Below are 56652 nucleotides of genomic sequence, written 5' to 3'. Positions count from 1 at the left end.
TGAGGTCGTGTTCTTTGAAGCATGTTTTATAAATGAGAAGCTTCCATGGAAATTCCAGTGATATACTATGAAGGCAAGTATTGAAAAAGCTTTAAATGACCAGATAAACGCAGAATTGTATTCCGCCTATCTTTACAAGGCGATGGAGATGTACTTTCACTCGGTGGACCTGTCGGGCATGGCTAACTGGATGAAGGTTCAGACAGAGGAGGAGATGGCCCACGCCGAGGGCATGATCCAGTACATCAACGCTCGGGGCGGAAGGGTAATACTGACGGCAATTGACATGCCCAAGAAGGATTGGAAGTCCGCGGCCGAGGTCTTCTCCGACGCCTACGACCACGAAGCTAAGGTCGTGACCGTAAGGATTCATAAATTGGTTGATTTGGCCATCAAGGAGAAGGACCACGCTTTCAACCAGTTCTTGCAATGGTATGTGGCCGAGCAGGTCGAGGAAGAGGACAACACCAGCACCCTGACCAGGAAGCTCAAGAAGATTGGAGACAACATGCCCGCATTGATGCAGGTGGATGGTCAACTGGCAACTAGGGTGTTCGTTGCCCCAGCAATACCCGGAACCACCGTTGGAACTCCTTGAAAAAAACTAAAATATGCAGGGGGGTCCCTGCATTAAATTATTTTATTTAAGGAACTAGTACTTTATCGATTACCTGGATGTAGCCGTTCCGGCATTTTATATTGCCGCGAATGATCCTGGCACCTCCGACCTTCAATAAGCCTTTTACATCGACGGCCAGCTCCTTCTGGTCCTTCATCGCCACCGTAGGCTTAGCAGCTATCTCATCATAGGATAGACCTGTTCCATCCACGATGTGGTGAGCCAGAACGGCCTTCAGCTTCTCCTTGTCCTTCAGCAACCCCTCGACAGTTCCATCAGGAAGGTCGATGAACGCGGAGTTGTTCGGGGCGAAAACGGTGAACGGACCTTTCTTACCCAGAACATCAACCAGGCCTGCTGCTTTGGCTGCCGCGACCAAGGTCTTGTAGTCGTCGTCGGCTGCTAATGTTTCTGCGATCGTTTTCAGGTTCGGATCTGCTACCCAGGAACCTTTTTTCTTGAATATGTCGAAGAATCCCATAAAATCCCTGGACCGCATTTAACTTCTGCCTTAATAAAACCATACTATTAACATTAGAAAAAGCAATCCATAAAAATTAAGTTATATAAATTTAAATGTGGGTCGACCAACAACATTTTATCAAATCACAATAAATATATATAGAAGGCGGAAACCGGAGTTCCAATATTCGACCCAAAACATAATGAAATGTATTCTTATTAATTAGTAAAGTAATATACGCAACTACATAAAATATAATATGTAATTATAAATGAATAATATCGTAATCAGATATAATAATAGAAAATCCATCATTCAATTCAAATATGTTAATGACGATATATTTGTCAACTTTATTAAACGGAGGGAAATGGGATGCAAAAGAAACAGCTGATAGCATCAGCAGTAGCATTGTTACTATTGATGCCCATCTTCATAAGTCTGTTCTTTGTCGGAGGAGTCGCTGCGGCGCCGACTCTTACATTGGATGAGACCTCATGGACAAAAGGGGTCATCGACAGTGATTCAGATGTCAGTTACGATTTGAGCCAAGCAATCGATTCGAACGGTTATCTCCACGTGAGCTATTATAATACCGTGGGAACGGATCTCATGTACGCTACTAACAGCAACGGCGAATGGGAGACCAAGATCGTCGATGATGTTGGCAACGTTGGCAGATTCAATTCTATCGCCGTCGACGAATCAGGTGGCGTTCACATCAGCTATTACGACTGGACCAACCAGAATCTTAATTATGCTACCTGGGATGGCGATTCGTGGGTCATATCCATCGTCGACTCCATTGGTGTCGTTGGTGAATACAACTCGATAGTCTGTAGCTCCGGTGATATATTCATAACGTATCTGGACTATTCGAACCACGATCTGAAAGTCGCAATTAACACCGGGGACGGATGGAACACTGCCGTAGTGGCAGAATCCGTAGGTTTCGGTAGCAGCCTGGTAATGAATAGTGGTGTTCTCGGAGTTGTGTTCACCTCTTCGGACCATAAATTAATGTATGCTTATGGAAACGGGACGGATTGGTCGACAGAAACCGTTGACGACAGTTCATTATTCGGGAGCGATATGGCTATCGACGTCGTTGATGGAAAATCCTGCGTGGCCTATTATGACGATGTGTCCCACGAGCTCAAGTTCGCTGTTCGCGGAACGACTGGAATATGGGCTGATGAAATTGTCGATAACACCACCGATGTTCGGAACGGACCTTCACTAGATGTCGATTCCAATGGTGTCGTCCATATAAGCTACTATGATTTTGTCAACGGGTATCTTTGCTATGCCGTTCTAGACGGTGATTGGAACTGCTCGATCTTGGATGATAGTGGTGGTATGTCCAGCGCCATGGTCTCTGATTACAATGATAAGCAACACATAGTCTATATTGACCAGGCCGGTTCAACTTCTCAACTGACATATATCACGAACTCCGGGGCTATATGGGTATCCGAGACCGTTGATGAATCTGGGAGCGCCGTAAAGACGAGTTCGATAGTTGTCGATCCCCAGGGAAATGTCCACATAGCCTATTATGACACATATCTCGAAGAGAACACCACACATGGGAGATTGAACTATGCGTTCAGCGACGGAAATGGATGGATTGTGGAGACAGTCGATAATTCGACGGTCATGGTGGGTCAAAATCCCTATCTGGCGCTAGATTCCAATGGCAAGGCCCATATCTGTTATTATGATGCGACCTCAAAGAACCTGAAGTATGCCACGAACGAAAACGGGAACTGGATAAACGAGACCCTGGTCGAGTCCGGTGACGTCGGCATGTTTAGTGCGATGGTGATCGATTCGAACGGATCACTGTTCATCGCCTACACAAACGAAGGCTCTGGTGCTCTGAAGTACGTCAACTACACAAGTGGTGATTTAAACATAGGTACCATCGATTCAGGGCTCACCGCCATGACTCAGATATCCATGTCGCTCGACTCCAATGACAGAGTGCATGTGGCTTACTATCGCAACGGCGCGCTCGTCCATAGTGTACTTACCGGTACTCTCTGGAACCCTGAGGAAATCGAATCGTCCAATCAGCTGGGCAGGGGTATATCCATGTTCATCGATGGGCAGGACAAGGTGTACATAACTTACTACAACACCTTCTCTAAAGCTCTGAAATACGTGAACAATGTCAATGGCACTTGGAACGCTACCTTCATCGAGGTCAGCGCAGGCGTAGACAGTGCTATAGCCGTAGATGAGAACGGTGATGAGCATATCGCCTACGTAGACAACAACGGAATCCTCAAGCTTGCGGAAATGAGGAACGGTATCTGGATGTTCCAGAAGGTCGACCTGAGCGGCTGTGGAGACCAGATATCCATGGTCATGGACCAACAGAATCGCGTTCACATAAGCTACTATGATCCAGACACCATGGAGCTGAAGTACGCATCCTCGCTGGTCGTGCCAACCGCCCCGCAGAACTTCACGGTCGATGTGGACGACGGATTGCTGACCCTGAACTGGCTGCCCCCGCAGAGCGACGGCGGTTCCAACATAACCGAGTACCGGATATTCCGGGCCCCTGCCGGCACCTCTGACTTCGAACTGCTGGCCACGGTCAGCGCAGACAGCGCGTTCTATGTTGACTCAGGGCTGACCAACGGCGTTTCCTTCGATTACCGCATCAGGGCGGTCAACTCCGAAGGAAGCAGCCAATACGCCTCGGTGACCGGAACTCCTTGCACTCTGCCAGGAGCGCCTGACCTGGGAGCTTCCGGGCGCGACAAGTCGGTGAAGCTCAGCTGGGACGAACCCAGCAACGGTGGAGCGGCGATAGACCATTACAACATATACCGCAAGAACGCCACCGGGTATTGGATCCTGATCGCCACCGTCGACGGCAATGAGACCGAGTACACCGACACTGGACTGGAGAACGGTGTGGAGTATTCCTACAAGGTCACCGCGGTCAATCCGGCCGGAGAGGGCCCGGAAAGCAACGCGGCCACCGCCACAGCCAACCCCAGCAACGATCTGATGATTATGATAATCGTGGTCGTCATCGTGATCGCCGCCGTCGGGGTCGGAGCCTTCATACTGTACAAGAGGAGGCCCAAGGCCTAAGAACGAGGGTTCCCACCCTCCCTTTTTTTTCTTTATTTTTAATCCTCTATACCTCACTTTTATAAGCCAAGTGGTCATTGAGAAGCTTGATGGGTGACGATTGGACCGAGCTGTACCGGCCGAAAAAGCTGTCGGAAGTGGTCGGCAATCCCAAGGTGATCAAGGAGCTGCAGCAGTGGGCCATATCCTGGGAGGAAGGTCACCCTTCGCAGAAGGCCGCGGTGCTAATGGGACCACCTGGCGTTGGCAAGACCAGCGCGGCCCTGGCCCTGGCCAACGACTTCAGCTGGGGGGTGGTAGAGATGAACGCCTCCGACCAAAGGAACGCCGAGGCCATAAAGAAGATAGCCGGACGCGGCTCCCGTTCGGAAACGTTCAACGACGACGGCGAGTTCCTTTCCAGCAAGGACGGTCATCTCAAGCTGATCATACTGGACGAAGCGGACAGCATCTTCGGCGGGGTGGACACCGGGGGAGTGCCGGCCATAGCTGACCTGGTGGCCAACACCAGGCAGCCGGTCATCCTGATCGTCAATGATTTCTACGAGCTGAGCCGGAAGAGCGCGGCGATCAAGAATAACACCCTGCAGCTGAAGGTCAGTAAGGTGCAAGGAAACACAATGCGCAACGTGCTACGCAAGATCGCCCTGGACCAGGGGATCGAGGTGCCGCAGCGGGTCTTCGAGACCATCATCGAGAATTCCAATGGGGACATGCGGGCGGCGGTGCGGGACCTGCAGGCCGTGGCCGAAGGCAACCTCAACATCGGCGACGACGACGCCTTCGTGCTGCAGAGCCGCATGTCGGTCAAGAGCATGTACGACCTGATGCGGGACATCCTTCACGAGGGGGACGTCAACCGAGCAAAGCGCACCATTATGGACGTGGACGAGACGCCTGAACATGTCATGATGTGGCTGGACGAGAACGTACCGCAGGAGTACAAGCAGCCCGAGGACCTGGAACGGGCCTACAGGCACTTGTCCCGGGCCGACATCTTCCTTAAATGGACCGGCCGGCGCCAATACTATCGTCTGTGGGCCTACGCCAGCGATCACCTGTCCGTGGGCGTCACCTCTTCCAAGTCCCGCCCCAGCCGGAGCTGGGTGCAGTACCGCTTCCCCATGTACATAATGAAGATGTCCCGCAGCAAGGCCACGCGCGGAATGAAGACCGGCATCGCCCGCAAGATATCCGAATGCACCCACACCTCCACCCGCCGCTCGGCCCAGGACGTGCTTCCATACTTCACCGCCATCTTCCGGGCCGATAAAGAGTATCGATTGGCCATGATCAAGGAGATGAAGCTAGACACGGAAGAGGTCGCCTTCATACTGGACAAGAAGGTGGACTCGGCCGAGGTCAAGCACCTGATGGCCGAGGCGGAAAAGCTCCGTGGGGTAAGTGAACCAGCAACAGGAAAGGCCACAACGGCCGAGCCTCCCGAAGAGGAGAAGAAACCGGAAAAACGGCCGGAGCCTAAGGGCAAGCAGAGCTCCCTTTTCGAATACAGCGGGTGAGCGCATGAAGGACGACCTGCGGGAGATACTGCAGAAGCAGCAGTACCGACTGTGCGGGGACCATGCCGGGGTCAAGCTGTGCCACTGGATGAAGCAGAGCCTGCTGAAGGGGCGCACCTGCTACAAGCAGGACTTCTATGGCATTCGTTCGCATCGCTGCCTGCAGATGACCCCGGTGGTGAACGATTGCACGCACAACTGCCTCTTCTGCTGGCGGGTGCGCGGCTTCGAATCGTCGGTGAGCAAATGGCAAGAACCAGAGGTGGTGCTGGACACCTGCATCGAAGGGCAAAGGCAGCTGGTCACCGGGTTCAAGGGGGACCCTCGCTGCTCGCCGGTTATGTGGGAGGAGGCCAGACAGCCTAAGCAGGTAGCGATCTCTTTGGCCGGCGAACCTACCATGTACCCATACCTGGGCGACTTCATCGAGCTCTGCCACCGGCGGGGCATGACCACCTTCCTGGTCACCAACGGGACGTTCCCGGAGGTGCTGGAGAACTTGAGCACGCTGCCTACCCAGCTGTACGTCACCTTAGCCGCCCCCAACGAGGACATCTACCGGAACCTGTGCGTTCCGCGCATCCCGGACGGATGGCAGCGGCTTAGAAGAACGCTCGAGCTACTGCCGTCCCTGAGCACCAGGACGGTGATCAGGCACACCCTGGTCAAGGACTGGAACCTGGGCTGGGAGAAGGAATACGCCCAGCTGGACCGCCTGGCCGACCCGACCTTCGTGGAACCCAAGGGCTTTGTTTTCGTAGGAGACTCCCGCCGACGCATGTCCATGGACAACATGCCCTCGCACGCCGAAGTACTGGAGTTCGGAAGGCGGGTGGCCGAGGAGCTGGGCATCGTTCTATTGAAAGAGAAGTCTGACAGCCGCGTGGCCGTGTTCGGCGAGGCGGGGACGGACACTAAGATACCAGGCTTGGATTAGGGTCAGAGCGGGTGTCGGTCCAGGAACCCGAGGACCTGCGGGCAGCACTTGTCCGCGGGCAGGATGTGACCTGCCCCGGGCACCCATTCGACCTCTGCCCCTTCGATCCTGTTCATAAGTTCGACCGCGAAGTGCGGCGCCACCATGATGTCCTCGTCCCCGTGCAATATCAGGGTGGGAGAAGTGATGCCGCAAAGACGTTCGTGACTGTCGAAAAGGTCCAAGGCCAGTTTCTGGGCCCTGAATCCCTCCGCAGCCCTTTTTCCGTTGCCGTTCTGGCGGCGCTGGGCCGGTTTGGCCAAGGCCAACCGGCGAAAATAGTCCTCTGGCAGGCACCAGGACTGCATTAGCTCCATCAGCGAGTCGAAGGTGGCCCCTTCGTCCACGGTACGGATCATGGTGTCGATGGCGAAGGCCGAGCGCTCCGGCCGGCGGGCGTAGGTGGACATGAGCACTAGAGAGCCGACCCTGTCACGGTGATTTATGGCAATCTCCTGGGCCACGTTGCCGCCCATGGACCATCCCAGAACATGGGAACGTTCCACGTTCAAGGAGTCCAAGAGCTGTACGATGTCGTCGGCCAGGGTGCTCATGGTAAAGAGCGAGGAAGGATATTCCGTCTCCCCAGCCCCGCGGTTGTCCAGGACGATGATCTGGTGCTTCCGGCTCAGCTGCGGGACGTACTTCTTCCAGAAGGATATCTCGCCCCCCAGCCCGGTGATGAGGACCAGCGGGTCCCCTTCCCCGTGAACCTCGTAATTGAGGCGAACGTCCCCTAGGTCGGCCTTAGGCATCGGACGGCGGGATTGGAATCCCTATATATTTCTCTATTCCAAGGACTCCGGCGGCGTCCGGGTCAATGGGACCATATGGATGCCGCAACCATTATTTTATCAGGGCAAACCCGGGGCAGAGCCAGTCCATACAGACCATCGGTCAGTCAGGGATGTGCGACAGCGCCCGATCGTCCAGTATGTAAACCAGCCTTGGGCCGACCAGGTACACCGGTGCCCGCCCGAAGAAGTCCAGGCGAAAGATGTCGTATACCATCATGGAGTAGTATTCGGACAGGATGGTCTCAAATCCCTCCCATATCTCGAACTCCTCGCCAATGATGGAACTTATCTTTTCCGCACCCTGCAACAACTCCTGCAACTTGTCGATGCGGACGTAGAGCAACTTGATGGCCATGCGCCGGCTCATTATGCTCTGGAAGCTTCTCATCACCCACATCTGAACCGCGAACACTCCGATGGCCAGAAGCAGATCGTAATTGGTAAAGTCGCCCAAACTGGACAGCAGCGTGACGAAGGTCACCCCCGGCAATATCAACGCTCCGATGAAAAGGGTGGCCGATATCGTGATCATCCCGACTACCGTCAACCTGACCAGGAAGATAGCCGCCCGGCCCCGGGAATGTGCCTTACCCAAACGCAGCTTCCAGGATTTTTCCAGGGTAGAGATTCCCTGGGCCTGGGGGCGCAGGACGTTAACCAGGATATAGAAGAGGAGGATGAGGACGACCTGCCCCGTGATCAGCCAGGTCAGACCGCTGGCCGCTGTATAGGCGGTGAGCAAGAAATAGACCAGGATGGACATTCCCAGGCCCATGATGATGGTGAAGCTGATGGTCAATGGCACCATGCGGCCCAGGAACAGGGTGAGCCCCATCTCCACCGCCAGTTTGCGTTTCTTCAGCAAGAGCTTGAACCCCAGCCACTTATGGTCCGGGCCTGGCCTCATCATGGAGCCTCTCCTTTTCGAGCGGGATTCCTTGGAGGTGGTAGGCAACAGCAGGAAAAGGAAATTGTAGGAGTAAAGGAACAGGCTGACGACGAACCAGATGAAGAGGGCCTTCGGATAGATCAGGATGATGGCGGTCATCAGGAGCAGAAACGCCAGCGGTATCAGGAGCCTTCGGAACTGGTGTGCGTCCTCCTTCCGTATCTTATTCAAAAGGGCCTGCTGGTTGGAAAGCTCCGCGGAGGCTTCCATGGAAAATGTCAGTACCCGGTCGGATAAAGATTGTGAAGGGCAGGCCATGGAGTTCTATGGCGACATGATGAGCCCCATCTAATATAATTTGGTCAGTTAATCCTTTTATTTAGGGGCGAAAAGTCCCGAACAAAAGCCCGAGGGAACGGATCCCAACCCCTCTGCTGACCAGAAGGATGATTATCCCCATGTTCCTTAGTTCTTAGACATGGAGTGGGTCGACGGAACGGTGGTCATCGGCGATTGGAAGGACATCCGGAGGCACAGGTTGCAGCGCCGCCTGGGCATAGACGTCAGCATGAACGCCCGTTCCGTCTTCGACGAGAGTTTTCTATGGATTGGTCGGCGGCCGAACCTGGAGAGGACGATGAAGGCGGCGGACCTGTTGCTCGACCTCTCGAACCGGGAGGTCAAGGTCATGGTGCACTGCTTCCACGGGCGGGACCGCTCTCCCTTCCTGGCCATGGTATACCTGAGCAAGAAACTGGGGATTGGCTACGAGGAAGCTTTCGAGATTGTGCGCAAGGGTCGCCCTCGGGCCAAGTTCCATCCGGAATGGGTGGAGGCGCTGAGGGAGACCGAACGGTAGGGGCTGGGCGGCTTTGAAATATATCCTTCCCTTTTTGGCCATAGAAAAGGATATCTAATCCGTGTTGGGTTAATCGACCTGGGTGTTTTGTTGGGCAAGAAAGAGAAGATGGCCTCGGTCCTGAACCTGGTAGGCGGAAAGCCGGAGAACGTGGAGAAGATCGTGAACGAGATCGACACCTTCTTCGACAATCTGAACGCCGAGCTGGAGGATTGGAAGGTCTCCATGGAGGAGTTCCCCGACGGCACCAGGATATACGCCCGCTTCCAGGTGCTGGTCAAAAAGTAGGTGAGGTCCCTGACCGACGACACGGAAGTCAAGGAGGAAGGTCCCCGGGAAAGGGTGCTGATGTGCGCCGCCGACTGGAAGGACCCCGATTGCAGGACTATCATCGATGAGTTCCACAAGGACGGCCTGGGCTCGGAGATATTGGAGGTGGACCAGGACCTGGCAGGCTTCGAGAAGGCCTGGGGGGACAAGGGGCCGGCCAAGTTCGTCAGCGAATACCACAAGGAGGGCGCTCCGAACCTGGAGAAGTATGGCCTGGGCGATCACGTTCCGACACCCGGACAGGAGGAACGCCCCAAGCGGTCCCCCCTCACCTTCAACCGCACCATAGACCTGGGCACCGCGGAACTGCTGACCTACGCCCTATTCCGGGCGGTATTCGGTTATGGGGTGAACATCCCCATAAAGAAGGAGGGCGTGGTCAACATGGACGTCACAATAAAGGGACGGGACGTGACCATAGATACGCACGAGTTCTATCTCATGGTCCCGGACCTGGTGGTCTGGAAGGTCATCTACTCCCATCAGGGCCAGCCCATCGTAGAGTTCGGGCGGGGAGTGAAGAAGGGCATGAAGGTGTACCGCCTCCGGGCCCTGAAGCTCTTCCTGACCCTGTGGTCCCAGTCCCGCAAGGCGGCCAAGGCCAAGGCGGGGAAGACTGAAGAGAGTGCGGAGGCGAAGGAATGACGCCGGTGCTCGAAGAGCAGAAGGACCAGTTCCGCGACGTGCTTCGTTCCATCCATCTCATCATGGTAGAATCGTTCAAAATGCGCAAGGTCAAGGTGGTGCCGCTGGGGACTGAAGGCTCGCGCCTTTCCATACCCATCAAGGTAGAGGGAGTGGACCTCAACGGGTCTCCGGTGCGCTACTTCGGCAAGATCGTCGGCGGCAGCGACATCATGACCGAGAAGACCATCCAGTTCTTCAAGAACGTCTACCTGCAGATGGAAGGGTGGCAGCCCCTGTTCAACTTCACCCGTTCGGCCCGGGACCTGGCCAAGCACCAGTACGACGTCATGACCCGCATATACGACCTGGGCATACCCACGGCGAAACCGCTAGGCACCTTCGCCCTGCCCGGAGGTTTGTGGCTCTTCGTCTCCGAGTTCCTCGAGGCGGCCTCGGCCTCCTCCAAGAAGGTGACGGAGGCGCAGCTGGACGAGGCCTTCGGGCACCTGCGACTGATGCACAGGAACGGCATCTTCCACGGGGACATCAAACCGGACAACTTCCTCTTCGCCGACAGGGTGTACATAATGGACGTAGGGCATTTCCTGGACAATGCCCCGGACCGGGAAAAACTGGCCTACGACCTAGCTTGTCTGGCCGCCTCGTTCACCGAGCACGCCTCCCCGGAAAAGGTGGTGGAGCTGGCCCGCGACCATTATTCCGCGAGGGACCTGAAGCGGGCCGCTGGCTATCTCGAGCTGATCGACCGCCGCCCGGACTTCAAGCTGACGGCGGAAAAAAAGGAAAGATTGGCCAAGTTGATGGCCTGAGCTCACTCCTTGGGCTTTCTCTTCAGCAGGGCTTTGGCGGCGAACTCCACGCGGACGCCTTCCTTGGACTCCTCCACCGAGAACTTCCACTGCTCGATGTTGGCGTCGAAGTCCTTCAGCAGCTTCTTCAATTCTTGGCCTTTCTCGTTCAGAACAACCGTAACGTCCTTCTCGGGCATGTGTCAGACACCTGTGCCGTAACTATGGCAGCCCGACCTAAATAAACGTTAGGGGTCAGGCCTCCGGCCACAGCTGCGCCGACAGCTCCCGCAGCTTGAACTTCATTATCTTGCCGCTGGCCGTCATGGGGTACTCGTCCAGGAAGTGCACGTATTTGGGAGTCTTGTAGAAGGCTATCTGCCCCCGGCAGTGGTCCTGCACATCCTCCGCGGCGAGGGACGCCCCGGGCTTCAGGATGATGAAGGCCGCTGGCAGCTCCCCGTACTTCTTGGAGGGCACGCCGACCACCTGCACGTCCTTCACCCCCTCGATGTGATGGAGGAAGTCCTCCACCTCCTTGGGGTAGATGTTCTCCCCGCCGCGGATGATCATGTCCTTAAGGCGTCCAGTGACCGCGTAGTACCCGTCCTCGTCCCGTATGCCGATGTCCCCGGAATGCAACCAGCCCTCCTGGTCTATGGCCTTGGCCGTCTCCTCGGGCATCTTGTAGTAACCTTTCATCACGTTGTAGCCGCGGCAGCACAGCTCCCCGTGCTCCCCCGGGCCCATGATCCGGCCGGTCTCCGGGTCAAGGACCGCTATCTCCACCCCGGGCATGGCCTGGCCGACGGTGGAGCACTTCTTGTCCAGGTTCTTCTCGTCGAACCGTGTCTGGGTCATCCCCGGGCTGGTCTCCGTGAGGCCGTAGACGATGGTCACCTCGTTCATGTTCATGCGTTCCACGCACTCCTTCATGGTCTTGACCGGGCAGGGCGACCCGGCCATGATGCCCGTGCGCAGGGTGGAGAAATCGAACTTGCTGAACAGCTTGTGCTCCAGAATAGAGATAAACATGGTGGGTACGCCGTACACCGCGGTGCATCTCTCCTGCACCACGGACATCATGACGTTGACCGGGTCGTACTTCTCGAGTATTACCATGGTAGCGCCGTGGTTCAGGCAGGCCATGATTCCCAGGACGCAGCCGAAACAATGGAAGAGCGGAACGGGAATGCACACCCGGTCCTTCGTGGTAAAGTTCTCGTTCACCCCGACCCAGTAGCCATTGTTGGCAATGTTGTGATGGGTGAGCATGACCCCTTTGGGGAAGCCGGTGGTGCCGGAAGTGTACTGCATGTTCACCACGTCGTGGGGTGAAAGCGATCTCTGCCGTTCCGAGAACTCCTCGCCGCTGACCTGCACGCTCATGGCCAGCAGCTCGTTCCAGGAGTACATGCCGCGGTGCTTCTCCGGCCCCAGGAAGAAGACCTTGCGCAGGGACGGGAAACGATCGGAATGCAAATGGTCACGGGGCTGCTCCTTGAGCTCGGGTATCAGTTCGTACAGCGTTTGGACATAATCAGTGTCCCGATAGCCGTCGATGACGAACACGTACTCGCAATCGGACTGCCTGAGCACGTAGTCTATCTCGGCCGTGCGGTAGTTGATGTTGATGGTGAGCAATATCGCGCCGATCTTGGCCGTGGCGAACTGCAGGGTGACCCAGTGTGGGACGTTGGTTGCCCACAGTGCCACCTTGTCCCCGCGCTTCACTCCGAGGGCCATCAGGCCTTTGGCCGCCTTGTCCACGGTATCCCGGAACTCCGCCCAGGTCTGCCGGTAATCCCGGTCGACGTAGACCACCGCGTCCTGGTCCGGTATGCGCTCCGTCATCTCGTCCAGGATCTGGCCGATGGTGGCGTTCCGAGTAATGTTATCTCTGACCATGAGCGCACCTCAGAAGGGAGTGTATATCACCGCGTAGATCTCGGCGCTATCCCCGTTGGCCGCTCCCAGGTGGTGAGGGACCACGGAGTTGTAGTACATGGAATCGCCAGCCTTCAGATGGTAGTTGCTCTGGCCGTAATGCAGCTTGACCTCACCTTTGACGACGATGACCAGTTCCTCGCCTTCGTGGGAGGAGCAGGTGTGGTCCTCGTTAGGCTGGACGACGATGAACAGGGGCTCCATGTGCCGGTCGGTCTTTCCCTTGCCCAGGGGGTAATAATGGTAACCTCCGTTGGCGCCGTCCTTGTGGGCGGACGTCTCTTCCTTGCGATCGGAGGAGCGGACGATGACCGGGTCCTCCCTCACCTGGTCGTCCATGAAGGTCCCCAGGCGCTGGCCCAGAGCCCGGGAGATCTTGACCATGACGCCGATGGGCGGGTACACCTCGCCGGCCTCGGCCTCCCTGATGAGGTTCGCGTCCACACCGGCGTTCTTGGCCAGGTCCTCTACGCTCATGTTGAGCCGTTCGCGATATGTCCTTATGCGCGTCCCGATCTTTACAGTAGAGGTCAATTGATCATCCTCGTTGCCTGGCCCACCGTGCGTCGGCGTTCGGCAATGCCTTAACCTAATCCAAGGTCCGTTTATGAAACTTACCGTCCGTCGAAGAAATGGCAATGAAAGGGGTTTGGAACTGGCAAGTTGTCAGAAAAATGCGTTACGGTTTGCCATTGACCCAATCGTGCGCCGCTCGGTACACCTTGCGGTTCCGTTCCACCAACGCCGGCTTGGCCGAGAAGCTGTCGTCCAATGCAGATAGCACATCTTCCTCAGGCAGACCGTGCGCGCCAAGGGCGGTAAGCGCCCCCAGGAACGCGGTGTTGGCCGCCTTGGGAGTGCCGGCATCCGCTGCCACCTTGAAAGCGGGGAAGGCCATCACGCGAAGGTCGTCACGCCCTTCCGGCCTGGTCAGGGAAGCTTCGTAGATCACGGTCCCGTTCTTCGCCACGGTGCCGAAGAACTTGTCCAGGGCCGGCTGGCTCAAGGCGACCAGAATGTCAGGGGCGTCCACGGTGGGCGAGCCCACCTCGCGGCCGCTGACCACCACGGAACAGGAGGCGTACCCGCCCCTCTGTTCCGGCCCATAGCTCGGTAGCCAGGAGACGAAGCGTCCGGCGCGCCCGGCGGCCTCGGCGATGACTAGTCCAAGGGAGAGCACGCCCTGCCCGCCAAAGCCGGAGAACTTGAACTTGCGCTCCTTGAACGAGGGGTCGATTTGGGCGGCGTCCCCTTCATGGCCGCCGTCGAAAAGCTGGGCGACCGTCACTTGGGGAACGGGGAAGGGGACCAGCGCCGCCTCAGAGCTGCGGTCCCGGAGGCATCCGAGGGGGAACACCTTCTCCATCACGTCGGTGACGTATTGGGCGGATGCGACCGGGTCCATGTGCCAGTTGGTGGGGCAGGGGGAGAGGAACTCCACGAACGCATAACCTTTTCCGTCCCGCTGGATCTCGAGCGCTTTCCGCACGGCCTTCTTGGCCTGCATGATGCACTTGGTGTCGGCGACCGAGACGCGCTCGATAAACACCGGGGCCTGCAACTGGTCCAGCACCTCGCAGACCTTGAGTGGATATCCTTCCTTGGCCGCGTCCCTGCCGAACGGTGTGGTGGTCGTCTTCTGCCCCAGCATGGTCGTGGGGGCCATCTGCCCCCCGGTCATGGCGTAGATGGAGTTGTTGATGAAGAAGCAGGCGAAGTGATCCCCGCGATTGGCTGCCTGGAAGGCGTTATTGAAGCCGATGGCGCCCAGATCGCCGTCCCCCTGATAGGAGATGACGGCGCTGTTAGGCAAGGCCCGGGAAATGCCGGTCGCTATGGCGGATGCGCGTCCGTGCGGTCCGGCCACGTTGCCGCAGTCGAAGTAGTGGAAACAGAAGGCGGCGCAGCCCACCGGCGATACGAACACGGTGCGGTCCTGTATCCCCAGGTCGGCCATGGCCTCGGCGATGAGCTTGTGGATGATGCCGTGCCCGCATCCGGGGCAGTAGTGTGTGGCCCTGGTCCCCTTCTCCTTGCGGTCGAACGTCTCGTAGAAACCGGTGGCCTTCTTCATCGCTCTCCCTCCAACATCTTCCTGGCCTTGTCGACCACGTCCTCCACCGACATCATGTTCCCGCCCATGCGGTTGATGAGCTCCACCTGGCACTCCTTCTTGCGGTCCAGGTGCAGCAGCAGGTCGTCGCGGTACTGGCCGTTGCTCAGTTCCACCACCAGGACCTTTTCCTTGGCGGCCTTTCGCAATTGCGATTCGGGGAAGGGGAAGAGGGTCATCGGCCGGAACAGCCCGGCCTTCACGCCCTCGTCCCTCAGCCGGTCCACCGCCGAGCGGGCGATGCGGGCGCATACCCCGTATCCAGTGAGCAGGATCTCCGCGTCCTCCATCCGATAGCATTCGGCCATAGCGTCCACGGTCATGGAGGCGTACTTGTCCTGCAGCATCCAGTTGTGCTTCTCCTGCAGGGCGTTATCCAGGTAGATAGAGGACACGAGGTTCCCTCGGGTCTTGGCATCGCCTTGCACCGCCCAAGCGGAGACCTCCGGCCGAGCGGCCTCTTTCTCTGGGAAAGAAAGGAACTCCATCATCTGTCCCAGAACAGCGTCGGCCAGTACGATGGCCGGGCTTCGGTACTTGAAGGCCAGCTCGAAGGCCTTCATGGTCAGGTCGCACATCTCCTGCACGGAAGCGGGAGCGAGCACTATGCTATGGTAGTTGCCGTGCCCGCCGCCCTTCACCGCCTGGTTGTAGTCGCCCTGCTCCGGGCCGATGTTGCCCAGTCCGGGTCCCACGCGCATGACGTTGACGATGACCGCCGGCAGCTGGGCCCCGGCCAGGTAGGACAGGCCCTCCTGCATCAAGGAGATCCCCGGTCCGGACGAGGCGGTCATGGCCAGGCGTCCGGCGGAGGCCGCCCCGAAGATCATGTTTATGGCCCCGGTCTCGCACTCGGCCTGCAGATGCACCCGGCCGAGCTGGGGAAAGTACTCCGCCACGGCGTGCGCTATGTCGCTGGTCGGGGTGATAGGATATCCGAAGTAAACATCGCAGCCGGCGTAGACGGCGCCAATGGCCACGGCCTCGTTGCCCTTCACGAACTTCCGCATGAGGTCACTTCCTCCCCTTTTCCTGCACCATGATGGCGTAAGGCTCAGGACAATTGTAGAAGCATATAGCGCAGCCCACGCATCCCGACCCGATGTACTCGACGGCGTTGTATCCGCGGCGGTTGATGCGCCCGGACAACCTAAGTACCTTCTGCGGGCAGGCGGCCACGCAACGGCCGCATCCCTTGCACTCGTTCTCGTCGAACACCGGATGGGGAATCGCACTCTCGGTTGTGCTCATCCCTCCTCTGGAAAGAAGGATGATACTTAAAGTTACTTCAATGAACTCCATTCTGTACGTATGGCCTAGGTCAAAAGCTGCCGTACTTGCGCACGTGCTCAGCAGCCTTGTACAGAGCCTCGTCCTTCTCTGGACCGTCGTACAGTCCCATGTCCTTCCGGGCGTACAGCTTTCGGTCCTCGCCCACTGGGCAGACCTTGATGCAGATGCCGCAGGGGGAGCGGTACTTCTTCTTCAGGTCCACGCTCCTCCCGGTGCACTTCCTCTTGTCGATGGACGCCTCCGGATAGTCAACGTCGCCAATGGCCTGTACCGGGCAGGCTTTTTGACATCGATGACAACGGATGCACAGCCCCTTCTTCATGCGGCGGCCGGAAGGCACCTTGGCCGTGGTGAAGACGGAGACGAAGCGGACCCTCGGACCGTACTCCTTGGTCAGCAGCATGTTGTTCAGGCCGAACGTCCCCAGGCCGGCCAGGTAGGCGGCGTGACGGTGGGAGAAGAAGGCGTACGGATTTTCCATCAGCAGTTCCACGCTCCCGTAGCCGTCGCGCGGGATGTAGGCGGATGCATATCCTTCGCCGTTCAGGTAGTTCGACAGCTGATAGGCCCTTTCGTCCAGTTGAGAGTTGAGGTTCTGGTACAGCTCCTTGTACCAGATAGAAGGAGAGGTCTCCAGTATCGGCAGAGTGACCGGAAGGCCGAGGACGATCACCGTGCGGCAACCAGGGAATATGGACTTAGGGTGAAACTCCTTCGGCGGCCAAGGGGTGAAAGGGGGGTCATCCCAGGCGTCGGCGGAGGCGAACCCTACGATCCCGATGCCCCAATCCTTGCAGAGGTCCAATATGCCCCGCTTCAACTGATTGGTCATGGACGTTAATCTGCGGCGGTGGTAATAACTCTAAGCCCGTTCAATTCCGGGACAGGCGATCCGCGACCTTTTCGGCGAACTTCGCGGTCCCCAGTTTTCCTCCGAGGTCCCTGGTCCGATCGCCCTCGGTCAAGGTCTGCACCAGCGCGGACTGCAGCCGGCTGGCCGCGTCCATCTTCTTCAAGAACTCCAGCATCAGGCAGGCCGACAGTATCGTCGCCGAGGGGTTCGCTATCCCTTTTCCGGCGATGTCCGGGGCGCTACCGTGCACTGGTTCGAAAAGGCCGAAGCGGTCGCCGATGTTTGCCGAAGGTGCCATTCCCATTCCTCCGGTCAACGCCGCGGCCTCGTCGGACAGAATGTCGCCGTAAAGGTTCAGCGTGACGATGCACTGGAAGCACTTGGGCTTAGTTATCAAGGCGGCCGCGACGGCGTCCACGATCATGTCGTTCGCTTCAAGGCCCGTGTTCTGCATCACCTCGTAGAACACCCGGCGGAAAAGGCCGTCGGACTTGCGCAGCACGTTGGCCTTGTGCACGCAGGTGATCTTGTTGAAGCCCATGACCCGGGAGACCTTGATGGCCTTCTCCACGATGCGCCGGCAGCCCTTCTCGCTCACCACCCGTTCCAAGATGATAGTGTCCCCCTCCTCCCTCTCCCGCCCAGTGTACATGCCCTCGGTGTTCTCGCGGACAATGACGGTGTTGAGGTCCACCAGCTTGAACTCGGGAAGGATGGGGAAGCAAGGGCGGATGTTGGCGTACAGGTCGAAGTGCCTGCGCAGCTGCAGAAGCGGCGACTTGTAGCATGGGTCCGGTGTCACCGGGGAGGTTATGGCCCCGAAGAGCACTGCCTTGGTACCTTCCAAGGTGGTGAGCGTTCTCTGCGGCAGGTATTCCCCGGTCCTCTCAAAGCAGGCCAGCCCCATTTCCGCCGGCACAAACTCCAGGCCAAGGTCCATATCCTTCAATATGCCCATGGTGGCCCCCACGACCTCCGGGCCGATGCCGTCGCCCTCGATAACCGCTACTCTCGTCATCCCAATCTCTCGATCAATGCCGCGACCATGATGGGAAGGGTGATGGTGGCGTCCCCTTCCACGTTCACCTGCCAAGCGTCCTCGCGCACCTTGCCCCAGGAGATGGCCTCGCGCACCTGCGCCCCGCTGAGCGAACCGTCGAACTCCGCGGCTGTGGTCATGTAGACCGCGTAGTCCAGCCCGCCGCGGAACTGGTTCCACCAGATGACATGGTGCTTGGATATGCCCCCGCCTATGATCAGCGCCCCGCTGCTCTCAGCCCGGAACACCATCTGGGAAAGCTCCTGCTCGTCCTGGAACAGGTCGATCTTGAGGTCCCGGTGCGTCTGCCAGTACATCCATAGCTGGCTGCCGAAAGAACCGTCGGTAATGCCGGGAACGACTATCGGTATCTGGTTCTTATGCGCCCAGTATAGGAGCGAATCCTCGTTGTCCAGGCGGGCGCCCACCTCATCTATCAGTTCATGGGTGGATATGGAATCGCGTCCGGCCAATATCTCCTCGAACATCGGTATGAGGCGCTCTTCCAGCACCAGTCCGTAGCTTTCGTCCGGTACGAGCACGTTGCCCAGGCGGTTCATGCCCTGCTCCCGGAGCTGGGCGTCGTCCATCATGAAGTCGCCATGATAGTAGTCCTTCCAGGTCCGGGCCAGGTCGTGGTCCAGCGTTCCGCAGGTGGTTATGACCACGTCCACCAGCCTGCGCTTGACCAGCTCCACGATGACCCCTCTGGTCCCCGTAGCCATGATGCAGGCCGGGAAGGACAGGAAGGTGAGGCATTTTTCGTCGCGGACCATCTTCTCCACTATGTCAATGGCATCGGCAAGCTTCTTGGCGGTGAACCCTCCGGACTCAGACATGGAACGGACCAGTTGGTCCACGCTCATGCCGCCCTCGACCTTGATGTCGCGCACCTTTCTTTCTTCCATATCGATCGTCCTCACCTATCGTCGGGCCATAGAAATATCTTACCTACTGTGAAATGGCGATGATGTAAAGTAACTTTTTCCGAAGCGGACGAAAGGTCGGGAAGTTCCTTATATTTATCTTGACACGTTCCTCATCTTCATAATGGACGGCAGAAGATTGGCGATATTGAGCGGCGGGTTCGTCGGTCCCCTCTCGGGGAACGCCGTCCTCGCCATGATCCCCGTCCTCAAGACCGAGTTCGGTGCCGGGGCGGAGGAGGTACTGCTGTCCATCACCTTCTTCATGCTGCCCTTCGCCTTCTTCAACCTCTTCTCCGGGACCGTGTCCGATGTCTACGGGCGCCGAAGGCTGCTCACCATCGGCTTCGTCATATACGCCGTGGGGGGCCTCGTCTGCGCCCTCTGCCAGGACCTGTCGTCCTTCTACCTGGGGCGGGCCATACAGGGGTTCGGGTACGCTTTCGTCAACCCGGTGCTGCTGGCCATCCTGGGAGATCTGACCCCCGACAACGAGAGGGGGAAGGTCATGGGATATTTTGGGGCGTTCACCACCGCCGGCATAGCCAGTGGTCCGATGATCGCCGGGTTCCTCACCCCCTACAGCTGGAGGTGGATGTTCGTGCTGGTGGCCATCATGGCCATGTCGGTCGGCCTTTGGATAAGGACCGCCTGTCCGATGGTGAGACGGGACCCGGACGCCCTTCATCATCTGAAACGGAACGTGGTTCGGACAGTGAAGACCAGAGGCGTGGCCACCCTATGCCTCCTGGGGTTCTTGGCCTTCCTGTGCTACATGGGGGTCCTCGGATTCCTGTCCGACCATCTGTCCCTGGAACCGTTGTCCCTGAACGAGACCACCATAGGTGTGCTGGTGGGGATGAGCGGTGTGGCTGGAATGGTCGCCGCACCGATCGGCGGGCGCCTGGTGGACGCCAAAGGAAGGACGATAACCGCCGCCATCGGTTTTGGTATTGTCGCCGCGGCCATGCTCCTGCTCTCCATCTCGAGTGACACGATGGGGTTCGCCCTTTCCCTGTTGGTACTCGGTACGGGTACGGCCTTTATATGGGCCTCGCTGCTGACGTTGACGGTGGAGATCGTTCCGGACCTGAAAGGCACGGCGTCCTCGGTCTTCAACAGCATTCGATTCCTTGGTTACTCGATAGCCCCGATGCTCTTCGCCCCCATATACGCGGGATGGGGTTTCGGCGCATTGCTCCTGGTCGGCTTCGCGCTGACGTTGTTGGCCTTGCCAACGATATACGTCCTGGGCCTTCAGCTCAAAGCTTCCCAGGCTCTGAGGATACGGTCGAGCTGAGACCGGGCCTCCTCCACGCTGTAGGAGTTGTCCAGCACGGACCAGCCCCCCTTGGCCAGCTCCAAGACCTTCCCCCGCACCTTAGTGAGCGAAGCGAGGTTCTCGAACATCTCCCTCTCATGTTCCCTTTCCTCGATCCTCTGGAGGGCGCATTCGGGCTTTGCGTCCACCAACAATAGGCGTGGGGGCATGGGCAGGATCCTGACGAAGAAGTCGTAGCCCGGTCGGTGCAATCCCTTAGGCAGATAGGCCGTGGCCATGACGTAGCGCACGAAGATAACCTTGTCCTGATCGCCATAGCGCCGCAATCTGCGGACCGAGTCCAGCACGTCAAACACGAAAAATACCGTGGCCACGGTCTGCATTAGCTTCCCCTCGGCGGTGAGCGATCTGCGGCTCATGCGGCCTATCCAGGTGTCGGAAGGATGGGTCCGGACCAGCACCTTCTCGCCTTTGGACCGGTAATGATCGGCTATCCAGCCGGCCACGGTGCTCTTTCCCGAGCCATCGATCCCGTCCACCACGATCAGTTCCAGCTGCTCACCTCATAGCCCAGATAATGCCAATATCAATGCGGTCGACAGCGGGATCACTATATTATCATACTCCCCCGGGGTGTAAAGCTCTACGACCGCCACATACGCCCCAAGCCCTAAGGCGGCCAGGGCGGAGAGGGGCAGAGCTATGGTCCTGGTGCCGTAGAGCCCGGCGGAGAACAGGAAATTATAATAGTTTATGATGAGGAAGATGGTCAGTGTGGCGAAGCTGAATACCGCGACCGTACCTTCCAGGGTCTTGTTCCCGTATATCTTGCGCTTTCCATAGGTCCTTCCGACCAGCCCGCCCATGCCGTCCCCGTAGGCCATGCACACGATGCCCACCGAAGCGATGACCAGGTCGTTGAAGGCGAAGAACGCCAGCAGCGTCCAGGATATGGCATAGTAGACCAGTCCGTACCTGAGCCCGTCGTGGGAGGCCGAATAGAGCACCGAGCCCTTCAGGTTGGAGGCGAGGCCTTTCTGCTCCTTGCGGTCGTCGTATCGCGAGAACAGTATGAGCAAAGGTATGAAAGGGGCCGCGGCCAGCAACGCCATGACGTAGTTGGTGTCGAACACCCACCAGAACAGGGCGATGTTCCCGATCATGATATGAATGAACTTCCGGTGGAACGACCTGCGCTTGAGGAACTTCCATTTGGTAGCTATAACCACCATGATGCCCACATAGACATAGACCAGGAGCAGACCGAGGGCGTCACCGCCAATCAAAGCAATCCGTCCCTTATGGCCTTAAATCATATAAAAATCCAAAGGGGTCCTCCAGACCTGCACCGGTCTGACCGTTGTCAATATCGTTCAGGATATCCAGCGACAAGCTCTTAAATACGCTACCAGCCGAATCGGCCGGACATGAATGATAAGGACCTGCTGCTCTTCGAGCAGATCAAGGCCCAGCTGGGCGCCCCCCTCAGCCCTGGCCTGATGGTGATGGACGTCCCAACCACCCAGTTCGTCAAGGTGGAGCTGGTGCTCTTGAAGGCCCTTATGGAGGAGGGACGACCCGGGCTGTTCATTTCCGTGGACCGCCCCCATCAGTACATGGTGCATCTTCTCACTATGCATGGGATCGATTGCCGCAGCCTCACCTTCGTGGATGCGGTGGCCCGTTTCAGTGCCGACTCCAAATCTGCTTCGGTGAAGGTGGGATTCTTCCGGGGGCCGCGTAACATTGACACCTTGCCCGAAGCCCTGAAGGACTGGTCTGTAGCCGATGGAGGCCCGGGCATTGACCTCGGGGAGTGCGGTTTCGCGGTCATCGATAACCTATCCACTTTTTTAACCTACAACAGCCAGCAAGCGGTCCGATCATTCCTGAACGATTTCATCTCCGCCCTCGGCGGGAAGGTCACGGTACCGTTGTTGGTGGACCACGAAAGGAATCCCACCCTGTTTCATATGATCAAGGACTTAGGGGGAAGGGAGATCGCGTTGGTCCCTGAGCATATTCCAATGTCCTCGGACAGGGCGCGTTTGAAAATATCCAACGACAATATCAAAGGAGATTACTGACCATGGAAGAGATCAAGCTCGAGCGGACGGACCTGATGCGCATACCTGCCGGCATACCCGGCTTGGATGAGATGATCGAAGGAGGCTTTCCATTCCCTTCGGTCATTCTGGTCTCCGGCACCGCCGGCACTGGGAAGACCACCTTCGCCCTACGTTTCCTCTGTGAAGGGGCGGTGCGGGGAGAGCAGGGGCTATACTTCACCACCCTCAGCGAACCGACTCAATGGATGTTACGATTCTCCTCCCAGTTCGAGTTCATGCGACCGGAATATTTCGACAACCAGATTATTTATGAGGACCTAGGCAACATCTTACGGGATGGTGATTCCGGCAAGCTGCTGGACGCCATCGAATCACGCATCGCCGAGGTCGTGCCCCAGCGCATAGTCATCGATCCCATCACCGTGGTCGGTGAGATGTTCAAGGACGGTTATCGCCAGTTCCTCTTCGACTTGATCAATAGGCTGAAGAACTGGAACGCTACCACCGTGGTCACCGGTGAGGTGCGTCCCGGGGAGCTCTATCCTCCGGAGATCTCCTACGCCGTCGACGGGATCGTCCTTCTGCACTTGTCCGAGGAACTAGGCGCCAGGCGCAAATACCTGGAGGTCCTGAAGATGCGCGGGACGAACCACCTGACCGGAAAGCACTCCATCGACATCTCCCGCAAGGAGGGTATAGTGGTGCTAAAGGCGAGGTTCTGAAATCGAAGCCATTATCACGCAATCCATCGAAAACGCATATATATGCCGTTTATGGCAGATATTCGATGCCAGACTGCGTTTTTCGTGGGGCATTTTTACCTAAACGATTTATATAGGTAGCCGTATTTAGGCTGGAATTTAAAGAGGCTTTGTAATGTTAGACGATCCTCTGTACCTAACGATACCGATTGCAGGGCTGATAGGTCTGCTCTTCGCCGGGTATCTCACGTGGACGATTCTCAAGAAGGACACAGGAACTCCTGAGATGAAGGCCATAAGTGACGCTATCCGCGAGGGTGCCATGGCTTACTTGGCCAGACAGTACAAGACGATCGCCATATTCAGTGTCATCCTCGGTGTCCTGATCGCCATCGGGATAAACTGGTTGACCGGTATGGCGTTCTTGATGGGGGCTTTCTTCTCTGCCCTGTCTGGATACATCGGAATGTACGTGTCTGTGAACGCGAACATCAGGACCGCGAGCGCCGCGAGGCGATCCATGAACGAGGCGCTGTCAACCTCCTTTCGCGGCGGCGCCGTCTCCGGCATCGCTGTGGTGTCCTTGAGCCTGTTGGGCGTCGCCGGCGTCTTCTATCTCTATCAGGGATATCTGGTAGATGCGATCCCCGGGACCTATGACGCTTATAGCCAGGCGTTATTCCTCGGTGTTGGATACGCCTTTGGCGCTTCCTTCGCCGCGCTATTCGCCCAGCTAGGCGGCGGTATTTATACCAAGGCCGCTGATGTGGGCGCCGACCTTGTGGGTAAGGTCGAAGCTGGCATACCCGAGGACGATCCCCGCAACCCTGCCGTCATCGCTGACCTGGTCGGCGATAACGTAGGTGACTGCGCCGGTCGTGGAGCTGACCTGTTCGAAAGCACCGCAGCCGAGAACATCGGTGCCATGATACTCGGTCTGGCCATCTTTGCCTACACTGGTAATGTCGGTTGGTTCATGTTCCCGCTGGTCGTTCGCGCCTTCGGTCTGCTTGCCGGCCTTGTCGGCATCATGACCGTTCGCCTGCGCAGCGAGGACGAGGAGCCCATGAAGGCCCTCAACCGCGGATACTACATCACGTGCGTCCTTGCTGCGATATTGTTCTACGTTGCCGTAGACCAGCTTCTGGGCGGGGAAATAGTGTTCTTCTATTGCGGAATGATTGGTATCGCTCTCAGCATTGTGATCGTCTACATCACCCAGTACTACACTGCTGGAGATTACCGCCCGGTCAAGAAGATCGCCAAGGCCTCCGAGACCGGCGCCGCTACCAACATCATCGCCGGTATCTCCATCGGTCTAGAGACCACCGCGGCCTCCATAATCGCTATCGCGGTCGCCCTGATAAGCTCTTACGAGCTGGGGGCGAGCATAGCTCCAACAGGAAGCTATGAGTTCATCTACGGCCTCTACGGGACCGCCGCTGCCACAATGGGTATGCTGACCACATGCGCCTTCATTCTGGCCGAGGACACCTTCGGCCCGATCACTGACAACGCCGGCGGCATCGTCGAGATGTCCCACCAGCCTGAGGAGGTACGCGAGAGGACCGACCGTTTGGACGCCATCGGCAACACTACCAAAGCCCTGACCAAGGGATACGCCATGGGAGCCGCCGCATTGGCCGCCTACCTGCTGTTCGGCGCCTTCTTCGAGAAGGTCGCCAACCTGCAGGGTGTGGACATAGTCGACTTCTATCAAAACTTCCACGTTGACCTGATGCAGCCGGCCGTGTTCGTCGCCGCCATGATAGGTGCTATGCTAGTCTTCCTCTTTTCCTCCCTGGCCATTAGCGCCGTGGGCAAGGCCGCACAAGATATGATCTCTGAAGTGCGCCGTCAGTTCAGGGAGAGGCCCGGCATTCTGGCAGGAACTGAGAAGCCGGACTACGCTTTGTGCGTGGACATCAGCACCAAGGGCGCCCTGAAGGCCATGATCCTCCCGGGCATCCTGCCGGTGGTCGTGCCGGTCGCTCTGGGGCTGACCTACAGGTTCGTCTTCGGAAGCGACATGGCGATTATGGGCATTGGGGCCTTCCTGATGGTCGCCACCATCACCGGTGTGCTCATGGCCCTCTTCTTCAACAACGGAGGAGGGGCCTGGGACAACGCCAAGAAGTTCATCGAGGCCAAGGGCCTGAAGGGCACTCCGCAGCATGCGGCAGGTGTGGTCGGAGATACCGTCGGAGATCCGTTCAAGGACACCGCCGGACCTTCCCTGCACGTGCTGGTTAAGCTGCTGTCCACCATAACCCTGGTGTTCGCCACCATGTTCGTGGCCTAAAACAAACCCTTTTCCATCCCTTTCTTTTTTATCCAGCATACCCAACGCTTATATGCTCGGGGCTCAATCTTTATATAACAGTTTTATTATGCCAAGGTAGTTAAGAGGACTAAACATGTATCTGATGACCCAGAGGGAGAGAGTCGTTCGCATCCCCCCGGACCGGCTCGGGGACGATGTCAACCAGGTGGTCAATGTTCTGGCCAGGGAGGCTTACGAAGGCCGCATCGAGAACAACGACTCGCTCACCGTTATCATCAAGAATATCAAGACCGTCGGCGAAGGCCGCATCGTGCACGGTGACGGCGCGGTGTACCAGACGGTCAAATTCGACTCATTGATCTTCCGGCCCATGGTCCAGGAGGTCGTGGAAGGCACAGTCTGCGAAGTGCTCAAGTTCGGGGCGTTCGTGCGCTTCGGCCCCCTCGACGGTCTGCTGCACATCAGCCAGGTCATGGATGACCGCATCGACATCGACGAGAACAGCCAGCGCCTGATTGGCAAGGACACCAAGCGCGACCTGAAGAACGGCGACGTGGTGCGGACAAGGATTGTTACCCTTTCGTTCAATGAAAGGAACCCGCGGGAGAGCAAGATCGGCCTGACCATGAGGCAGCCCGGACTGGGCAAGCTGGAATGGATAGCCGAGGAACGGGCCAAGAAGGGGGCCGAGAAATGAAGGTAACCAAGGCATGTAAAACCTGCTCCGCCATCACCGAGGAGGACAAGTGCCCGCTCTGCGGCGGGGAGACCTCCAAGGAGTGGCAGGGCTACGTGGTCATAATCGACCACACCAAGTCCAAGATAGCCAAGAGGATGGGCATTAATGTCAACGGCAAGTTCGCCCTCAAAGTGCGTTAAGCTGACCGTCCCTCCTAAGGGGTGGAGGTTGCCGGACCACCTGAGAAGGGAGCTTAGCATGCCTTTCGGGGAGCTTTTCCAGGGCGAGGATGTCCTGGACGGGCTTTCCGGATGCAGCAAGATAATCTGCGTGGGGGACGTCGTTTCCACCACCCTTATAAACAAGGGTGTCATCCCCCATCTGACCGTTTACGACCGGCGCAACGAGAGAAAGGAGCTGGATGCTGGCGAGCACCCCGCCGACCATCTGTCGATACCGGAGATAATGGTGAACAACCCGCCAGGATTGATGACCCCCCAGCTGGTCAAGGCCATGAAGGACGGTCTTGAGAGCAAGGAGAAGGTCAAGGTCCTGGTGAACGGGGAGGAGGACCTGGCCGCGCTGATCTGCGCCGCGATCGCCCCGGCCGGCTTCTGCCTGATATACGGGCTCCCGAGAAAAGGAGTGGTGCTGGTTCGCACCAACGAAAAAGTGAACCGCACGGCGCAAGAACTGATACGCTCAATGGAGGAATTGAAGTGAAGATCGAGATAGAGAGCAAGAAGCCCAACGCCCTGCTGGACCGCACCGAAGTGTCCTTCAAGGCCGACCACCGCGGAGAGGGCTCCCCCAAGAGGGCCGATGTGAAGGCCAAGCTGGCGGAAGCGCTTGCGGTCAGCAAGGACAAGGTCGTCATCGACCACATGGAGACCGAGTTCGGATTGAGCGTGAGCGTCGGCTACGCCAAGGTGTACGGCAGCGCCGAGTCGGCCAAGAAGTTCGAGAAGAACTACATCCAGGCCCGTAACGGGCTGGCGGAACCGAAGAAAGCCGCCAAGAAGAAGTAAGGTGTGACCATGGCTGCGAAGAAGAAGGAAGTCAAGAAGGGTGCCCCCTCGGCCAAGAAGGACTATTACCAGATCAAGGGAGACAAGCTGGAACGGGTCAAGAAGAGCTGCCCCAAATGCGGGCCGGGTGTATTCCTGGCCGAGCACAAGGACCGCACCTCCTGCGGCAAGTGCGGCTACACCGAGTTCAAGAAGAAGTGAACGTCAGCCTCGATCTTCCCCTCTCCAAGAGGGTCACAGGTTGATAGGTCGTGGGACCTTCCCAATGACCACGGGCCTGTAGTGTAGCTTGGATATCACTGAGGCCTCCGGAGCCTCGAACTGGGGTTCAAATCCCCACAGGCCCGCCTTTCCTTTACTATTTTCCACTACATACTTATCCATCGAGCTTGTTTTCGGAAATCATGCAACTGACCCCCGAAGAGACGTCCATGCTTGCCGGCAAGGAAGGGCGCGGCAAGCAGAAGGCCATGGAGCTGCTGGCGGCCCTCGGCAAGATCTACAGGGCAGACCGGCTCATCCCCATCACCTCCGCGCATCTTTCTGGCGTTTCGTACAAGACCATAGGCGAGGGCGGGATCGATTTCCTTGAAGAGATGGCCAAGGATTCCAAGGTATGCGTGCCCACCACCCTCAATCCCATGGGAATGGACACGGAACGCTGGAAAGAGATGGGGGTCAGCGAGCATTTCGCCAAAAGGCAGCTGCACATCATCAGCTTATACGAGAAGATGGGAGTGGAGATCAACTGCACCTGCACCCCTTATCTGCTGACCAATCGCCCCAAGGTGGGCGACCATATCGCCTGGGCGGAGTCCTCCGCCCTCTCCTTTGCCAACTCCGTCCTCGGGGCTCGTACCAACCGGGAAGGGGGGCCGGGAGCGCTGGCCGCGGCCATCACCGGTCGCACGCCTAACTACGGTCTGCACTTGGAGCAGAACCGGAAGGCCACGCACGTGGTGCAGGTGGAGGAAGGTATAGGCCAGGACGAATGGTCTATAGTAGGGCACACCGTGGGAAGGAAGCTCGGAGCCTGCGTGCCTTTCTTCCGCGGCCTGGGCCACGACGTCAATGGGCTGAAGTCGCTGGCGGCGGCCATGGCCGCCTCCGGTTCCGTGGCCATGTTCATGGTGGAAGGGGTCACCCCCGAGCAGCCCGCCTCCCTGGCAGGGCTGCCCACGCTCAGCGTAACCCGCCAGGACCTGGAGGATACGGTAAAGCGGCTCCGCACCGGAACGAAACCGGACCTGATAGCCATAGGCTGCCCCCACCTCTCGGAGAGAGAGATGAAGGAACTGGCGGCCAAGCTGGACGGGAAGGTCAAGAAGGGCGACGTAGAGGTGTGGTTCTGCACCTCCAAAGGCGTGTGGCTAAGATGCCCGAAGGAACGGGCGGTCCTGGAGCGTTTCGGGAAGGTGCTGTGCGACACCTGCATGGTGGTGGCGCCCATCGAAGGACTGCATAAGGTCACCGCCAGCGATTCGGCGAAGGCCTGTGCCTACTTGCCCGGACTATGCTCGCAGAAGGTTTTCTGCGGTTCTCAGCGTGAACTACTGGAGATGATTTTGTGAAGATTAAAGGTCGTGTGATATTCAGCGGCAAAGCGATCGGAAGAATGATGGTAATGAACGAACCGTTCAGCTTCCTGGGAGGAGTGGACCCCGTGACCGGTCTGTTCACCGTCGCCTCCGGGCGGGAAGGGGAGAACATCGACGGACGCATACTTGTGTTCCCCTGCGGAAAAGGCTCGACCGTCGGTTCCTATACCATAATGGACCTGAAGAAGAACGGGCACCTGCCCGCGGCGATAATCAATGCCCAGGCGGAGACGATCGTGTCTACCGGGGCGGTCATGGCCGGCATCCCGATGATCGATTTATTGGACATATCCATTCTCAGGGAGGGCGACCGCGCCGTGGTCAACGGAGATTCCTTGGACATGATGGACCTGGTGGAGAAGAAGGTGGTCACCTGTGTACTTCGGTGTAAAGGGAAGATATTGATCCTAAAGCGCAGCCAGAAGGTAGGCACGAACAAGGGGAAGTGGGCCGCGGTCAGCGGTTATATCGAGCGCGGCGAGAAGCCGGAAGAGACCGCCTTAAAAGAGGTTATGGAAGAGACATGCATCACTACCGCCCGCATCGAGAAGAGGACGGAGGCGCTGCGCGTGCGCGACGGGGCCTATCTGTGGACCATATATCCTTTCCTATTCGAAGTAGAGGACGAGAAGGTCACCCTCGACTGGGAGCACACCGAGTGCACCTGGGCGAACCTGGACCAGCTCCCGCAGTACGACACGGTACCCGGCTTCCGCAAGGTGCTGGAAGCGCTCGGCCTATAAGGTCCCGTCCACCTCTTTCTCCAGCAGGTTCAGCTCGTTGGCGTCCAGGGTGGAGGGGTTCAGCACCATCAGCATGATGGAGCTATTTATGGCCACCTGGTCCCGCAGAGATTGCACGAAGCGTAGCACGGTCAGGAAGTTGTTGTTGGTGATCAGGTACTCCAACCCGTCCAGCAACACCACCCCCTTGCCCTTGCTCAGGAACTGCTCTAACGAATAGCTGAGCTTCTCGAGGTCCTTGGGCCGCAGGCTGTCCTCCTTGCCCACGTTGCTCAGCCAGATGATGGGCGTGTCGCCCAGCTCGTATTTCCCTCGTATCTTGAGGGGATAGTTCCTGGTCACGCAGTAACCTTTGCTGCCCTTCTTGACCTGGTCCATGAACAGCTGGTAGGATCGGTCGGAGCGGTCGTCCTTTATGAGGTAGCTGTATCCGTCCTGGAGCCCCTGCACTTTGGTCGTAGCCTCGGTCTCTTCCTCTGCCTCGCCCACCAGCGAGGTATTACATGATGGGCAGATCAGGTCGGCCGCCGTGACGGCGCTTCCGCACTTAGGGCAGACGGAACAGCGATGGAAACCGCCCTCGCCGATGTACTTGGTGATCTCCTCGATGGTCTTGGTGCCTAAGCCCGGCACGCCCTTCAGAGCGTCCTTGTTGGCGTTCTCCAGCTTTTCTATGGAATCGTAGCCAGCATCGTAGAGCATCTCGGCCTTCAGCTCGTTCATGCGCGGTATGCGCATGAGATAGGGCATCAGCTCCGGTTTGCTCAGGACCTTTCCCACCGCTTCCGGAACGGCCTTGCAGGTCTCCGTGGAACGGTCGAAGTAATGCAACACCTTGCGCACATCGGGCTTGCTCAGCTTGGTTCGTTCCTCTATCTGCTCCTCGGTCAGCAGCTTGAGGTCGGAAGCGTTGCGCACGCCGGCATCCACCAGCGCCTCGGCGGCCTTTGAGGATATGCCCGGGATCATAGTCAGCTCCTTTATCGCATCCTTCAGGTTCAGGGAGCTGACCCCGATGTCCACCTTCTCCCCTTCGATCTCCCACTTGCCCACCATCTCCCCGTGGACCTCTGGTACTATCTCCATGGACTTGGAGCGCACCTCGCTCATGATGTGGGCCTTCCATATCTTCAGGTACTCGGAGACCTTGGACTCGGCGGTGACCTCCACCTTGACGAACTCCTCTACGTCCAGCTTCATGTCCTTGCGGGTCTGCTGCACCCGGCGGATTATCTCCCGGGCGAAGCCCTCGGCCTCTATCTCCCTGGTGACCTCGAAGTCCAGGTATAGCTCGCCCCCGCTGAAGGTGGCGGCGTAGACGTTCTTCGGCAATGAAATGTTGAAGGAGACCATGTTCGGCTCGATCTTGATGAGCTGCCCCTCAATCCCGAGGGAGTACTCTCCGCGCTGCATGCTCTCCTTGATCATAGTTGCCGGGCGGCTCTGCAGCAGCACGGCTATCTTGGAGGCCCACTGGCGATAGACCTTGCCGATGGCCAGGGGGTTGGGGACGACGTTCAAGACCGTTTCGGACCATTCCTCGCCCGCGGACACGTACTCCACCTTCTTGACGTTGGACTGGGAAAGGAGTATGTCCTCCATGGACCGCAGGGCGGCCAGGCTGTCGTTGTTGTTCACTTTGATTATGATCCTCTTCATGGGCCAGCGCAGCTTAACGTTCTTGAGCTGGCGTTCGCGGGTGACCGTGTCCACGATCTCCTGGACCATGGACATGGTCTTCTCCAGCCGCTCGTCCACTCGGGTCAGGTCACTGCCTGGCCAATCCATCATGTGCACGCTGACCTTGCTGCCGTCCATATACTGGTAGATCTCTTCGGCCAGATGGGGGCAGATCGGCGCCAGCAACAGGGTGGTGTCCATTATGGCATCGTACAAGGTGCGGTAGGCGGCCAGTTTGCCGGAGTCGCCTTCCTCGCTCCACATGCGGTCGCGTATCAGCCTCACGTACCAGCGGGAGAGGTCGTCCAGGATGTAATCCTCGATGGCCCTTCCGGCCTTATGCAGCTCGAGGGCGTTCACCTGGCGGGTGACCTCGTTCTTCAGCTTCTCGGTGCGCGAGATCAGCCATACGTCCTCCTGGCGCAGATGGGCGTGCACTCCCTCCCGGCTTACGATTTTGGGGTCGAACTTATCGATGGCCATGTAGGTGGTGGCGAAGTTGACCACATTCCAGAACACGTTGAGGGTCTTCCGGGCGTTCTTGACACCTTCTAACTGGAAGGGTATGTCGTCCCAGGGGGCGGAGGTCTTGATCAGGTAGAAGCGCAGGGCGTCGGCTCCGTGCTCTTTGATGACCTTGCCCGGCTCCACCACGTTGCCCCGGCTCTTGGACATGGGCAGCCCGTGGCTGTCCAGCATCCATCCGTGCATTAGCACTGACTCGTAAGGGGCGCGTCCGAAGGCGATAACGCCCGCGGCGAGCTGCGAATAGAACCAGCCGCGGGTCTGATCGTGCGCCTCCACGATGAACTTGGCCGGCCACAGCCTCTCGAAGGCGTCCGTTCTTCCCGGGAACCCTAGCTGGGCCCAGGAGGCCACCGCCGAATCGAACCAGACGTCCAGGACGTCCGGCACGCGGCTCATCTGCCCGCCGCATTTAGGGCAGGTGAGCTTCACCGCGTCTATCCAGGGGCGGTGGAGCTCCATGTCCTCGCGGAAGCCTTCGGCCCCCTTGAGCTCGTCCACCATCCCGATGACCTTCATCTCCCCGCAGTGGCACAACCATACGGGGATGGGTATGCCCCAGTACCTCTGGCGGGATATGCACCAGTCCCGGGCGTTGACGGTCCAGTCGTACTCTCGGGACGACCCGGCCCAGTCTGGGGTCCAACGAACCTTTTCTATCTCCTCCAGCATCTGGTTCTTGACCTGCGTCACTCGCAGGAACCATTGGCTGGTAGTGCGGAAGAGCACTGGAGATTTGCATCTCCAGCAGTGACCGAAGCGGTGCTCGATCAGCCCGTTGAAGAACAGGCGGTCCTTCTCCTCCAGGTCCTTGAGCAGTTCGGGGTTCGCCTTCTTGATGTTCATTCCCTGGTACTTCTCCCCGACCAATTGGGTGAAGTTCCCGGCCTCGTCCACTGGACAGAAGGGTTCCAGGCCGAACTCCTTTCCCAGGTCGAAGTCCTCGGGGCCATGCCCCGGGGCTATGTGCACCAGGCCAGTGTTGGTGGCCTCGACCGTCTTGGAGGGGATGACCTTGTGCAACCACTTGCCGCTGGCCGAATTCTGATAGGGCACCTCATCGATGAAAGGAGTGATGTACTCAACGCCCACCAGGTCGTCGCCCTGGATGACCTGCAGCAGCTCGTATTTCTCCCAGCCGCCCAGGTCCTTGATTTCCTCCTCCCTTCCCTTGAGCAGGATGACGGTGTCCGTCTCCCCTATCCTACGATAGCGCACCTTGACATATTCGAAGTCGGGATGGGCGGCCACGGCCAGATTGGCCGGCAGGGTCCAGGGCGTGGTGGTCCAGATGAGCAACGAGACCTTGGGGTCGTCCTTTAGTTTGAACTTGACGTAGATCGAGGGGTCCTTCTCGTCCCAGTAATCGATCTCCGCTTCGGCCAGGGCCGTCTCGCAGCGCGGGCATCCGGGAAGAACGCGGCTGGCTCTGACCAGCAGTCCCTTGTCGTAGGCCCTCTTGAGCGTCCACCAGGCGGCCTCGATGTACCCCGGGGTGATGGTAAGGTACGGCTTGTCCCAGTCGAACCACACGCCCAGTTCCTTGAAGTCGGCGTTCATCTGCTTCTGGAAGTCCAGGGCGAAGTTCTTGCATATGCCAACGAACCGGTCTATGCCGTACTCCTCGATCTCCTTCTTGTTCTTGACCCCGATGGACTTCTCCACCTTGACCTCGATGGGCAGCCCGTGCATGTCGTAGCCCGGAGTATCGGTAACATTGAACTTCTGCATCCGTTTGAACCGGACCATCAGATCCTTGATGGTCTTGTTCATGGCCGTGCCCATGTGAATGTAACCAGTGGTGTACGGTGGTCCGTCCACGAAATAGAAGTCCGGACCACCAGCCCTCAGCTCTTTGGTCTTCTTATATGCCTCGGTCTCGGCCCAACGGGCTCGCACCGCATTCTCAAGCTCAATTGGATTATAACTACCTTGGACCTGCTTTATCATCGCCGTCCCCTGACCTATCTCACCTCTATAAGCGGTCACCCATTTAAATGTCTTGGTCCTGGCCATCACTTCGGATTATCACTAGATTGTGATGCTTAGAACATGTCGAGGCGGCGTTGGTCCTTCTTGCCAGATGAGAACTTGTCCAGTGCGCCGGTCACCCTTTTCTCTGAAAAACCGTACTCCCCGCATAGCATGTCCATGACCTTGGCCCGGTCCGGCTGCGCCCATTGCAAACGGTAGTCGTCGGTCCGTTCATAATCGAGGAAGATGCTCTCCACTTTATCCAGGTCTTCCATGTCCATGCCCATGGATTTTAACGATCCAGCCAAGGTGCCATACTGCTTGATGAGCTTGAGGGCCTTCTTGGGGCCCACGCCCATGACCCCGGGGTTGAAGTCCGTTCCTACCAAAATACAGAGGGCTACCAATTGCCGTCCGTCCAGGCCCAGGGAGTCCAAGGTGATCTGGCGGTCCACCATCTGCATGCGCACATCACGATATTCTTCCCGCCCCGGCATCTTCCTTCGGCCGGAAAGGGTCAGGTTGCGTATCAGGCGGGGGGCGCCGAAGAGCAGGGAATCGAAGTCTTGGGAGGCCGAGGCCCATACATCGCCCTTGGCGCACATGTAGGCGGCCTGCGCCTCCCCCTCCTCGGGCGCCTGGATGACCGGGATGCCCAAGTGGGTGAGCAATATCCGGGAGGACTGCACGATCTCATTGGTGATGCGCGATGATTGCGTGGCCTTGGAATAGGCCTTTCGAACGTCGCCCTCGGCCTTGGCCTGTTCCCACTCCTTCTTGGCCGATTCCCGGCGCTCCCTCCTCTCCCTGATGGTGGCCTCCTTCTTCTCCGGGGAGATCCCATCGAAGACATAGGAAGGGCGGATGCCCATCTCCACCAAGTTGGCGTTCCGGTTCAGCAACCCCTCGAGGTGGGAGGTGACACGCCCCCGGGGGTCCATCAGCGGAGTGCCGTCCGGCTGACGGATCACCGACAGGAATTGGTATATGGCGTTGTAGGCGTCGATGGCCACGGTGCGGCCCATGAGCTCGCTCGGCTCCAGGTCCTTGGCCACCACCAGGTCAGATAGGTTGACTCCCATGTTCCCGTACCTTTATGGCGCCCGGCCATAAAGTTATTGTCCAAGCGACCAATGATAATTCCATGCGGGATGAGCGTGGCGTTGCCGGGAGGAGGCCGGTCACCGAAGGCCAGATCGTGGAGGTGAACATCACCGATATCGGGGAGAGGGGTGATGGCATCGGCAAAATTGACGGATTGGTGATAATCGTTCCGGACGCCACGCCCGGTGAGACGGTCAAGGTGCGGATAACCCGCCTAGAAAGAAAGGTCGCTTTCGGTCGAAAGGCCTGATCAATCCTCGGCCCGGGGTATGTAGAGCATCATAAGCCCCACGCCCAACCATATCATGGCGAACATCATTACCCAGATGTTCGGTTCTATTAAAAGGGCCGCGAGCAGGAACAGCAACGGGGCGATGACCGTGATGAAAATGACCATGTGCCGACCGGTAACGTTCATGAACATAGCACCCCGCCATGACAGGCTTTCGATATGAACTTAACTGAGCTCAATCCAGGTCCTTCTTCTTGTTCACGAACTTTATGCCGGCCCAATCCTCGTCCAGGGAGGATATCTTGACCTCTGCCATGCCATAACCGGTGCCCACTTCCCTGACCATAAAGCCGGTCAGGTCGGAATCGATCTTGGAGGAGGTGCGCGGATAGGATATCCACAGGATCCCCTCTCTCTTCAAGGAGCGCATGAGGCGGGGGAACTCCCGCTTTAGCTCATCCTCGGAAGAGGTGAACAATTGGACGAAATCGAGGTCTGAATCGTTCCCACCGGCTTCAACGACGTTCTTCGGCAGGCGACCCAAGGCCACGTCGTACTTGGAAGGGGCGTTGATTATCCTTATCTTCTGTCCTTCTTTGATGCCGAGCTTGGCCACCAATGATTTCTTAGAGCCTATTCGTGCCATGGATGAATCATTCCCACGCGGTGTATGAACCCTATCGCTTAAATACGACAAGGTTCGCCCTACATTTCAGTTCACCGTTATTATACTTGCTATTGGAGTACATCAGATCAAAAGCCGTGCCAATGAGTAATCTCCGCCTTCATGTCCTTGGCCTTGAACAGCGAGGAACCGGCTGCCAGCACCGTCGCTCCAACCTCGGCGCACCTCTTTCCGGTGTCCCGATCGATGCCGCCATCGACCTCTATGTCCATTTCCAGCCCTAATTCCTTTCGCAGCTCAGCTGCCCGAGCGATCTTAGGCAGCACTTCCGGTTTGAACGATTGTCCGCCGAAACCGGGTTGCACGGTCATGATCAGCAACAGATCGATCTCGTCCAGAAACGGCTCTACCTTGGACAGGCTGGTAGCGGGGTTCAGAGACAGTCCGGGGCTCTTTCCCGCCTGGCGGATCAGGCGCAATGCGCCTTTGATGTCATGCGTGGACTCCACATGCACGGTCAGATAATCCGCGCCACTATCCACGAACCGGTCGATGTACCTCTCAGGCATCTCGATCATCAGGTGGACGTCGAAGGGGATCGTAGCATGAGGCCGAAGCGCCTTGATGACCTCCGGTCCAACGGTTATGTTGGGAACAAAAACCCCGTCCATGACGTCCATATGCACCCAGTCCGCACCGGCATCCTGAACTCGGCGGACCTCCTCGCCAAGTCGGGCGAAGTCGGCGGACAGTATCGACGGGGCTACCTTGACCATCTTAATGACCTCGATTGAACCATCTGGAGATAGCGGTGCGGGTAAAAATACTTTGGATGCCGGCTTTCGGCCGGACTATCAGGGAACGAGCAGCAAAGGCACTTTGATGTTCTGACTGACCTGCCCGGCCACGCCCCCGAGGGATATGGAGTTCGAGGAGCCCGAGCCCTTTCGCCCTATGACCACCAACTTATGTTTTGACGAGGCCTTCAGGATCGCCTCGGTCGGATTCCCGGTCTGAGAGCTTAGGCAGTAGCTCACCCCGGCCTCTTCAAGCAGGGAGGCGGCCACCCGGGACTTGGTCTGGGCGATGCCGTCGATGTCGCATACTGGCGCAGTCTTCTCCATGAAGTAGTCACAGTCCATGGGCGTGACCACAACTAAGAGGGTTACGTAAGAATCCACGGAAAGGAGCATGTCGCGGGCGAACTCCACCGCCCGTAATGAATTCTCCGAACCGTCGACACATATCAATACCTTCTCGCGTTCGCTCATGAAATTTCATTCTTCGAGTAGGACATAATGATATCCCCGTAGAGGCAATCCTATTATATCGCCATGGGATTTCCAGGTGTATGGCGGAAGCACATCACGCTAGAAAGGGGAACAAGCCTTGCGATGTAAAGGGATGCGAGGCCGAGGCTGAAAGGTCCATCTCTGGCGATGCGGCGGACGACGCCGGTCTCAAAGTCGCCGAAGGACTGAAACGGGTGCATCTGTGCAAACAGCATTACAAGGAATACAAGAAGCTCTCTAAGAACGGCCGCGAGATCGAGACCTTGGGCCGCTGATTGGCAAAGGATAAAATCCCCAAACCAATCACCTCGGACATGAAGGCAGGTTACATCCAGGTGCTCTCCAGCGCCGGTCTTTCCGGCGCCGCCCTGCTCATCCCCAACATGTTGCGGGACGATCTGGGCGCCAACATCATGGAGATCGGCCTCATTACAGCCTCCTTCAACCTGGCGCTTTTCATCTCATCTTACATCTTCGGTCGAGCTTCGGACATTCATGGTCGCAGGTTATACATGCAAGGAGGGCTGGCACTCACCAGCATCGCCCTGTTCCTGCTGGTGTTCGCCGACAGCAAGGAATCCATCGCTGTAGTGCGCATACTTATCGGACTATGCGCCGGGATATATCCCTCGGCCCTGTTGGCCCACGTGTACGAGAACGAGGGCAAGATAGGCAAGTTCACCGCCTACGGTAGCCTGGGGTTCGGTATCGGCAACTTCATCGCCGGACTGATCGCCGTCTACTATGAGATATTCCTGTTGAGCGCGCTGATGCTGTTGGCGGCCTACTTCATCTCCATGCGCCTCACCTTCACCGGGGAGAAGATGCACAAGGTGCCTTTCTTCCCCGTGCACATAATCAAGCACAACTTCCCAGTCTACCTATCCATCATGTTCCGGCATATCGGAGCGAACATGATATGGGTGGTCTACCCGCTCTTCCTATACGACCTGGGGGCCAGCCCGCTCTTCATCGGCTTCGTATACGGTATAAACGCCGTGTGCCAGTACGTGTTCATGCGCTTCATCGATCGCTTCCAGACCTACCATCTGGTCATGGCCGGTTTCCTGTTCTCCATACTGACCTTCCCATCGTACACCCTGGCCACCAGTCCCGAGGAGATCATCCCCATGCAGGTGTCCATCGCTGCGGCCTGGTCCTGCCTGTACGTCGGGTCTATCAAATATCTGATGGAGAGGAACGACGAGAAGGGAACGGCGTCCGGCCTTCTCCAGTCCTCTCTGAGCGTCTCGGCCATCATCGGTGCCCTGGTCGGCGGAGCGACCGTTTACGTCCTCGGGTATCATGGTTCCATGTACATCGCCACGGCCCTGGCCATAATCGGCTTATTTGTGTTCATCATAGGCAATCGTTATATGGTCAAAAAGGAGAAAGGCGTAATAGCCTAGAAACGGAATGGGGGAGACATGGACCTGACCTTCCTGGGGACCGGCGGCAGCGTGCCCACAACCAAGCGCAACTGCGTCTCGATCGCACTGCGCATCGGTCCGGAGGTGCTGCTGTTCGATTGCGGGGAAGGGACCCAACGCCAGTTGATGTCCTCCTCGGTCTCCTTCATGCGCATCACCACCATATTCATCAGCCACCATCACGGGGACCACTTCCTGGGCCTGCCTGGGCTTATCCAATCCATGAACTTCTACGGCCGGATGTCACCGCTGAAGGTGTACGGTCCGGAAGGGACGGCCGACCTTATCGAAAAGATACTCACGTTGGGGGAGTTCGACCTCAAATACGAGGTCACTGGGCAGGACCTCGACCCGAAGGAGACGATGGTCGGCGAAGGATATGTGGTGGAAGCGGTCCGCACCGACCACGTCATTCCCTCGCTGGGCTTCGTCTTCCAAGAGGATGAGCGACCCGGTCGGTTCGAACCGGAGAAGGCTTTATCATTGGGGGTCAAAGAAGGACCAAACTTCTCTAAGCTGGTCCGAGGGGAGAACGTGAAGGTTGGCAATACGGTCGTCACGCCGGACATGGTCATGGGGCCGAGCCGAAAGGGTCTCAAGGTGGTCTACAGCGGGGACACCGCCCCCTGCTCAGAGCTGGCCCTGGCCAGCAGGAAGGCGGACGTGCTGGTTCACGAGGCCACGGTGGCCTCTGACCTTGAGGCTAAGGCCAGGGAGTACCGGCACAGCACGGCCATGGACGCGGCCGTCCTGGCCAGGGATGCCGGGGTGGGAACGCTGTACCTGGTCCATATCAGCGGCCGCTACGAGGACGCCGCACCGCTTTTAAAAGAAGCGCAGGAAATATTCCCAAATACCATCATACCGAATGATCTGGACACGTTCGTTCTGCTGATGGACAAGTAATTCATTTACGAATAATGTCACATCAGCTTAAGAAGGTCCGCCGAGGTGATAATCCCGCTCATGTCGCCCTTCCTGGCTACCATGACCGCGTGCGAAGTGCTCAGCAGTGCGGTCACCGCCTCGATGGGGGTATCCTCGCTCACTATGGGGAAGGCCTCGTCCATGACATCACCCACCTTTAGTTCCACGATGGTCTCCATGCGTTCACCATCCCGCAATCTGGCCAATATCTGTTGTTCGCTTATACTGCCCACGTGCTGTCGCCCAAGAAATACTGGCATTTGAGATATCCCCGAGGAGCGCATCAGGTCGGTGGCCGCTCTGACCAGTTCGTTGGCCTGAACCCCCACGATCTGCTTGGTGGATAGGTCAACCGCGCGGCTGACCTTGGAGCGCTTGCGTGATTCCTCCTGCAGGGAAGTGAATATCTTCGTTACCGCCTCGTAACTACCGTGGATGCTGCCCCTTTCCAGTTTGGCGATGGTGGATTGGCTCACTCCGCTGAGCCGGGCCAGCTCCGATTGCGTGATGTCCAAGGACTTACGAAGGCGCTTGATCTCCGCCTCTTGCGGGAACTTCATGAAGGTCGATATGTTTATTCATATATGAATATTAGAGGCAATCAGCCTTATATTAAATTACGAATTTCACAAGCCTTATCCAGTCCGCACTATCGGACTTGGTAAATTAAAGGTGAATCTATCATGGCTAAGGTCAGTCAGAAGGTAAAGGCGACGGCAAAGCCCGTGGCCCGAAAGGGCTCCCCCAAGAAAGCATCCAAGAACATCCTGGTCGAAAGCATCCTGGCCACTCCGTTGGCCCAACAGAACGTGGAATTGGTCGAAAGAAAAGGCATAGGTCACCCGGACAGCATTTCCGACGGTATCGCCGAGGCCGTTTCGCTCGCTCTGTGTAAAATGTATCTGGAAAGGTTCGGGGAGATACTGCACCACAACACCGACCAGAACGAGGTCGTGGGCGGGCAGAGCAACCCCAAGTTCGGAGGCGGCGAGGTACTGGAGCCCATCCATATCGTTCTTTCCGGAAGGGCCATCACCCAGGTGAATGGAGAGCGCTTACCGTACAGCACCACGGCCATCTCTGCCACCAAGGAGTACCTGAAGCGCTTCCCCAACCTGGACGTCTACAGGCATATCACCGTCGACTGCCGCATCGGCAAGGGCTCCTTCGACCTGATCAAGAACTTCGAGGCCTTGAAGGACCAGTGCAAGATGGACGGGCACGGCAACCATTGCCTGCTGGCCAATGACACATCCTTCGGTTGCTCCTTTGCTCCCTTTTCCGAAACGGAGCTGGTATGCCTGGAGACCGAGAAGTACATCAACGGGGCCATGAAGAAGAAGCTCAAGGAGACCGGGGAGGACGTCAAGGTCATGTGCTCTCGCAAAGACAAGAAGATAAACATGACAATCGCCTGCGCCATGGTCGACCGCTACATCCCCGACGCCGACCACTACATCAGCGTTATCGAGGAGATGAAGGAGAGGGTGCTGGACAATGCCACTAAGTTCACCGATTACGACCTTAAGGCAGAGATAAATCACGCTGACAACCCGGCCACTGGCAACTTCTACCTGACGGTCACCGGCTTGAGCGTGGAGAACGGCGACGACGGATCTGTAGGACGCGGCAACCGTATGAACGGTCTCATAACGCCGTACCGCCCTATGTCCATGGAGGCCTCCGCCGGAAAGAACCCCATCACCCATGTGGGCAAGATGTACAACATCCTGGCCAACTGGATCGCCAACGACATCGTGAAGAAGAGCAACGGAAACGTCCTGGAGGCCGACGTACGCATTCTTTCCCAGATCGGCCGGCCCATCAGCGACCCGGAGACCTGCAGCGTACAGCTGTTCCTGGCCCCTGGTGCCGACTTCAACAAGTGGCAGAAGGAGGCCTATGCCATATCCGACGAGTGGTTGGAGAACATAGGCAAGGTCACGGAGAAAGTTGTAAAAGGACAGGTCACGGTATTCTAGGCATGAAGCTCGTCGATCTGCCCCGCTATGGTCCAGTGCACCGTTTTGGCAACCACCACGTGTACCGCACGCTGATGGTGCTCTCGGACCAGAAGCGCAAGGGACGCAAGCAGATAGCGGAGGCGGTAGGCATCGGCGAAGGCAGCATGCGAACCATAATCGAATACCTCCGTGGACTGGACATGATCGACATCCGGCAGACGGGCGTCAAGATCACCCGCCACGGGAACGCCTTCCTTTCCGACCTTCCGATTAAGATGGTCAGCATCGGGCACGGCTCCATCGCCTTAGGCCAGGAGTGCGTGGCCGTGCAGATGAGCAATAACGGCGACAAGATCAAGCTCGGCGTGGAGCAGCGGGACTCGGCCATCATAGCCGGGGCCGAGGGCGCCACCACCCTTGTGGTCAGGGGGGGCAAGCTCATCGTCCCGCCTGATTTCATCATCGATGACCAGGACCCGGTCCTTGCGAAATGCCTGCAAAGCGCGTTCAACCTCCGGGACGGGGACGCCATCATCATCGGCACCGCATCCACCGTAGCCAAGGCGGAGGACGGGGCACTGGCCGCGGCCTTTGACCTATTATAACAGCTTCAATATCTCCAAGGGGTCGTTCGTCTCCGGCAGGCACTGGCCTTTGGTGCAAAGGCGGAAGCCAGGTTCGTTCCTGACTGCTCCTCCCTCCATGTGCTCAGCCATTATCATCAGCAGGTGCGGGTGATAACCGGCCAACGGCAGCTTCGCCCCCCCGAACATCTCCAGCATCTTGCCCTCCCTCTTCATCAGGACACCGTTTATGAACATGGCGTGCGCGGCCGGGAACGTCCGCAGCTCGTCCAGGAAATGATGCTCCACGCTCTCCATGGCGTTAACGATCCTGGCATCGTCGAAAAGGGTAGCAAGTTGTGCGAACGTGTAGTAGGCGACGGAGTTGCCGGAAGGCAGCGCTCCGTCGTAAAGGTCCTTTATCCGGACCAGCAGAGCGGGGTCCTCCCGCGATAGGTAGAAGCCTCCATCCTCCCGATCGACGAAAAGCACCAGCATCCTCTCGGCCAAGGCCAGGGCTCTCTCCAGGTGACCAGGTGCATATGTCAGATAGTACATCTCCAGGTGGGCCCAGGTCAGGCAGGCGTAATCGTCCAGGAAGGCCGGTATGGAGGCCGCGCCCTCCCGCCAGCTATGCTGCAGGTCGTCCTCCACGACCATACGCTCCTCGACAAAGGCCAAGGCCCGTTCGGCCTTCTTCAAGGCATTTTCTGTTCCTAGATAGCGATGGGCGGAGCAAAGGGCGACGATCATAAGGCAGTTCCAATCCGCCAGGACCTTATCGTCCAAGGCAGGCGAGGGTCGTTTTCGTCTCGCTTCCTTCAACCTGCCTCTCATCTGAACGTTCCAGGCCATCATGGCCTCCGGGTCCTTGCCCTTCTTGGCCGCATGTTCAGAGACGAAGGAGGTCAGATGCAGGACGTTCTTTCCAGACCTCATGCGGGTGGCCTCGTCCCGGTAATTGCCAGAATCCCAGACGTCGTAAAGCTCCTTGAAGGTCGCCAGGTCCTCTGGACCAAGGAGCGCGGACAGCTCGCTGTACGTCCATAGATAATAGGAGCCTTCTTCCCCCGCGGCGTCAGCGTCCTCCGACGAATAGAAGGCCCCCTCTGGGGAGGTGAGCCGCTCTTCCACGTAGGCCATCAGCTCCTCCGCCGCTTGCTTGTACGCTTCCTTTGAGGTGGCGGCGTAAGCCTCGGAGAGGGCTATGAGGATAAGCGCCTGGTCGTTGAGCATCGTCTCGAAATGGGGCACATGCCATCGCGGGTCGGTGGAATAGCGATGGAAGCCTCCCCCGACATGGTCCCTGATCCCGCCCATGATCATATTGTCCAGGGTGAACGTGGCCATGTCCAGCGCGCTCTGGTCCTGCTTCTCCTTCCAAAGACGCAACAGGAACAGAAGCTTGTGGGGACTGGGGAACTTGCGTTCCCCGTCAAAGCCTCCGTGCCGCGGTTCATAGTCCTCCTTCATCTTTTCCAATGCCAGTTCCGGTAAGGAGGAGACGTCCCCTTCGACCGGTTCCCGGACGATGGAGTCGAGCATTTCCAGGACGTTGACCGCGACGTCCATTATATCCTCCCTTCTCTCGTTCCAGGTCCTCTCCACCGCTGGAACTAGGTCCAGCATGCCAGGCATCCCCTGCCTTGTGAACCGTGGAAGGTAGGTCCCGGCCCAGAAGGGCACCCGGTCCGGGGTCATGATTATGGTGAGGGGCCAGCCTCCGCCGCCCGTCATCATCTGGCACACCTTCATGTAGAGGCTGTCCACGTCCGGGCGCTCTTCCCGGTCCACCTTTATGTTGATGAAGGCCCGGTTCATCAGCTTGGCGATCTCCGGGTCCTCGAACGATTCCCTTTCCATCACATGGCACCAGTGGCATGATGAATAGCCTATGGAGAGGAATATGGGGCGGTCCAGGCGTTTCGCCGTCTCAAAGACCTCCTTTCCCCAGGGGTACCAATCCACCGGGTTATGCGCATGCTGGAGGAGGTAGGGGCTTCTCTCATCGATCAGGCGATTGCCCTTCCGACCATCGTTCATGGAGAGCGCTAACGAAGCTGCTTGGTAATCTACCTTACCATTTTCTAGACAGCCGTTAGTATTGATGAAGGTATTATATGTTCATTCAGTAATGTATGTCGCCACTTGGTTAGCTCCTAGGGATGGGATGCACCAGTGGATATTCGTAAATTGATGGGAGGGAGGGAGGATAGCGGTAGCCTCAGCGCAAGCCATTCCCTAAAATACGCCACCTATTTCATCATCCTGCTCGGCGTGGTAAGCCTCTTCGCCGACATGTCCTACGAGGGCGCCAGGAGCATAAGCGGTTCCTACCTCAAGACGTTGGGGGCCAGCGCCGCGGTGGTCAGCCTGGTGGCCGGTTTCGGTGAGTTCATCGGGTACGGTTGGAGGGTGGTGTCCGGGCACGTGACCGACCGCACGGGCAAGTATTGGACCATTGTTCTGATCGGTTACACCATGAACCTTATCGCCATCCCCATGCTGGCCTTCGCCGGGGACTGGTACTCCGTCGCCATACTGATGATGATGGAGCGCATGGGCAAGGCGGTGAGGTCGCCGGCCCGGGACGCCATGCTGTCCCACGCCTCCAGCAAGACCGGGAGGGGATGGGCCTTCGGCGTGCAGGAAGCTCTTTCCTCGGTAGGCGCCATGGTTGGACCGGTCATGATAGCCCTGGTCTTCATGTGCGGGGGGTCCTATTCCGAAAGCTTCCTGTTCATGGGCATACCTGCGGTGATAACCCTCGTTCTTCTGTATTATACGTATAAAAGATACCCCAAGCCCCAGCAGATGGAAGAGGCCACGCCGTTCGTCAAGCCCGTCCTTCCCAGGCGTTTCTGGATATACGCATTGGCGGCCGCCTTCCTGGCCGCCGGGTACGTCGACTACCCTCTGATCGCCTACCACATCGAGAACCATTCCATAACGGACAGCGCCATGATCCCCTTGCTTTACGCTCTGGCCATGGGGGCGGACGCCATCTCGGCCATGGTCCTTGGCAAGTATTTCGACAAGATAGGTCCGAAGGTGCTCCTGGTGGTGATCATTCCCACGGCCTTCTTCCCCCTGTTCACCTTCTCCGACTCGACCTGGCTAATCGCTTTTGGTATGGTGCTATTCGGACTCGGCATGGGCTCGCAGGAATCCATCATGAGGGCGTTGGTGGCCGACCTGGCGCCCATGGGCTGCCGCGCCACCGCCTACGGGTATTACAACACCATTTTCGGTTCGTTCTGGTTCGTTGGCTCGGTGCTACTGGGAGTGATTTACGACATCTCCATCCCGATGATGATAACCATCTCCATCATCCTGCAGTTCATCTCATTGCCCTTGCTGCTCATGTTCTTCAGGGCCAAGAAAGACTAGTTCCAGCCGGATGAGACGATGAGCACATTCACGAGGATCGCAGTAAATAAAAAATGAGGAAAGGGGTTTTTGAGGTTTAGAAGAAGACGGCTCACCATTTCTCCAGCATCGGCAGCATGACCCTCTGGGCCATGTTCTCGAGGGTCTCGATCCCGGTGACCTTCTCGGCGTAGGGGGTCAGGGAGGCGAGGTCCGAGCGGGCCATGTTCTGAAGGGTGAACTTGCGGCTTCCGGCCATGAGCTGCTTCATTCCTTCGCCAACGCGATCGACGAAGTAGGTGTACTCGCCCACGGCCCCGTAGGGGATGTCCTTTCCCAGTTTCTTGCCGGGGAAGCGGTCCTCGATGTCCTGCGCGGCGATGAAGAAGCGCCTGGGGTCGTTCCCGTATGCGGCGGTGAAGCTGCTGGGCAGTTCGTTCGTCTCGGCCAGCTTGACAAAGTTCTGGCTCTTCATGACCGTCAGCAGCGGGGCCCTGGCCATGGCGATGGCCTTCACCAGCGGGCCGTCGCCCATGTTGCTCATGGCCATGGACTTGAAGATCTGCGTCTCGTTGACGAAACCGCCGGCCATGACCAGGTCGGGTATGAACTTCTTTTTCTTCTTCATTATCTGGGTGCACATGAGCACCTGCGCCTGCAGATGCACGGTGGGGGTGCTCATCTCGTTCATCATGGGGACCGGGGACATGCCAGTGCCGCCGCCGGCACCGTCGAAGGTCAGCATATCGATCTTGGCCTCGGAAGCGGCCTTCATCGTGAACGCTACGACCTCCGGGCGGTAGGCGCCGGTCTTCAGGAACACGTACTTGGCGCCCTTGGACCGCAGGTCCTCCACGTCCTCCACGAAGGACTTGTGCTCGGGGAAGCCGACCCGGGAGTGCCTCTCGAAGCTTTTGAAAGCCCCGGCCTTGAACGACTCCTGGACGTCCTTGTCTTCGGGGTCAGGCAGCACCAGGTAGCCCCTCTTCTTGAGCTCCAATGCCCTTTCCAAAGTGGTCAGCCGGACCTCGCCGCCGATGGCCTTGGCGCCCTGGCCCCACTTTCTCTCGATGATGTCGACCTCCAGCTTGGACAGGGCGTACTCGTCCACGCCGCCGCGCTGGTCCTCGACGTTGGTCTGTACGGCGATGCCACCGTACTTGCCGTCCCACAATTCCCTGAAGGAGGAAACACGGAAGACCAGGTCAGGTGACTTGGTCACCTTTCCCTTGCTATAGATGGAATCAGGGTCCATGCCACAGACGTTCTCGCCCACGGTCTGGATGATGCCGCTGATGGCGGCGCCCTTGGCCATGGCCTCCCAGTAACGCTTGGCCACGGCGGTGGAACCCAGTCCGGCGATTACCAGCGGTACTTTGAGCTTTATCGGCTTCTTGGACCTGGTGGCCACGCTGGTGTTGATGTCGACGTTCTCGAAGAAGGCCTTGTCCGGGGTGGGCTCGATGCCCTGGGCCCCGATCAGCTCGGCCATGATCTGGAAATGCGACCAGTCCATATGGAAATCCTTGTTGGAGGCCGCGGTGCTCTTTCCGAAGTACTCCGGCATGGGATAGAGGACTTCGCGTCCGCGGAAGGCGGACTTCCCCACTTCACAAAGGACATTGCAATCCTCTATGCAAATGGGGCACATTCCATTCACCGGGCTGATGTCCTGCACACGTGTCTTCGTACCAGTTGTGGACCTACTGTTCTCTATAATGTTCAAGGTGATCTCACTCTCCTTGTTATACTATGACACGATGGGATATACTGTCATTATATGAATGTTGTCCGTTAATAATTAGATGAATGGACAGTGATTATTTATACACTGTAGACAAAAATCTAAATATTTAAGCTGAAAAGAGCGACTGATAGTTTGTTTGTCTATGAAAGATGATGCAAATCATTTGCCGATGATGAAAATTGTATTATTATGGGTACATCATCACTCCTTCGGTGCGTTGATTGGGGCTTAATCTGGTATGGCTTGGGACTATTTGGGGCGCAGCCGTCGGGATATTGATCGCTGATGTGGTCTATTACTTGACAGATTCTCTGTGGGCTTTCTTGATCGTCATACCCTGCGCCCTGATAGGTCGTTACCTGGGTAAGAGAGGCATGCGCAAGTACGGTTCCCTTGGAGATATGACCCGGAAGATGATGTAGGCCAATGTTTTTAAGATTGCCTTACGATATCTGGGGCGAGGGAGTTGGTTCCTTTGCCAGACATAAGGGATAAGGTCGAGGACGACCGGGGCCTGCTGAAAAAAATCCAAACGGTCATCCCGGGGTTCCGGGGCTACCGCATCAGGGAGGACCTTCGCGACTCGGACCGCATGCTGAGGGCGGAACTGGTCAAGAGAATGTCCCAGGAGAGGGCCCAGCTTGAGGACGCCCGCAGGGCGCTGGTCCGGAAGGACCCCACGTCCGATGCTCTGGAGGAAGTGGGCTCCCTGGTCAATCTCATGAAGAGGGTGGAGGGCGAGATGCTGCACGCCGAGGTAGGGTATTCCGGCATCTCTGCGGACGTGAAGATAAAGGACCACGAGCTCAACAAGCTCTATGAGTACGACGCCTCGATGATCGAGAGCATCAACTTCATCGATGAGGCCCTGGTCCAATTGCCGGGCATGGTTCGTTCTGGGGACAATGTAAGCCTGATACAGGCCGTGGACACCGTCAGGGCCAGGGTGGAAGGACTTGAGGACCGCTTCAAGCGGCGCAAGGCCGCTATAACCGATACGGGGCTGTGATCACATGAGCTTGATAGGTGCAGAGACTTTCAAATGGGAGGACGCGGACAAGCGGAACAACATCATGTACCGCATGGACCGCAACGTAAAGCTCAACGACAACATCGTGGTGCGCGAGGACGAGATCGCGGTGTTCTATCGCGACGGCAAGGCCATGGCCTACCTGGACCGACCGGACCGTTACGCCCTGACCTCGTTGAACGCACCGATAATCGGCAAGGTCATCGAAGCGCTGTCGGGAGCGCGGCAGCAGGCCGAGATTATCTACCTGCAGAAGAAGGTCTTCGACGGAAAATACGGGAGCAAACAGCCCTACCAGTTCCGCGACGCCGAGTTCGGTATGGTCAACCTGAGGGTCTTCGGGGAGTTCCGTTACAAGGTGGGCGCTCCGGAGAACTTTGTCAACCAGTTCGTGGGGACCATGAACCTGGCCACCGCCCCCGAGGTGGAGGAGCGCATCAAGGAGCAGATGGTGGTGCTGATCTACAACGCCATCGGCGAGATGAAGGCCAAGGGCATGGGAGTGGCCGATCTGGCCGCCCAGCTCATGAACATCGAGCAAGTGGTGCTGAGCAAGGCCAAGGACCACTTCGAGCTCTACGGCGTGATAATCGACAAGGTATCGGGGATGTACATCTCCATGCCCGACGAGGTGCAGAAGGCCGTGGACATGCGCGCCTCCATGCAGATACTCAACACCAACTACGCCACCTACCAGGCCGGTCAGGCCATGCGCGAGGCGGCCTCCAACCCGTCCGGCGGGGCTGCCGCAGCGGGCGTGGGGGTCGGCGCTGGTTTCGGTGCCGGCTACATGATGGTGGACGCCATGCGCCAGGGTGGCACCCAGCCTGCAGCTGGAACGGCTCAGCCAGCCCCGGCCGCGGCTCCCGCCGCAGTGGCCACGGTGGCCTGCACGAAATGCAATACGCCCAATCCGCCGGACGCCAAGTTCTGCCACAGCTGTGGGAACAAGATGTCCAACGGCAGGGTCCCCTGTCCCAAATGCGGCAATGACGTGCCGGCCGAGGCCAAGTTCTGCCCGGAGTGCGGAGGGCAGATGAAAGGGAGCAAGCCCTGTCCCAAATGCGGCAAGGAGTCCCCTCTCACAACTAAGTTCTGCCCGGAGTGCGGCACAGGGCTGTAAGGTGATGTGATGGCCAGCATGAAGTGCACCAAATGCGGGGCGCCGGTGGAGTTCGACGCTGGCGACAAGTTCGTCAAATGCTCCTACTGTTCCTCGCAGATCTTCATCGACCGGTCCGGCGCTAGTTTCTATTATGCCCTGCCCTTCGCCCTGAGCGAGAACGACGCCGTGGGCGTCTTCCGTCGCTGGGCCGGGGGCTCTACCCGCGCCAAGGACCTGGACAAGCTGGCCCAGATATCATCGTTGAAAAAGGAATACTTCCCGGTGTACCTCTTCAAGCGGGACGTCAACGGCATGGAGCAGGTGTACGTGGAACCGGCGGCGTCGACGACGCTTCCGGGGCTGCACAACCTGAAAGTGCCTGGCGGGGACCTAAAGATCTTTGACGACAAGTTCGATGTGAAGGGCGCCGAAATGACCAAACCCGACATCGAGATGGCCACCTATCTGAGCGCTCTCCCGGGCGCGGCCAAGGAGCAAGCCCTGGTGTACTTCCCTATATGGAAGCTGAACTACGTGTTCGAGCAGAAAGGATACGTGGTGGTCATAAGCGCCACCACTGGGGAGGTCTTCTCAGCTGAGTTCCCGCCAAGGAACTCCGGGGCCTACATAGCCGTGGCCGGCCTGGGCTTCATCGCCTTCTTGGTGGAAGGGCTGATCGCCCTGTTTTCGCCGTTGATCGCCGTGGTCTTGATGGCCGTGACCGTGGTGGGCATATTCGTTGCCGCCAATTTTGTGGCCAGGAGGATGTAATATGCCCATCAGCGTCGGCCTGAACTGCCCTTCCTGCGGGGGCGCTATCCAAGTGAACGAAGGAGACCAGGTCCTCAACTGCCAATATTGCAACTCGCTCCTTTGGGCGGAAGGGGATGCCGGAGTTCTCACCGTAGCCTTCAAGAACAAGCAGAACCGGGACACCGTCATGAAGGCCACCGAGCAATGGTGGCGAAAAGGCCTCAAGGCCAGGGACCTCAAGGTCAAGGGGAAGCTCCTGGAATGCTATCCAATCTACCTGCCGTTCTGGAGCACCACCACCCGGGTGGCCGGCTGGATATGTGGATACGAGGAAAGGGAGCACCGGGACCGCAACGGGAACACGCACACCGAGCGGATACCCAAGGAGGAGATGGTCCTGCGCGACTACCGTTATTCGAACATCGCCTGCGACCCCGGCGACCTGGGCATCAAGTTCCTGCGGAACACCGTGGGGGAGACGTCCTTCGCCGACTTCGAGAGCATTCCCACGTTCGAAAGCACCAGCAGCAAGAATGATGCCGTTAAGAGATCGGCGGAGCAGGCCCTGAGCGACGCCAGGAACGACGCCAACGTCCCGCACATAACCTTCGAGAAAGTAACGGTAATTCCCAAGGGCATCAGCCAGATATTTTATCCGGTATGGGTGGTACGTTACGGTTACGGCGAGCGCATGTACACGGTGACCGTGGACGGCGTCACAGGTGCGGTGATCTCCGGGCGCGCCCCTGGTGATCCTCTGTATCAGAGCCTGGCCGTGACCGGAGGCACCTCCATAGGCGGCCTCATCGCCGCCGGAGGGCTCATAATAGGTTTGGGTGCAGAGGACGGGACGATCGCGGTGGGCGGAGTGATAATCGGGGCGGTCATCCTCGGGTTCACCTACATGTTCTTCCGGCATGGCTCTGAGATCATAGAAGGGGACTTCGACGACCGGAAGAAAGCGAACCCGCTCAAAGACATAGTGGGCAACATGGAGGGATTCCGCATATGAAGGTCGTACAGGTGAAATGCCCTCGGTGCCAGCAGCCCATCTACTCCAAGGTCAAGGACATGGCGTTCTACTGCAACCATTGCCGCACCATGCACGTGCGCGACGGCGGCATCGACATCCTGGAGTTCGACATTGCCGAGTTCAACATGAGCGTGCCCGGGGACCGGGTCTACATGCCTTTCTGGCGCCTGTTCTCAGCCGTCACCATCAACCGTTCGCAGGTGGCCGGGGGCACCCTGCACAAGCTCGGCAATCTGCTGAAGGGGGCGTCCAACAGCGGCAACATATTCATCTACATCCCCGCCTGGGAGACCGAGGTCGAGGAGTTCCGTCATTGGGCCATCAACATTACCGAGGCCCAGCCCACGTACTCCCTGCGCATGGACTTCAACAACGTAGAAAGGGGGGCGACGTCGGTCAGCAAGGAGGAGGCCACGAAGATGGCCGATTTCGTGGTGGTCACCATGGAAGCGGAGAAGCCGGGTACACTGCAGTACCTGGACTATTCGCTGCAGGTGAACGACACTCGACTGGTATACCTACCGTTCGTCCGCGGCACGGCTGGGCTGACGCCTGGGTTGTGACGGCCATCATAAAAAGATTCAATAATATGGCATAGCTATTACGTAGGCATGGCCGAGCTCCGACTCAGCAAGCCACTCATTGCTGGCATCATTGCCACAGCGGCAATCTTGATCGTAGTAATGATGGTCATCCTGGCGTACAATGACATGGTCTCCAAGGAACAGGGCGTGCAGAGCCACTGGAGCGATGTAGAGGTCGCGTACCAGAGGAAGATCGAACTCATCCCAACAATGTACGAGATCGTGAACACGTCCTTGGAGTACGAATATAACCTGTATGTAAACGTCACCGAGGCCAGGGATATTTGGCAATCCTTCTCCGGCAATACAGAGGAAAAGATGAACGCGTCCGAGCAGCTCGACTCATCCTTCAATGTATTCGTGGCCGCCATCACTGAGGCTTACCCGAACCTGTCAGTAGCACCGAACGTCATTAGAACCTTCATGGACCAGTTCGAATCCACGACCAATCAGATCGCTTCGGAGCGTAAGTTCTACAACGATGTGGTCAGGGAGTACAATACCGCCATAACAAAGTTCCCCAACGTATTGTTCGCTGACAGCTTCGGCTTCGAGAAGGCGGTGTACTACAATCCAGGGATGTGAACCAGGCGATGAAGGGCACCATCGGCGAGGTGCTAGTGAAGGTGGTCGCTGTCATATTCGTCGCGGCCATCCTTCTTATAATTATTTTCATGGGAATAATCCCGGCTTTGGAAGAGGATGCACGCTTCAAAGGGATTCCTGATCTGGATCACTATGTCACCGATGAGGAGTATGTCCTGAGCGATGAAGAATATAGTGCCATCGAGAACAACTGCGTTTACGTAGACGAGCAGACCTCGTGCGAGATGGCCGTGCTCATCGTCAACGACACCGGTGATCGGGACATAAACGACTTCGCCCTGCGCACCCTCCAGAAGAATGGGATAGGCAAGGAAGGAAAGGACAATGGCGTCCTCATCGTACTGGTCATCAGTACCAGGGAGTGGAAAGTGGAGGTCGGCTACGGGCTGACGTACGTCCTGACCACCGCTTACATCAGCGATGTGGCTAGGAATAATGTAACCCTCTATCTCCAGGCCGGGGAATATGGCGATGCCATGATTGACATGACCTATTATCTAGGTATCAAGATAATCAAGGATTACACGGAAGCCGAGGGAGGCGATCCGGCCTATCCCATAGGCGGTATCCCCCTGACCACCACGGAGTGGGTCATCATTATAATAATATTAGTGGCCTTGACGGTTATCACTAAGGGTCGCATCTGGTTCATCCTGATCTTCTTGCTTACCGGTGGCAAAGGAGGAGGCGGATTCGGCGGCGGACGCTCGGGCGGCGGAGGAAGCAGAGGTAGGTTCTGAGCGACCGACCCATCTGTCAGGACGCGCCTGTCAATAAGCTTAACTAATTACTATTTAATCAGGCGCAGGTCAGGTGCACCGATGTCGGCGAGAACTAGCGAGATAGAAGCGAAATGGCAGGAACGCTGGTATTCCGCGCGCATCAATGAGGCGGAGGTGAACGGCCGCCCCAAGTTCATGCTGATATTCGCCTATCCAGGCGTTACCGGGTACCTGCACGTGGGGCACATGCGCGGCTTCACCTATGTGGACGCCATCGGCCGTTTTAAAAGGCTAGAAGGCTACAATGTCCTTTTCCCCGTGGGCACCCATGCTACCGGGAACGGGGCCATAAGCCTGGCGGCCAGGATCGCCCGCAAGGACCAGATGACCATCGACTACCTCTGTGGGAACACCTGCCCCATCGACATGCTGGATGCGCTGAAGGACCCCATAAAGGTCGTGGAGTTCTTCAACGACGTGTACATCAATCAATACTGGAAGCGCTTCGGCTTCCTCAGTGATTGGAGGCGGTTCACCTGCACGGTGAATCCAGATTATCAGATGTTCATAAAATGGCAGTTCCGCAAGCTCATGCAGAAGGGGCTGCTCATCCAGAAGCCTTACTTCGCCCCGGCCTGCGTTAGCCATGGTCCGGTGGCCATCGACGCTTCGGAGACGGACATCCAGTGCGGCGGCTCCGCGGAGACCGTGGAATACACCCTGTTGAAGTTGAAATGCGGCGACATGTACATGGTGGCCGCCACCCTGCGCCCAGAGACCGTCTTCGGGCAGACCAACTTCTGGGTCAACCCGCAGGCCGATTACGTCAAGGTCAAGGTCGGCAGCGAGGTCTGGGTGATATCAGAGATCGCCCTCGAGAAGCTAAAATACCAGAGGAGCGACCTTGAGAGGCTCGAGCCGATGAAGGGTTCCGAGCTCATCGGCCTTACCTGCATTGCCCCCATGGTGCACCGAGAGATACTAACCTTACCGGCCGATTTCTGCGACCCGGCGGTAGGCACTGGCCTGGTCACCTCCGTGCCTTCCGATTCACCTGACGACTGGATATCCTTACGCGCCCTGCAGAGGGACGAGGCTACGCTTAAAAAATATCATCTGGACGTGGAGAAGGTCCGCGCCATCAGACCAATAGCCATCATCGAGATGAAGGGATGGTCCTCCCTGCCCGCGGTGGAGATCACGGAGAAGATGGGCATCGAGACCCCGGGCGACCCCCGGCTGGAAGAGGCCAAGAAGCTGGTCTACAAGGACGGGTTTCACACCGGACGGATGAACGATACCGCTGGCGATTACGCTGGGCTGCCGGTCATGGAGGCGAAGGACAGGATGAAGCAGACCATGATGGCCAGCGGGGAGGCGGACGTGATGTACGACCTTTCCGAGCAGGTCATATGTCGCTGCGGCGATCCGGTCTTCATCAAGAGGGTCGATGACCAGTGGTTCATCGATTATGCCAACCCGGAGATAACTGCCGCTGCCCACGAACAGGCCAAGAAGATGGACATCCTGCCGCCGGAGTACTATCAGAACATCCACGGCGTGCTGGACTGGTTCCGGGAGAGGGCCTGCGTACGCCAGGGCAACTGGTTAGGAACGCGCTTCCCCTTCGATGAGAAATGGATAATTGAGGCCATATCCGATTCCACGCTCTATCCGCTCTACTACACCATATCCAAGTTCGCCAACGACGGCTCGCTCCGGCCGGAGCAGATGACCGAGGAGTTCTTCGACCTGGTGGTCCTGGACCAGGGCGACATAGAAACGGTAAGCAAAAAAATCGGTGTGCCCAAGGACCTTCTGAAGAAGATCAGGCAGGAGGTCCATTACTGGTACCCCCTGGACCTCAATCTCGGGGGCAAGGAGCACATGACCGTGCATTTCCCGGCCTTCCTGCTGAACCATGTGGCGATACTGCCGCCGGAGATGCTGCCCAAGGGCATCTTCGTGAACTGGTACGTAATCGGCAAGGGCGGCAAGATATCTAAGTCCAAGGGCGGGGCACAGCCCATTCCAGGGGCGGCTGAGCGCTTCGGCATCGACGCCCTGCGGCTGTATTACACGCACATCGCCTCCCCGCACGCCGACGTGGAATGGGAGAACGAAGCGGTGGAGAGCTACACCGCCCGGGTGGAGAAAATGGAGCGCATCCTGCTGGACCTCATGCAAATGGACGGCCCGGCGAGCTCCGTGGACGGATGGCTGATCTCACGCATGGCCAGCCGGGTGTTCCGGGTCCGGGAGCTGATGAAAGGTTACGACGTGCGTTCCCTTTCCAACGAGGTCTTCTTCGAGGCCTTCAATGACCTGCGCTGGTACCAGCGGAGGGGCGGTTGCCACGCCGACACCATGAAACGTGTGATGGACTTCCTGCTGCCGCTGATGATGCCGGTCACCCCCCACGTGGCCGAGGAGATATGGGAGGCTTCCGGTCGTCAGGGACTGGTCTCGGCGGCTTCCTTCCCGAAGGTGCTGGAAGGAGAGGTCGACCTGGCGAAGGAAAGGTCCGAGGATTACCTGCGGACGATGATGGACGACGCCAACGAGATCCTCAAGGTCACCGGGATCAAGCCCGTAAAGATGACCATGTTCACCTCCGCGCCCTGGAAGCATTCGGTGGTGGCCTTGGCCCTGGATCTCTCGTCCAAAGGCGAGCTGAAGGTCCCCACGTTGACCAAGGCGGCCATGGCCCGGGAGGACATCCGCGTGCACGGTAAAGAGGCGTCCGATTACGCCAGAAAGCTGGCCGAGGAACTCATGAAGCGTTCCGCGTCGGAGGTCAAGAAGATGGGAATGACCTTCGACGAGCTGGAGTTCCTAAGGTCCTGCGCGGACTTCCTCGGACGCGAGTACGGCTGTGCCGTGGATGTGCACATGGCCGGAGAACCTGGTGTCACCGACCCGCATAACAAGGCGCGCCAGGCCGCGCCTGGTCGCCCAGCCATACTGGTGGAGTGAATCACTCACCCCAACGGCGGAAGAGCTCGTGCGGCTGCCCCAGCTGGTCCAGGATCTTGCCGACCATGAAGTCCACCAGTTCTTCCACGCTCTGCGGCTTGGGGTAGAAACCAGGGCTGGCAGGCATTATTATCGCCCCGTCCTCGGCCAATCTTAATGAGTTCCTCAGCATGATGGCGCTCTGCGGCGTCTCCCGGGGGACTACGATGAGCTTCCTTCTTTCCTTCATGCAAACGGCCGCCGCTCGGGTGACCAGGTTGTCAGCGATGCCCAACGAGACCTTGGCCAGGGTGGACTCGGAGCAAGGGCATATGATCATGGCCTGAAAGCGGTGGCTGCCGGAGGCCACGGGGGCGAAGAGCTCGTCCTCATGATAGACCGCGTCGGCCAACCCCGTCACGTCCTCGAGCTTATATGAGGTCTCCGCCTCCATGATCCGTTTGGCCGTCTCCGTGATGATGAGGGACTTCTCGCCCTGCAGTTCCTCCAATAGGCGAATGCCATAGATTATGCCCGAAGCCCCGGTTATCGCCACTACGGTCTTCACATCATCGAAGAAGGTCCGTCGATTATTTCAAATCTTACGCCGAATCGTTATTAAATGGGCAGGTCATTCTTGATAACAACGAAGTCCGACAACAGGCTCGGACGGCAGCGTTCTTCTCTGAGACAGAGCCCAGGAGGGGTTCTGGAAACGAAAATCCTTTTATATAAGTACCATATTAGAGGCCGAGCATACCATTTGGTCTAGTCGATATCTGAAGTTCATTGAGGTTGGTTAAAATGGTTACGGTCTATGATGTTCCCTCCGATAAGCTGATCGAAAACGTGGCCCAGAAGTTGAAAGACTCTG

At 57.8% G+C, this 56652-nt stretch carries 60 protein-coding genes and 1 tRNA gene (1 of these 61 cut by a window edge); 37 read left to right on the top strand and 24 right to left on the bottom strand.

Going from position 1 to position 56652, the window contains the following annotated elements; all coding sequences use genetic code 11:
* Positions 1-67: 67 nt before the first annotated feature.
* Entirely contained in the window at positions 68-598 is a 531-nt protein-coding gene (locus tag NT131_04255; protein MCX6650854.1) for a ferritin, read from the top strand.
* Positions 599-644: 46 nt separating this feature from the next.
* Here NT131_04255 and NT131_04250 read toward each other — a convergent pair whose 3' ends face one another.
* A complete protein-coding gene (locus tag NT131_04250) occupies positions 645-1100 on the bottom strand; it encodes a fasciclin domain-containing protein (protein MCX6650853.1) in 456 nt (151 codons plus the stop codon).
* 579 nt (positions 1101-1679) lie between these two features.
* On the opposite strand from NT131_04250, the gene NT131_04245 reads away from it, so the two are divergent.
* The 3 genes from NT131_04245 to twy1 all read left to right on the top strand — a co-directional run bounded on the left by NT131_04245 (position 1680) and on the right by twy1 (position 6653).
* Entirely contained in the window at positions 1680-4196 is a 2517-nt protein-coding gene (locus NT131_04245; GenBank protein ID MCX6650852.1) for a fibronectin type III domain-containing protein, read from the top strand.
* A gap of 89 nt (positions 4197-4285) precedes the next feature.
* Complete coding sequence (locus tag NT131_04240) at positions 4286-5716, top strand: replication factor C large subunit (GenBank protein MCX6650851.1); 1431 nt, start codon at positions 4286-4288, stop codon at positions 5714-5716.
* Between the two features lie 4 nt (positions 5717-5720).
* Entirely contained in the window at positions 5721-6653 is a 933-nt protein-coding gene (gene twy1 / locus NT131_04235) for a 4-demethylwyosine synthase TYW1 (protein ID MCX6650850.1), read from the top strand.
* Between the two features lie 2 nt (positions 6654-6655).
* Here the strand turns inward: twy1 and NT131_04230 are convergent, their stop codons facing one another.
* Both NT131_04230 and NT131_04225 read right to left on the bottom strand, forming a co-directional pair.
* Positions 6656-7447 carry an alpha/beta fold hydrolase gene (locus NT131_04230; GenBank protein MCX6650849.1) on the bottom strand — a complete coding sequence of 264 codons (792 nt, stop codon included), beginning with the start codon at positions 7445-7447 and terminating at the stop codon, positions 6656-6658.
* 142 nt (positions 7448-7589) lie between these two features.
* Positions 7590-8648: a hypothetical protein gene (locus tag NT131_04225; protein MCX6650848.1), complete on the bottom strand. Its 1059-nt coding sequence runs from the start codon at positions 8646-8648 to the stop codon at positions 7590-7592.
* Positions 8649-8856: 208 nt separating this feature from the next.
* Here NT131_04225 and NT131_04220 point away from each other — a divergent pair, with 208 nt between their 5' ends.
* The 4 genes from NT131_04220 (at position 8857) to NT131_04205 (ending at position 11024) form a co-directional block, all read left to right on the top strand.
* The gene (locus NT131_04220) at positions 8857-9237 is read left to right on the top strand and encodes a dual specificity protein phosphatase (GenBank protein ID MCX6650847.1); all 381 of its coding nucleotides are present in this window, start codon (positions 8857-8859) and stop codon (positions 9235-9237) included.
* A gap of 90 nt (positions 9238-9327) precedes the next feature.
* Entirely contained in the window at positions 9328-9525 is a 198-nt protein-coding gene (locus tag NT131_04215; GenBank protein MCX6650846.1) for a hypothetical protein, read from the top strand.
* Positions 9526-10212: a hypothetical protein gene (locus NT131_04210; GenBank protein MCX6650845.1), complete on the top strand. Its 687-nt coding sequence runs from the start codon at positions 9526-9528 to the stop codon at positions 10210-10212.
* Entirely contained in the window at positions 10209-11024 is an 816-nt protein-coding gene (locus NT131_04205) for a hypothetical protein (protein MCX6650844.1), read from the top strand. The genes NT131_04210 and NT131_04205 overlap by 4 nt, the downstream gene beginning before the upstream one ends.
* 2 nt (positions 11025-11026) lie before the next feature.
* Here the strand turns inward: NT131_04205 and NT131_04200 are convergent, their stop codons facing one another.
* From NT131_04200 to NT131_04160, 9 genes are all read right to left on the bottom strand, one after another.
* On the bottom strand, positions 11027-11203 hold the full coding sequence (locus NT131_04200; GenBank protein ID MCX6650843.1) for a hypothetical protein: 177 nt from the start codon (positions 11201-11203) through the stop codon (positions 11027-11029).
* Between the two features lie 55 nt (positions 11204-11258).
* On the bottom strand, positions 11259-12911 hold the full coding sequence (locus tag NT131_04195) for an AMP-binding protein (GenBank protein MCX6650842.1): 1653 nt from the start codon (positions 12909-12911) through the stop codon (positions 11259-11261).
* A gap of 9 nt (positions 12912-12920) precedes the next feature.
* Positions 12921-13484, bottom strand: coding sequence for a cupin domain-containing protein (locus NT131_04190; GenBank protein ID MCX6650841.1), 564 nt, complete (start codon positions 13482-13484; stop codon positions 12921-12923).
* Between the two features lie 145 nt (positions 13485-13629).
* Entirely contained in the window at positions 13630-15024 is a 1395-nt protein-coding gene (locus NT131_04185) for a 2-oxoacid:acceptor oxidoreductase family protein (GenBank protein ID MCX6650840.1), read from the bottom strand.
* Positions 15021-16073, bottom strand: coding sequence for a 3-methyl-2-oxobutanoate dehydrogenase subunit VorB (gene vorB / locus NT131_04180; protein MCX6650839.1), 1053 nt, complete (start codon positions 16071-16073; stop codon positions 15021-15023). The genes NT131_04185 and vorB overlap by 4 nt, the downstream gene beginning before the upstream one ends.
* A 4-nt stretch (positions 16074-16077) precedes the next feature.
* Positions 16078-16314: a 4Fe-4S dicluster domain-containing protein gene (locus NT131_04175; GenBank protein MCX6650838.1), complete on the bottom strand. Its 237-nt coding sequence runs from the start codon at positions 16312-16314 to the stop codon at positions 16078-16080.
* Positions 16315-16384: 70 nt separating this feature from the next.
* Positions 16385-17188 carry a 4Fe-4S dicluster domain-containing protein gene (locus NT131_04170; GenBank protein ID MCX6650837.1) on the bottom strand — a complete coding sequence of 268 codons (804 nt, stop codon included), beginning with the start codon at positions 17186-17188 and terminating at the stop codon, positions 16385-16387.
* Between the two features lie 40 nt (positions 17189-17228).
* Positions 17229-18227 carry an isocitrate/isopropylmalate dehydrogenase family protein gene (locus NT131_04165; GenBank protein ID MCX6650836.1) on the bottom strand — a complete coding sequence of 333 codons (999 nt, stop codon included), beginning with the start codon at positions 18225-18227 and terminating at the stop codon, positions 17229-17231.
* The gene (locus tag NT131_04160) at positions 18224-19156 is read right to left on the bottom strand and encodes a deoxyhypusine synthase (GenBank protein MCX6650835.1); all 933 of its coding nucleotides are present in this window, start codon (positions 19154-19156) and stop codon (positions 18224-18226) included. The genes NT131_04165 and NT131_04160 overlap by 4 nt, the downstream gene beginning before the upstream one ends.
* 142 nt (positions 19157-19298) lie before the next feature.
* Here NT131_04160 and NT131_04155 point away from each other — a divergent pair, with 142 nt between their 5' ends.
* Positions 19299-20474: an MFS transporter gene (locus tag NT131_04155; GenBank protein ID MCX6650834.1), complete on the top strand. Its 1176-nt coding sequence runs from the start codon at positions 19299-19301 to the stop codon at positions 20472-20474.
* Here the strand turns inward: NT131_04155 and NT131_04150 are convergent.
* Positions 20432-20995 (bottom strand): thymidylate kinase, encoded by a 564-nt coding sequence (locus tag NT131_04150; protein MCX6650833.1) that lies wholly within the window; start codon positions 20993-20995, stop codon positions 20432-20434. The two genes, NT131_04155 and NT131_04150, sit on opposite strands and share 43 nt — an antisense overlap.
* Before the next feature lie 24 nt (positions 20996-21019).
* Complete coding sequence (locus NT131_04145) at positions 21020-21742, bottom strand: hypothetical protein (protein MCX6650832.1); 723 nt, start codon at positions 21740-21742, stop codon at positions 21020-21022.
* Between the two features lie 141 nt (positions 21743-21883).
* On the opposite strand from NT131_04145, the gene NT131_04140 reads away from it, so the two are divergent.
* From NT131_04140 to NT131_04090, 11 genes are all read left to right on the top strand, one after another.
* Positions 21884-22543 carry a hypothetical protein gene (locus tag NT131_04140; protein ID MCX6650831.1) on the top strand — a complete coding sequence of 220 codons (660 nt, stop codon included), beginning with the start codon at positions 21884-21886 and terminating at the stop codon, positions 22541-22543.
* A gap of 2 nt (positions 22544-22545) precedes the next feature.
* Positions 22546-23247 (top strand): hypothetical protein, encoded by a 702-nt coding sequence (locus NT131_04135; GenBank protein MCX6650830.1) that lies wholly within the window; start codon positions 22546-22548, stop codon positions 23245-23247.
* Positions 23248-23401: 154 nt separating this feature from the next.
* A complete protein-coding gene (locus NT131_04130) occupies positions 23402-25528 on the top strand; it encodes a sodium-translocating pyrophosphatase (protein MCX6650829.1) in 2127 nt (708 codons plus the stop codon).
* Positions 25529-25643: 115 nt separating this feature from the next.
* The gene (locus tag NT131_04125) at positions 25644-26207 is read left to right on the top strand and encodes a DNA-directed RNA polymerase (GenBank protein MCX6650828.1); all 564 of its coding nucleotides are present in this window, start codon (positions 25644-25646) and stop codon (positions 26205-26207) included.
* Entirely contained in the window at positions 26204-26389 is a 186-nt protein-coding gene (locus tag NT131_04120; protein ID MCX6650827.1) for a DNA-directed RNA polymerase subunit E, read from the top strand. The genes NT131_04125 and NT131_04120 overlap by 4 nt, the downstream gene beginning before the upstream one ends.
* Positions 26355-26912 (top strand): DUF359 domain-containing protein, encoded by a 558-nt coding sequence (locus NT131_04115; protein ID MCX6650826.1) that lies wholly within the window; start codon positions 26355-26357, stop codon positions 26910-26912. Before NT131_04120 ends, NT131_04115 begins: the two co-directional genes overlap by 35 nt.
* The gene (locus NT131_04110) at positions 26909-27217 is read left to right on the top strand and encodes a hypothetical protein (protein ID MCX6650825.1); all 309 of its coding nucleotides are present in this window, start codon (positions 26909-26911) and stop codon (positions 27215-27217) included. Before NT131_04115 ends, NT131_04110 begins: the two co-directional genes overlap by 4 nt.
* Before the next feature lie 9 nt (positions 27218-27226).
* Complete coding sequence (locus tag NT131_04105) at positions 27227-27418, top strand: 30S ribosomal protein S27ae (protein MCX6650824.1); 192 nt, start codon at positions 27227-27229, stop codon at positions 27416-27418.
* A gap of 72 nt (positions 27419-27490) precedes the next feature.
* Positions 27491-27564, top strand: a tRNA-Arg gene (locus NT131_04100).
* A 57-nt stretch (positions 27565-27621) separates the two neighbouring features.
* Positions 27622-28788 carry an aconitase X catalytic domain-containing protein gene (locus NT131_04095; protein ID MCX6650823.1) on the top strand — a complete coding sequence of 389 codons (1167 nt, stop codon included), beginning with the start codon at positions 27622-27624 and terminating at the stop codon, positions 28786-28788.
* The gene (locus NT131_04090) at positions 28785-29558 is read left to right on the top strand and encodes a DUF126 domain-containing protein (protein MCX6650822.1); all 774 of its coding nucleotides are present in this window, start codon (positions 28785-28787) and stop codon (positions 29556-29558) included. The genes NT131_04095 and NT131_04090 overlap by 4 nt, the downstream gene beginning before the upstream one ends.
* Here the strand turns inward: NT131_04090 and ileS are convergent.
* Positions 29553-33713: an isoleucine--tRNA ligase gene (ileS, locus tag NT131_04085; protein ID MCX6650821.1), complete on the bottom strand. Its 4161-nt coding sequence runs from the start codon at positions 33711-33713 to the stop codon at positions 29553-29555. The two genes, NT131_04090 and ileS, sit on opposite strands and share 6 nt — an antisense overlap.
* 95 nt (positions 33714-33808) lie before the next feature.
* Complete coding sequence (fen, locus tag NT131_04080) at positions 33809-34819, bottom strand: flap endonuclease-1 (GenBank protein ID MCX6650820.1); 1011 nt, start codon at positions 34817-34819, stop codon at positions 33809-33811.
* 62 nt (positions 34820-34881) lie between these two features.
* Here fen and NT131_04075 point away from each other — a divergent pair, with 62 nt between their 5' ends.
* Positions 34882-35091, top strand: a complete 210-nt coding sequence (locus NT131_04075) for a TRAM domain-containing protein (protein MCX6650819.1) — start codon at positions 34882-34884, stop codon at positions 35089-35091.
* Here the strand turns inward: NT131_04075 and NT131_04070 are convergent, their stop codons facing one another.
* The 4 genes from NT131_04070 to NT131_04055 all read right to left on the bottom strand — a co-directional run bounded on the left by NT131_04070 (position 35092) and on the right by NT131_04055 (position 36969).
* Positions 35092-35259 (bottom strand): hypothetical protein, encoded by a 168-nt coding sequence (locus NT131_04070; protein MCX6650818.1) that lies wholly within the window; start codon positions 35257-35259, stop codon positions 35092-35094.
* 49 nt (positions 35260-35308) lie between these two features.
* Complete coding sequence (locus tag NT131_04065) at positions 35309-35719, bottom strand: hypothetical protein (protein ID MCX6650817.1); 411 nt, start codon at positions 35717-35719, stop codon at positions 35309-35311.
* Between the two features lie 107 nt (positions 35720-35826).
* The gene (rpe, locus tag NT131_04060; protein ID MCX6650816.1) at positions 35827-36474 is read right to left on the bottom strand and encodes a ribulose-phosphate 3-epimerase; all 648 of its coding nucleotides are present in this window, start codon (positions 36472-36474) and stop codon (positions 35827-35829) included.
* Positions 36475-36552: 78 nt separating this feature from the next.
* Entirely contained in the window at positions 36553-36969 is a 417-nt protein-coding gene (locus NT131_04055) for a universal stress protein (GenBank protein MCX6650815.1), read from the bottom strand.
* A gap of 80 nt (positions 36970-37049) precedes the next feature.
* On the opposite strand from NT131_04055, the gene NT131_04050 reads away from it, so the two are divergent.
* Genes NT131_04050 through rnz form a run of 3 tightly spaced genes read left to right on the top strand, consistent with a single transcriptional unit; the run spans position 37050 to position 39326 of the window.
* Positions 37050-37265 carry a hypothetical protein gene (locus NT131_04050; GenBank protein MCX6650814.1) on the top strand — a complete coding sequence of 72 codons (216 nt, stop codon included), beginning with the start codon at positions 37050-37052 and terminating at the stop codon, positions 37263-37265.
* A gap of 39 nt (positions 37266-37304) precedes the next feature.
* Entirely contained in the window at positions 37305-38399 is a 1095-nt protein-coding gene (locus NT131_04045; GenBank protein MCX6650813.1) for an MFS transporter, read from the top strand.
* A gap of 18 nt (positions 38400-38417) precedes the next feature.
* Positions 38418-39326, top strand: a complete 909-nt coding sequence (gene rnz, locus NT131_04040) for a ribonuclease Z (protein MCX6650812.1) — start codon at positions 38418-38420, stop codon at positions 39324-39326.
* Between the two features lie 17 nt (positions 39327-39343).
* Here the strand turns inward: rnz and NT131_04035 are convergent, their stop codons facing one another.
* Positions 39344-39907: a helix-turn-helix domain-containing protein gene (locus NT131_04035; protein ID MCX6650811.1), complete on the bottom strand. Its 564-nt coding sequence runs from the start codon at positions 39905-39907 to the stop codon at positions 39344-39346.
* Positions 39908-40030: 123 nt separating this feature from the next.
* On the opposite strand from NT131_04035, the gene NT131_04030 reads away from it, so the two are divergent.
* Complete coding sequence (locus tag NT131_04030; protein MCX6650810.1) at positions 40031-41329, top strand: methionine adenosyltransferase; 1299 nt, start codon at positions 40031-40033, stop codon at positions 41327-41329.
* Between the two features lie 2 nt (positions 41330-41331).
* Entirely contained in the window at positions 41332-41916 is a 585-nt protein-coding gene (locus tag NT131_04025) for a DUF4443 domain-containing protein (GenBank protein ID MCX6650809.1), read from the top strand.
* Here the strand turns inward: NT131_04025 and NT131_04020 are convergent.
* Positions 41911-43917 carry a thioredoxin domain-containing protein gene (locus NT131_04020; protein MCX6650808.1) on the bottom strand — a complete coding sequence of 669 codons (2007 nt, stop codon included), beginning with the start codon at positions 43915-43917 and terminating at the stop codon, positions 41911-41913. The genes NT131_04025 and NT131_04020 overlap by 6 nt on opposite strands.
* Positions 43918-44070: 153 nt before the next feature.
* Here NT131_04020 and NT131_04015 point away from each other — a divergent pair, with 153 nt between their 5' ends.
* Positions 44071-45264 carry an MFS transporter gene (locus NT131_04015; protein ID MCX6650807.1) on the top strand — a complete coding sequence of 398 codons (1194 nt, stop codon included), beginning with the start codon at positions 44071-44073 and terminating at the stop codon, positions 45262-45264.
* A 91-nt stretch (positions 45265-45355) separates the two neighbouring features.
* On the opposite strand, the gene NT131_04010 is transcribed toward NT131_04015, so the two are convergent.
* A complete protein-coding gene (locus NT131_04010; protein MCX6650806.1) occupies positions 45356-46969 on the bottom strand; it encodes a glutamate synthase-related protein in 1614 nt (537 codons plus the stop codon).
* Between the two features lie 320 nt (positions 46970-47289).
* On the opposite strand from NT131_04010, the gene NT131_04005 reads away from it, so the two are divergent.
* The 9 genes from NT131_04005 to leuS all read left to right on the top strand — a co-directional run bounded on the left by NT131_04005 (position 47290) and on the right by leuS (position 55799).
* Positions 47290-47412, top strand: a complete 123-nt coding sequence (locus tag NT131_04005) for a hypothetical protein (protein ID MCX6650805.1) — start codon at positions 47290-47292, stop codon at positions 47410-47412.
* Between the two features lie 53 nt (positions 47413-47465).
* Complete coding sequence (locus NT131_04000) at positions 47466-47999, top strand: hypothetical protein (protein ID MCX6650804.1); 534 nt, start codon at positions 47466-47468, stop codon at positions 47997-47999.
* A gap of 4 nt (positions 48000-48003) precedes the next feature.
* On the top strand, positions 48004-49143 hold the full coding sequence (locus tag NT131_03995; GenBank protein MCX6650803.1) for an SPFH domain-containing protein: 1140 nt from the start codon (positions 48004-48006) through the stop codon (positions 49141-49143).
* A gap of 9 nt (positions 49144-49152) precedes the next feature.
* Positions 49153-49896, top strand: a complete 744-nt coding sequence (locus tag NT131_03990; GenBank protein MCX6650802.1) for a zinc ribbon domain-containing protein — start codon at positions 49153-49155, stop codon at positions 49894-49896.
* A gap of 1 nt (position 49897) precedes the next feature.
* A complete protein-coding gene (locus NT131_03985) occupies positions 49898-50890 on the top strand; it encodes a hypothetical protein (GenBank protein MCX6650801.1) in 993 nt (330 codons plus the stop codon).
* Entirely contained in the window at positions 50887-51474 is a 588-nt protein-coding gene (locus NT131_03980) for a hypothetical protein (GenBank protein ID MCX6650800.1), read from the top strand. Before NT131_03985 ends, NT131_03980 begins: the two co-directional genes overlap by 4 nt.
* Before the next feature lie 48 nt (positions 51475-51522).
* Positions 51523-52080 carry a LemA family protein gene (locus NT131_03975; GenBank protein ID MCX6650799.1) on the top strand — a complete coding sequence of 186 codons (558 nt, stop codon included), beginning with the start codon at positions 51523-51525 and terminating at the stop codon, positions 52078-52080.
* Positions 52081-52088: 8 nt separating this feature from the next.
* Positions 52089-52841, top strand: a complete 753-nt coding sequence (locus NT131_03970; GenBank protein MCX6650798.1) for a TPM domain-containing protein — start codon at positions 52089-52091, stop codon at positions 52839-52841.
* Positions 52842-52922: 81 nt separating this feature from the next.
* On the top strand, positions 52923-55799 hold the full coding sequence (leuS, locus tag NT131_03965; GenBank protein ID MCX6650797.1) for a leucine--tRNA ligase: 2877 nt from the start codon (positions 52923-52925) through the stop codon (positions 55797-55799).
* 1 nt (position 55800) lies between these two features.
* On the opposite strand, the gene NT131_03960 is transcribed toward leuS, so the two are convergent.
* Positions 55801-56346: a UbiX family flavin prenyltransferase gene (locus NT131_03960; GenBank protein MCX6650796.1), complete on the bottom strand. Its 546-nt coding sequence runs from the start codon at positions 56344-56346 to the stop codon at positions 55801-55803.
* Positions 56347-56582: 236 nt separating this feature from the next.
* Here NT131_03960 and NT131_03955 point away from each other — a divergent pair, with 236 nt between their 5' ends.
* Positions 56583-56652 carry the 5' end (the start) of a 30S ribosomal protein S19e gene (locus NT131_03955; GenBank protein ID MCX6650795.1) on the top strand. The gene runs 353 nt beyond the window's last position, so only the first 70 of its 423 coding nucleotides appear in the window; its start codon is at positions 56583-56585; its stop codon lies beyond the right edge, outside the window.

The sequence above is a fragment of the Methanomassiliicoccales archaeon genome (genome assembly GCA_026394395.1).
Classification (GTDB): domain Archaea; phylum Thermoplasmatota; class Thermoplasmata; order Methanomassiliicoccales; family UBA472; genus UBA472.
Note: the sequence above shows the minus strand (reverse complement) of the source record. Positions and strands in the feature narration are given on the sequence as shown.

Excerpts from the sequence above, each read along its gene's own strand:
- NT131_04255 (MCX6650854.1), top strand. The coding sequence starts at position 68 with ATGAAGGCAAGTATTGAAAAAGCTTTAAATGACCAGATAAACGCAGAA.
- NT131_04250 (MCX6650853.1), bottom strand. The coding sequence starts at position 1,100 with ATGGGATTCTTCGACATATTCAAGAAAAAAGGTTCCTGGGTAGCAGAT.
- NT131_04240 (MCX6650851.1), top strand. The coding sequence starts at position 4,286 with ATGGGTGACGATTGGACCGAGCTGTACCGGCCGAAAAAGCTGTCGGAA.
- twy1 (MCX6650850.1), top strand. The coding sequence starts at position 5,721 with ATGAAGGACGACCTGCGGGAGATACTGCAGAAGCAGCAGTACCGACTG.
- NT131_04230 (MCX6650849.1), bottom strand. The coding sequence starts at position 7,447 with ATGCCTAAGGCCGACCTAGGGGACGTTCGCCTCAATTACGAGGTTCAC.
- NT131_04225 (MCX6650848.1), bottom strand. The coding sequence starts at position 8,648 with ATGGAAGCCTCCGCGGAGCTTTCCAACCAGCAGGCCCTTTTGAATAAG.
- NT131_04220 (MCX6650847.1), top strand. The coding sequence starts at position 8,857 with ATGGAGTGGGTCGACGGAACGGTGGTCATCGGCGATTGGAAGGACATC.
- NT131_04205 (MCX6650844.1), top strand. The coding sequence starts at position 10,209 with ATGACGCCGGTGCTCGAAGAGCAGAAGGACCAGTTCCGCGACGTGCTT.
- NT131_04200 (MCX6650843.1), bottom strand. The coding sequence starts at position 11,203 with ATGCCCGAGAAGGACGTTACGGTTGTTCTGAACGAGAAAGGCCAAGAA.
- NT131_04195 (MCX6650842.1), bottom strand. The coding sequence starts at position 12,911 with ATGGTCAGAGATAACATTACTCGGAACGCCACCATCGGCCAGATCCTG.
- NT131_04185 (MCX6650840.1), bottom strand. The coding sequence starts at position 15,024 with ATGAAGAAGGCCACCGGTTTCTACGAGACGTTCGACCGCAAGGAGAAG.
- vorB (MCX6650839.1), bottom strand. The coding sequence starts at position 16,073 with ATGCGGAAGTTCGTGAAGGGCAACGAGGCCGTGGCCATTGGCGCCGTC.
- NT131_04175 (MCX6650838.1), bottom strand. The coding sequence starts at position 16,314 with ATGAGCACAACCGAGAGTGCGATTCCCCATCCGGTGTTCGACGAGAAC.
- NT131_04170 (MCX6650837.1), bottom strand. The coding sequence starts at position 17,188 with ATGACCAATCAGTTGAAGCGGGGCATATTGGACCTCTGCAAGGATTGG.
- NT131_04165 (MCX6650836.1), bottom strand. The coding sequence starts at position 18,227 with ATGACGAGAGTAGCGGTTATCGAGGGCGACGGCATCGGCCCGGAGGTC.
- NT131_04160 (MCX6650835.1), bottom strand. The coding sequence starts at position 19,156 with ATGGAAGAAAGAAAGGTGCGCGACATCAAGGTCGAGGGCGGCATGAGC.
- NT131_04155 (MCX6650834.1), top strand. The coding sequence starts at position 19,299 with ATGGACGGCAGAAGATTGGCGATATTGAGCGGCGGGTTCGTCGGTCCC.
- NT131_04140 (MCX6650831.1), top strand. The coding sequence starts at position 21,884 with ATGAATGATAAGGACCTGCTGCTCTTCGAGCAGATCAAGGCCCAGCTG.
- NT131_04135 (MCX6650830.1), top strand. The coding sequence starts at position 22,546 with ATGGAAGAGATCAAGCTCGAGCGGACGGACCTGATGCGCATACCTGCC.
- NT131_04130 (MCX6650829.1), top strand. The coding sequence starts at position 23,402 with ATGTTAGACGATCCTCTGTACCTAACGATACCGATTGCAGGGCTGATA.
- NT131_04125 (MCX6650828.1), top strand. The coding sequence starts at position 25,644 with ATGTATCTGATGACCCAGAGGGAGAGAGTCGTTCGCATCCCCCCGGAC.
- NT131_04120 (MCX6650827.1), top strand. The coding sequence starts at position 26,204 with ATGAAGGTAACCAAGGCATGTAAAACCTGCTCCGCCATCACCGAGGAG.
- NT131_04115 (MCX6650826.1), top strand. The coding sequence starts at position 26,355 with ATGTCAACGGCAAGTTCGCCCTCAAAGTGCGTTAAGCTGACCGTCCCT.
- NT131_04105 (MCX6650824.1), top strand. The coding sequence starts at position 27,227 with ATGGCTGCGAAGAAGAAGGAAGTCAAGAAGGGTGCCCCCTCGGCCAAG.
- NT131_04095 (MCX6650823.1), top strand. The coding sequence starts at position 27,622 with ATGCAACTGACCCCCGAAGAGACGTCCATGCTTGCCGGCAAGGAAGGG.
- ileS (MCX6650821.1), bottom strand. The coding sequence starts at position 33,713 with ATGATAAAGCAGGTCCAAGGTAGTTATAATCCAATTGAGCTTGAGAAT.
- fen (MCX6650820.1), bottom strand. The coding sequence starts at position 34,819 with ATGGGAGTCAACCTATCTGACCTGGTGGTGGCCAAGGACCTGGAGCCG.
- NT131_04075 (MCX6650819.1), top strand. The coding sequence starts at position 34,882 with ATGCGGGATGAGCGTGGCGTTGCCGGGAGGAGGCCGGTCACCGAAGGC.
- NT131_04070 (MCX6650818.1), bottom strand. The coding sequence starts at position 35,259 with ATGAACGTTACCGGTCGGCACATGGTCATTTTCATCACGGTCATCGCC.
- NT131_04065 (MCX6650817.1), bottom strand. The coding sequence starts at position 35,719 with ATGGCACGAATAGGCTCTAAGAAATCATTGGTGGCCAAGCTCGGCATC.
- rpe (MCX6650816.1), bottom strand. The coding sequence starts at position 36,474 with ATGGTCAAGGTAGCCCCGTCGATACTGTCCGCCGACTTCGCCCGACTT.
- NT131_04055 (MCX6650815.1), bottom strand. The coding sequence starts at position 36,969 with ATGAGCGAACGCGAGAAGGTATTGATATGTGTCGACGGTTCGGAGAAT.
- NT131_04050 (MCX6650814.1), top strand. The coding sequence starts at position 37,050 with ATGGCGGAAGCACATCACGCTAGAAAGGGGAACAAGCCTTGCGATGTA.
- NT131_04045 (MCX6650813.1), top strand. The coding sequence starts at position 37,305 with ATGAAGGCAGGTTACATCCAGGTGCTCTCCAGCGCCGGTCTTTCCGGC.
- rnz (MCX6650812.1), top strand. The coding sequence starts at position 38,418 with ATGGACCTGACCTTCCTGGGGACCGGCGGCAGCGTGCCCACAACCAAG.
- NT131_04035 (MCX6650811.1), bottom strand. The coding sequence starts at position 39,907 with ATGAAGTTCCCGCAAGAGGCGGAGATCAAGCGCCTTCGTAAGTCCTTG.
- NT131_04030 (MCX6650810.1), top strand. The coding sequence starts at position 40,031 with ATGGCTAAGGTCAGTCAGAAGGTAAAGGCGACGGCAAAGCCCGTGGCC.
- NT131_04025 (MCX6650809.1), top strand. The coding sequence starts at position 41,332 with ATGAAGCTCGTCGATCTGCCCCGCTATGGTCCAGTGCACCGTTTTGGC.
- NT131_04020 (MCX6650808.1), bottom strand. The coding sequence starts at position 43,917 with ATGAACGATGGTCGGAAGGGCAATCGCCTGATCGATGAGAGAAGCCCC.
- NT131_04015 (MCX6650807.1), top strand. The coding sequence starts at position 44,071 with ATGGGAGGGAGGGAGGATAGCGGTAGCCTCAGCGCAAGCCATTCCCTA.
- NT131_03995 (MCX6650803.1), top strand. The coding sequence starts at position 48,004 with ATGAGCTTGATAGGTGCAGAGACTTTCAAATGGGAGGACGCGGACAAG.
- NT131_03990 (MCX6650802.1), top strand. The coding sequence starts at position 49,153 with ATGGCCAGCATGAAGTGCACCAAATGCGGGGCGCCGGTGGAGTTCGAC.
- NT131_03985 (MCX6650801.1), top strand. The coding sequence starts at position 49,898 with ATGCCCATCAGCGTCGGCCTGAACTGCCCTTCCTGCGGGGGCGCTATC.
- NT131_03980 (MCX6650800.1), top strand. The coding sequence starts at position 50,887 with ATGAAGGTCGTACAGGTGAAATGCCCTCGGTGCCAGCAGCCCATCTAC.
- NT131_03975 (MCX6650799.1), top strand. The coding sequence starts at position 51,523 with ATGGCCGAGCTCCGACTCAGCAAGCCACTCATTGCTGGCATCATTGCC.
- NT131_03970 (MCX6650798.1), top strand. The coding sequence starts at position 52,089 with ATGAAGGGCACCATCGGCGAGGTGCTAGTGAAGGTGGTCGCTGTCATA.
- leuS (MCX6650797.1), top strand. The coding sequence starts at position 52,923 with ATGTCGGCGAGAACTAGCGAGATAGAAGCGAAATGGCAGGAACGCTGG.